Origin of the sequence: Leisingera aquaemixtae, assembly GCF_019801145.1 — a bacterium.
Classification (GTDB): Bacteria; Pseudomonadota; Alphaproteobacteria; order Rhodobacterales; family Rhodobacteraceae; genus Leisingera; species Leisingera aquaemixtae_A.
The window spans coordinates 335671-389699 of record NZ_JAHVJQ010000004.1 but is presented as its reverse complement, the minus strand read 5'-3'; the positions used below and the strand labels follow the sequence as shown (position 1 = coordinate 389699).

60 protein-coding genes (2 of these 60 only partly in view) are annotated in these 54029 nt (G+C 64.6%); 24 read left to right on the top strand and 36 right to left on the bottom strand.

Translation table 11 applies throughout. The annotated features are described in order from the left end of the window. Window positions 1–112 carry the 5' end (the start) of a YqgE/AlgH family protein gene (locus KUW17_RS12230; RefSeq protein WP_222479416.1) on the bottom strand. The gene continues 446 nt to the left of window position 1, outside the view, so 112 of the gene's 558 nt are visible here — the first part of the coding sequence; it begins with the start codon at window positions 110–112; its stop codon lies off the left edge, out of view. A 179-nt stretch (window positions 113–291) separates the two neighbouring features. On the opposite strand from KUW17_RS12230, the gene KUW17_RS12225 reads away from it, so the two are divergent. Both KUW17_RS12225 and KUW17_RS12220 read left to right on the top strand, forming a co-directional pair. Continuing rightward, window positions 292–1113 carry a protein-disulfide reductase DsbD domain-containing protein gene (locus tag KUW17_RS12225; protein WP_409996777.1) on the top strand — a complete coding sequence of 274 codons (822 nt, stop codon included), beginning with the start codon at window positions 292–294 and terminating at the stop codon, window positions 1111–1113. Then, window positions 1110–1571, top strand: coding sequence for an NUDIX hydrolase (locus KUW17_RS12220; protein WP_222479414.1), 462 nt, complete (start codon window positions 1110–1112; stop codon window positions 1569–1571). Before KUW17_RS12225 ends, KUW17_RS12220 begins: the two co-directional genes overlap by 4 nt. On the opposite strand, the gene KUW17_RS12215 is transcribed toward KUW17_RS12220, so the two are convergent. The 6 genes from KUW17_RS12215 to KUW17_RS12190 form a co-directional block, all read right to left on the bottom strand. Continuing rightward, a complete protein-coding gene (locus KUW17_RS12215) occupies window positions 1541–4936 on the bottom strand; it encodes an efflux RND transporter permease subunit (protein WP_222479412.1) in 3396 nt (1131 codons plus the stop codon). The two genes, KUW17_RS12220 and KUW17_RS12215, sit on opposite strands and share 31 nt — an antisense overlap. A 5-nt stretch (window positions 4937–4941) precedes the next feature. Continuing rightward, complete coding sequence (locus KUW17_RS12210; RefSeq protein ID WP_222479410.1) at window positions 4942–6396, bottom strand: efflux RND transporter periplasmic adaptor subunit; 1455 nt, start codon at window positions 6394–6396, stop codon at window positions 4942–4944. Between the two features lie 126 nt (window positions 6397–6522). After that, entirely contained in the window at window positions 6523–7065 is a 543-nt protein-coding gene (gene moaB, locus KUW17_RS12205) for a molybdenum cofactor biosynthesis protein B (RefSeq protein WP_222479407.1), read from the bottom strand. Continuing rightward, window positions 7066–7686 carry a LysE family translocator gene (locus tag KUW17_RS12200; RefSeq protein WP_222479406.1) on the bottom strand — a complete coding sequence of 207 codons (621 nt, stop codon included), beginning with the start codon at window positions 7684–7686 and terminating at the stop codon, window positions 7066–7068. It lies immediately after the preceding gene. Then, window positions 7683–8282 (bottom strand): metallophosphoesterase, encoded by a 600-nt coding sequence (locus KUW17_RS12195; protein ID WP_222479404.1) that lies wholly within the window; start codon window positions 8280–8282, stop codon window positions 7683–7685. The genes KUW17_RS12200 and KUW17_RS12195 overlap by 4 nt, the downstream gene beginning before the upstream one ends. Window positions 8283–8290: 8 nt before the next feature. After that, window positions 8291–9055 (bottom strand): uracil-DNA glycosylase family protein, encoded by a 765-nt coding sequence (locus KUW17_RS12190; protein ID WP_222479402.1) that lies wholly within the window; start codon window positions 9053–9055, stop codon window positions 8291–8293. Window positions 9056–9264: 209 nt separating this feature from the next. On the opposite strand from KUW17_RS12190, the gene KUW17_RS12185 reads away from it, so the two are divergent. The 7 genes from KUW17_RS12185 to KUW17_RS12155 are packed head-to-tail and all read left to right on the top strand — an operon-like array spanning window position 9265 to window position 13799. Beyond that, a complete protein-coding gene (locus tag KUW17_RS12185; RefSeq protein ID WP_222479400.1) occupies window positions 9265–10215 on the top strand; it encodes an aspartate carbamoyltransferase catalytic subunit in 951 nt (316 codons plus the stop codon). A gap of 4 nt (window positions 10216–10219) precedes the next feature. After that, the gene (locus KUW17_RS12180; protein WP_222479398.1) at window positions 10220–10705 is read left to right on the top strand and encodes a hypothetical protein; all 486 of its coding nucleotides are present in this window, start codon (window positions 10220–10222) and stop codon (window positions 10703–10705) included. Next, entirely contained in the window at window positions 10702–11235 is a 534-nt protein-coding gene (locus KUW17_RS12175) for a hypothetical protein (protein ID WP_222479396.1), read from the top strand. Before KUW17_RS12180 ends, KUW17_RS12175 begins: the two co-directional genes overlap by 4 nt. After that, a complete protein-coding gene (locus KUW17_RS12170) occupies window positions 11235–11618 on the top strand; it encodes a hypothetical protein (protein ID WP_222479394.1) in 384 nt (127 codons plus the stop codon). Before KUW17_RS12175 ends, KUW17_RS12170 begins: the two co-directional genes overlap by 1 nt. After that, complete coding sequence (gene pyrC / locus KUW17_RS12165; protein ID WP_222479391.1) at window positions 11615–12925, top strand: dihydroorotase; 1311 nt, start codon at window positions 11615–11617, stop codon at window positions 12923–12925. The genes KUW17_RS12170 and pyrC overlap by 4 nt, the downstream gene beginning before the upstream one ends. After that, window positions 12925–13530 (top strand): glycerol-3-phosphate 1-O-acyltransferase PlsY, encoded by a 606-nt coding sequence (plsY, locus tag KUW17_RS12160; protein ID WP_222479389.1) that lies wholly within the window; start codon window positions 12925–12927, stop codon window positions 13528–13530. Before pyrC ends, plsY begins: the two co-directional genes overlap by 1 nt. Further along, window positions 13527–13799, top strand: coding sequence for a hypothetical protein (locus KUW17_RS12155; RefSeq protein WP_222479387.1), 273 nt, complete (start codon window positions 13527–13529; stop codon window positions 13797–13799). Before plsY ends, KUW17_RS12155 begins: the two co-directional genes overlap by 4 nt. Here the strand turns inward: KUW17_RS12155 and KUW17_RS12150 are convergent. Next, window positions 13789–14139 (bottom strand): hypothetical protein, encoded by a 351-nt coding sequence (locus KUW17_RS12150; protein ID WP_222479385.1) that lies wholly within the window; start codon window positions 14137–14139, stop codon window positions 13789–13791. The genes KUW17_RS12155 and KUW17_RS12150 overlap by 11 nt on opposite strands. A gap of 240 nt (window positions 14140–14379) precedes the next feature. On the opposite strand from KUW17_RS12150, the gene KUW17_RS12145 reads away from it, so the two are divergent. Next, complete coding sequence (locus KUW17_RS12145; RefSeq protein WP_019297145.1) at window positions 14380–14856, top strand: YHS domain-containing (seleno)protein; 477 nt, start codon at window positions 14380–14382, stop codon at window positions 14854–14856. Between the two features lie 104 nt (window positions 14857–14960). On the opposite strand, the gene KUW17_RS12140 is transcribed toward KUW17_RS12145, so the two are convergent. The 3 genes from KUW17_RS12140 to KUW17_RS12130 form a co-directional block, all read right to left on the bottom strand. Further along, entirely contained in the window at window positions 14961–16331 is a 1371-nt protein-coding gene (locus KUW17_RS12140; protein ID WP_222479383.1) for a glutamate--cysteine ligase, read from the bottom strand. Between the two features lie 65 nt (window positions 16332–16396). Further along, entirely contained in the window at window positions 16397–16924 is a 528-nt protein-coding gene (locus tag KUW17_RS12135; RefSeq protein ID WP_222479381.1) for a hypothetical protein, read from the bottom strand. 163 nt (window positions 16925–17087) lie between these two features. Further along, on the bottom strand, window positions 17088–17813 hold the full coding sequence (locus tag KUW17_RS12130) for a 16S rRNA (uracil(1498)-N(3))-methyltransferase (protein ID WP_222479379.1): 726 nt from the start codon (window positions 17811–17813) through the stop codon (window positions 17088–17090). Between the two features lie 12 nt (window positions 17814–17825). On the opposite strand from KUW17_RS12130, the gene ubiA reads away from it, so the two are divergent. The 3 genes from ubiA to KUW17_RS12115 are packed head-to-tail and all read left to right on the top strand — an operon-like array spanning window position 17826 to window position 21049. Then, a complete protein-coding gene (ubiA, locus tag KUW17_RS12125) occupies window positions 17826–18788 on the top strand; it encodes a 4-hydroxybenzoate octaprenyltransferase (protein WP_222479377.1) in 963 nt (320 codons plus the stop codon). 60 nt (window positions 18789–18848) lie between these two features. Further along, window positions 18849–20735 (top strand): OmpA family protein, encoded by a 1887-nt coding sequence (locus tag KUW17_RS12120; RefSeq protein ID WP_222479375.1) that lies wholly within the window; start codon window positions 18849–18851, stop codon window positions 20733–20735. Continuing rightward, a complete protein-coding gene (locus KUW17_RS12115; protein ID WP_222479373.1) occupies window positions 20735–21049 on the top strand; it encodes a hypothetical protein in 315 nt (104 codons plus the stop codon). Before KUW17_RS12120 ends, KUW17_RS12115 begins: the two co-directional genes overlap by 1 nt. 283 nt (window positions 21050–21332) lie before the next feature. On the opposite strand, the gene KUW17_RS12110 is transcribed toward KUW17_RS12115, so the two are convergent. From KUW17_RS12110 to KUW17_RS12060, 11 genes are all read right to left on the bottom strand, one after another. Then, window positions 21333–21779 (bottom strand): molybdenum cofactor biosynthesis protein MoaE, encoded by a 447-nt coding sequence (locus tag KUW17_RS12110; RefSeq protein ID WP_222479371.1) that lies wholly within the window; start codon window positions 21777–21779, stop codon window positions 21333–21335. Window positions 21780–21783: 4 nt separating this feature from the next. After that, on the bottom strand, window positions 21784–22029 hold the full coding sequence (moaD, locus tag KUW17_RS12105) for a molybdopterin converting factor subunit 1 (protein ID WP_222479368.1): 246 nt from the start codon (window positions 22027–22029) through the stop codon (window positions 21784–21786). Further along, a complete protein-coding gene (gene pgsA, locus KUW17_RS12100; protein ID WP_222479366.1) occupies window positions 22029–22700 on the bottom strand; it encodes a CDP-diacylglycerol--glycerol-3-phosphate 3-phosphatidyltransferase in 672 nt (223 codons plus the stop codon). Before pgsA ends, moaD begins: the two co-directional genes overlap by 1 nt. Before the next feature lie 188 nt (window positions 22701–22888). Then, window positions 22889–24781 carry an excinuclease ABC subunit UvrC gene (gene uvrC, locus KUW17_RS12095; protein ID WP_222479364.1) on the bottom strand — a complete coding sequence of 631 codons (1893 nt, stop codon included), beginning with the start codon at window positions 24779–24781 and terminating at the stop codon, window positions 22889–22891. A 299-nt stretch (window positions 24782–25080) separates the two neighbouring features. Then, the gene (locus KUW17_RS12090; protein ID WP_315899398.1) at window positions 25081–25911 is read right to left on the bottom strand and encodes an SDR family oxidoreductase; all 831 of its coding nucleotides are present in this window, start codon (window positions 25909–25911) and stop codon (window positions 25081–25083) included. Next, window positions 25892–26854, bottom strand: a complete 963-nt coding sequence (locus KUW17_RS12085) for a calcium/sodium antiporter (RefSeq protein ID WP_222479360.1) — start codon at window positions 26852–26854, stop codon at window positions 25892–25894. The genes KUW17_RS12090 and KUW17_RS12085 overlap by 20 nt, the downstream gene beginning before the upstream one ends. Beyond that, window positions 26851–27024: a hypothetical protein gene (locus KUW17_RS12080; protein ID WP_019297160.1), complete on the bottom strand. Its 174-nt coding sequence runs from the start codon at window positions 27022–27024 to the stop codon at window positions 26851–26853. Before KUW17_RS12080 ends, KUW17_RS12085 begins: the two co-directional genes overlap by 4 nt. A 1-nt stretch (window position 27025) precedes the next feature. Further along, window positions 27026–27823 (bottom strand): S49 family peptidase, encoded by a 798-nt coding sequence (locus KUW17_RS12075; protein WP_222479357.1) that lies wholly within the window; start codon window positions 27821–27823, stop codon window positions 27026–27028. A gap of 300 nt (window positions 27824–28123) precedes the next feature. Beyond that, window positions 28124–28885 carry an ABC transporter permease gene (locus KUW17_RS12070; protein WP_222479355.1) on the bottom strand — a complete coding sequence of 254 codons (762 nt, stop codon included), beginning with the start codon at window positions 28883–28885 and terminating at the stop codon, window positions 28124–28126. After that, a complete protein-coding gene (locus KUW17_RS12065) occupies window positions 28882–29841 on the bottom strand; it encodes an ABC transporter ATP-binding protein (protein ID WP_222479353.1) in 960 nt (319 codons plus the stop codon). Before KUW17_RS12065 ends, KUW17_RS12070 begins: the two co-directional genes overlap by 4 nt. Window positions 29842–29952: 111 nt before the next feature. Then, window positions 29953–30480 carry a CoxG family protein gene (locus tag KUW17_RS12060; protein ID WP_222479351.1) on the bottom strand — a complete coding sequence of 176 codons (528 nt, stop codon included), beginning with the start codon at window positions 30478–30480 and terminating at the stop codon, window positions 29953–29955. Window positions 30481–30656: 176 nt separating this feature from the next. On the opposite strand from KUW17_RS12060, the gene KUW17_RS12055 reads away from it, so the two are divergent. Further along, the gene (locus KUW17_RS12055; protein ID WP_222479349.1) at window positions 30657–31328 is read left to right on the top strand and encodes an NAD(P)-dependent oxidoreductase; all 672 of its coding nucleotides are present in this window, start codon (window positions 30657–30659) and stop codon (window positions 31326–31328) included. Between the two features lie 226 nt (window positions 31329–31554). On the opposite strand, the gene pobA is transcribed toward KUW17_RS12055, so the two are convergent. Beyond that, entirely contained in the window at window positions 31555–32736 is a 1182-nt protein-coding gene (pobA, locus tag KUW17_RS12050) for a 4-hydroxybenzoate 3-monooxygenase (RefSeq protein WP_222479347.1), read from the bottom strand. A 104-nt stretch (window positions 32737–32840) separates the two neighbouring features. Here pobA and KUW17_RS12045 point away from each other — a divergent pair, with 104 nt between their 5' ends. Beyond that, window positions 32841–33701 (top strand): helix-turn-helix domain-containing protein, encoded by an 861-nt coding sequence (locus KUW17_RS12045; RefSeq protein WP_222479345.1) that lies wholly within the window; start codon window positions 32841–32843, stop codon window positions 33699–33701. 47 nt (window positions 33702–33748) lie between these two features. Continuing rightward, the gene (locus KUW17_RS12040; RefSeq protein WP_222479344.1) at window positions 33749–34834 is read left to right on the top strand and encodes a CaiB/BaiF CoA transferase family protein; all 1086 of its coding nucleotides are present in this window, start codon (window positions 33749–33751) and stop codon (window positions 34832–34834) included. Between the two features lie 2 nt (window positions 34835–34836). Here the strand turns inward: KUW17_RS12040 and KUW17_RS12035 are convergent, their stop codons facing one another. Further along, complete coding sequence (locus tag KUW17_RS12035) at window positions 34837–35004, bottom strand: hypothetical protein (protein ID WP_174146211.1); 168 nt, start codon at window positions 35002–35004, stop codon at window positions 34837–34839. Window positions 35005–35067: 63 nt separating this feature from the next. Then, window positions 35068–36102, bottom strand: a complete 1035-nt coding sequence (gene hemE, locus KUW17_RS12030) for a uroporphyrinogen decarboxylase (RefSeq protein ID WP_222479758.1) — start codon at window positions 36100–36102, stop codon at window positions 35068–35070. Window positions 36103–36287: 185 nt separating this feature from the next. On the opposite strand from hemE, the gene hemC reads away from it, so the two are divergent. Continuing rightward, window positions 36288–37247: a hydroxymethylbilane synthase gene (hemC, locus tag KUW17_RS12025; protein WP_222479342.1), complete on the top strand. Its 960-nt coding sequence runs from the start codon at window positions 36288–36290 to the stop codon at window positions 37245–37247. 127 nt (window positions 37248–37374) lie between these two features. Here the strand turns inward: hemC and KUW17_RS12020 are convergent, their stop codons facing one another. The 5 genes from KUW17_RS12020 to clpS form a co-directional block, all read right to left on the bottom strand. Further along, window positions 37375–38190 carry a glycoside hydrolase family 25 protein gene (locus KUW17_RS12020; protein ID WP_222479339.1) on the bottom strand — a complete coding sequence of 272 codons (816 nt, stop codon included), beginning with the start codon at window positions 38188–38190 and terminating at the stop codon, window positions 37375–37377. A gap of 178 nt (window positions 38191–38368) precedes the next feature. Beyond that, a complete protein-coding gene (gene hemF, locus KUW17_RS12015; protein ID WP_261397169.1) occupies window positions 38369–39250 on the bottom strand; it encodes an oxygen-dependent coproporphyrinogen oxidase in 882 nt (293 codons plus the stop codon). Window positions 39251–39274: 24 nt separating this feature from the next. Then, window positions 39275–40078 (bottom strand): SDR family NAD(P)-dependent oxidoreductase, encoded by an 804-nt coding sequence (locus KUW17_RS12010; RefSeq protein WP_222479336.1) that lies wholly within the window; start codon window positions 40076–40078, stop codon window positions 39275–39277. Window positions 40079–40163: 85 nt separating this feature from the next. Further along, window positions 40164–41153, bottom strand: coding sequence for a methyltransferase (locus tag KUW17_RS12005; protein WP_222479334.1), 990 nt, complete (start codon window positions 41151–41153; stop codon window positions 40164–40166). 12 nt (window positions 41154–41165) lie between these two features. Next, entirely contained in the window at window positions 41166–41489 is a 324-nt protein-coding gene (gene clpS, locus KUW17_RS12000) for an ATP-dependent Clp protease adapter ClpS (protein ID WP_226429038.1), read from the bottom strand. A gap of 106 nt (window positions 41490–41595) precedes the next feature. Here clpS and KUW17_RS11995 point away from each other — a divergent pair, with 106 nt between their 5' ends. From KUW17_RS11995 to KUW17_RS11985, 3 genes are all read left to right on the top strand, one after another. After that, on the top strand, window positions 41596–42309 hold the full coding sequence (locus KUW17_RS11995; protein ID WP_222479332.1) for an HAD family hydrolase: 714 nt from the start codon (window positions 41596–41598) through the stop codon (window positions 42307–42309). Window positions 42310–42374: 65 nt separating this feature from the next. Beyond that, entirely contained in the window at window positions 42375–42701 is a 327-nt protein-coding gene (locus KUW17_RS11990) for a hypothetical protein (RefSeq protein ID WP_222479330.1), read from the top strand. A gap of 260 nt (window positions 42702–42961) precedes the next feature. Further along, on the top strand, window positions 42962–44599 hold the full coding sequence (locus KUW17_RS11985) for a D-alanyl-D-alanine carboxypeptidase family protein (RefSeq protein WP_222479328.1): 1638 nt from the start codon (window positions 42962–42964) through the stop codon (window positions 44597–44599). Between the two features lie 148 nt (window positions 44600–44747). Here KUW17_RS11985 and ccoS read toward each other — a convergent pair whose 3' ends face one another. The 4 genes from ccoS to ccoG are packed head-to-tail and all read right to left on the bottom strand — an operon-like array spanning window position 44748 to window position 49017. Then, window positions 44748–44906 (bottom strand): cbb3-type cytochrome oxidase assembly protein CcoS, encoded by a 159-nt coding sequence (gene ccoS / locus KUW17_RS11980; RefSeq protein ID WP_222479326.1) that lies wholly within the window; start codon window positions 44904–44906, stop codon window positions 44748–44750. Between the two features lie 30 nt (window positions 44907–44936). After that, entirely contained in the window at window positions 44937–47114 is a 2178-nt protein-coding gene (locus KUW17_RS11975; RefSeq protein WP_222479324.1) for a heavy metal translocating P-type ATPase, read from the bottom strand. A 5-nt stretch (window positions 47115–47119) separates the two neighbouring features. Further along, the gene (locus KUW17_RS11970) at window positions 47120–47584 is read right to left on the bottom strand and encodes a FixH family protein (RefSeq protein WP_222479322.1); all 465 of its coding nucleotides are present in this window, start codon (window positions 47582–47584) and stop codon (window positions 47120–47122) included. Between the two features lie 2 nt (window positions 47585–47586). Beyond that, a complete protein-coding gene (ccoG, locus tag KUW17_RS11965) occupies window positions 47587–49017 on the bottom strand; it encodes a cytochrome c oxidase accessory protein CcoG (RefSeq protein ID WP_222479320.1) in 1431 nt (476 codons plus the stop codon). A gap of 329 nt (window positions 49018–49346) precedes the next feature. Here ccoG and KUW17_RS11960 point away from each other — a divergent pair, with 329 nt between their 5' ends. Both KUW17_RS11960 and KUW17_RS11955 read left to right on the top strand, forming a co-directional pair. Then, window positions 49347–50612 carry a calcium-binding protein gene (locus KUW17_RS11960; RefSeq protein ID WP_222479318.1) on the top strand — a complete coding sequence of 422 codons (1266 nt, stop codon included), beginning with the start codon at window positions 49347–49349 and terminating at the stop codon, window positions 50610–50612. A gap of 176 nt (window positions 50613–50788) precedes the next feature. Continuing rightward, window positions 50789–51373, top strand: a complete 585-nt coding sequence (locus KUW17_RS11955; RefSeq protein ID WP_222479316.1) for a PRC-barrel domain-containing protein — start codon at window positions 50789–50791, stop codon at window positions 51371–51373. A 180-nt stretch (window positions 51374–51553) separates the two neighbouring features. Here KUW17_RS11955 and KUW17_RS11950 read toward each other — a convergent pair whose 3' ends face one another. Beyond that, window positions 51554–51940 (bottom strand): exopolysaccharide biosynthesis protein, encoded by a 387-nt coding sequence (locus KUW17_RS11950; RefSeq protein WP_222479314.1) that lies wholly within the window; start codon window positions 51938–51940, stop codon window positions 51554–51556. Between the two features lie 209 nt (window positions 51941–52149). On the opposite strand from KUW17_RS11950, the gene KUW17_RS11945 reads away from it, so the two are divergent. Next, on the top strand, window positions 52150–52638 hold the full coding sequence (locus tag KUW17_RS11945; RefSeq protein WP_222479312.1) for a hypothetical protein: 489 nt from the start codon (window positions 52150–52152) through the stop codon (window positions 52636–52638). Between the two features lie 10 nt (window positions 52639–52648). Beyond that, the gene (locus KUW17_RS11940; RefSeq protein ID WP_222479310.1) at window positions 52649–52780 is read left to right on the top strand and encodes an entericidin; all 132 of its coding nucleotides are present in this window, start codon (window positions 52649–52651) and stop codon (window positions 52778–52780) included. 131 nt (window positions 52781–52911) lie between these two features. Here KUW17_RS11940 and KUW17_RS11935 read toward each other — a convergent pair whose 3' ends face one another. Next, window positions 52912–54029 carry the 3' portion of a phospholipase D family protein gene (locus KUW17_RS11935; RefSeq protein ID WP_222479308.1) on the bottom strand. It continues 367 nt past the right edge of the window, so 1118 of the gene's 1485 nt are visible here — the last part of the coding sequence; its start codon lies beyond the right edge, outside the window; it ends in the stop codon at window positions 52912–52914.

Genomic DNA, 54029 nt, shown 5'->3' with positions numbered 1-54029 from the left:
TCAGGCCCATCGCGCCCTCCTCGCCGTGCGAGCACAGGAAGATCACCGAATGCTCAAATCTCGGGTCGCCGATTCCGGGCATTGCAATCAAGAGCTTGCCAGTCAGATCCATGAAGTTCCGTCTTTCTGCTGCCTCCCCCCACCATGACGCGCGCCCGCTTCCCGCGCAAGGGGCGCATCGGCGCAACCCCGCGCAGGCTCCGGCAAATTTGCCGCAAACACAGGGGGATGATGGGATCATGACCGGATCGTGACTTGGCAAACCGGGCTGGCGGGCGCATTTATTCTTGCATGAGACAGATGCTGACCAAATCCGCTGCCGCCGCGGCTGCCCTGCTTGCCGCCGCTGCCGCCGCGCCGGCCAATTCCGGCAGCGTGGATGGCGATATCGTGCGGATCGAGGTTCTGGACGGCGGCATGACGCCGCGCGGCACCCACATGGGTGCGCTGAAGATCACCCTGCAGCCCGGATGGAAGACCTATTGGCGGGCGCCCGGCGATGCCGGCATTCCGCCCAGCTTTTCCTGGCGCGGCGCCCGCAATGTCGGCGCACTGTCGATCACCTGGCCTTCGCCCGAGGTGTTTATGACGTCCGGATACCGCACCATCGGCTACCATGATCAACTGGTGCTGCCGGTGGAAATCACCCCCGAGACTCCGGGCAAGCCGGTGCGCCTGAAGGGGCGGATGCAGCTGGGGGTGTGCAAGGATGTCTGCGTGCCGGCCGAGCTGAAGTTCGACCATCAGCTGGACAGCAGTTCAGGCCGCAACCCGGCAATTGCCGCCGCAATGGCCAGCCGCCCTTGGTCGGCCAAGGAGGCGGGTGTGCGTGCGGCATCCTGCAGCCTGCGCCCTTCCGACTACGGCATGACGGTCACTGCCCGCATCTCGATGCCCTCTGCCGGCGGCGAGGAGATTGCAGTTATCGAACCGGGCAACCCCAAGCTTTATGCCGGCGAAACCAAGACCCGGCGCGAAGGCGGGCAGCTGGTGGCGGAGACCGAGTTCCTGCCGGCGGACGGCAAGGCCTATGCCATCGACCGCTCGCAGCTGCGGATCACGGTGCTGGGCAAAAACCATGCAGTTGATATTCACGGCTGCAGTGCTGGATGAGCACGCTTGACGGCCCTGCCCGCCCGGTCCTTGGCACCATTGCCGTTGTCTGCCGCCATTTCGGCGGTCAGGATCATGTGATCCTGGTGCAGCGCGGCAAGGAGCCGAACGCAGGCTGGTGGGGCTTTCCCGGCGGCCATGTGGAAATGGGCGAGACCGCGCTGCAGGCCGCTGCGCGCGAGCTGATGGAAGAGACGGGTGTGACTGCCCGGCCGCTGGAATATCTCACCAATGTGGATGTGATCTCGCGCGGTGCGCCGGGTACGGCGCTGCGCCAGTATCTGCTGACCGTGGTGCTGTGCGAACACCTGAGCGGTGACCCGGTGCCGGATGATGATGCCGAACAGGCAGAGTGGATCCCCGTTGACGGCATCGAGAACCGCGGCCTGCAGCTGCTGGACCAGGTGGGAGAGGTGGCGCGGCTGGCTCAGGCCCGCTGGCGGGTGTTGAGCCGGTAAGCGATACCGCCCGCTGCATAGGCCAGCAATGCCAGCAGCAGCGCGCCTGCGGCAAATGCCAGCAGACCCGCCCGCACCGGTTCCATCGCCGCCAGCACCGGAATCATCCGCAGCGCCGGATGCAGGGCGCCGGAGGCCATCGCCCAGCCCAGCGTCAGCACCAGCCAGCCCAGCTGCGCCAGCGCCGTGCCCAGGACCAGCCAGCGCAGGCGCCCCGCCTGTTGCCGCAGGGCGCGGCGCAGGGAGGTCAGCGGCCGCGACAGATCGCGCTGCATCGCCACCAGCGCAGGCACCACCAGCAGCACCAGGAACATCCCGAAGCCAAGGCCGTAGACCAGCGTGATCACCGTCGGCTTCAGGAACTGCGCCTGCTGCGAACGCTCAAACAGCAGGGGCGCCAGGCCGAGAACCGTGGTCATCGTGGTCAGCATCACCGGGCGCAGCCGGTCTGCCGCCGCGTCGATGATCGACGGGATCAGCCCGCGGTCCTCGGCATACTGGTCAATGGTTGTCACCAGCACGATGGAATCATTGATGATGATCCCGGTCATCCCCAACAGGCCCACCACGGTGAACATGGAAAGCGGCACCTCCCACATGTAATGGCCCCAGATGGTGCCGACGAGGCCGAAGGGGATGATTGCCATCACCACCAGCGGCCGGGTCCAGCTGGCAAAGATCCAGGCCAGAACCAGATAGATTCCGGTAAGGCAGAGGATCAGCCCGGTGCCGGCTTCCTGCAGGAAGCTCTGTTCCTGTTCTGCCAATCCTGACAGGCGCCATTCCACTTGCCGCTCGCTTGCGATCCTGGGCAGGATCTCGTTCTGCAGCGCCTGCGTCACCGCCTCGGCGCGGGCCGGATTGTCCTCGGAAATATCGCCGGTCACGCTGATCACTCGGATGCCGTTCTCGCGGCGCACAGTGGAAAAACCGGTGCGCTGTGTGACCGAGACGATATCGGCAAGCGGCACATAGATGCCGCTGGGCGCCCGCATCAGGGTGCGCTCCAGAAAATCGGCGGTCAGCTCGTTCTCCGGCAGTTCCACCCGGATCTTGGCGCTGCGCGGGCCGTCGGGATAGGTCGCGGCCTCAATGCCGTTGAGCCGCGCCCGGAGCGCTTGGCCCAGGCTGCCGATGGTGAAGTTCAGCGCCTGCCCCTGAGGGGTAAGGTCGAGGATCACCTCCTCCTTGTCATAGGCGAGATTGTCCTCGACAGCCGAGACTTCCGGGAAGCGCAACAGCGCGGTTTTCAGGTCTTCGGAAGCATCTTTCAGCACCTGAATGCTGGAACCTGAGAATTGCACGTCGAGCGCATCGCCGCCCGGCCCTGACCGCCAGCCGCGGAAGTAGACCGTTTCCGCCAGCGGGTGCTGGACGACCCGCTCCTGCAGCTCAGCCACAAAGGCAAAGCTGGAATAGGGGCGCAAGTCGGCGTCGATCAGTTCGATCGAGATGCCGCCGAGAAGATCCTTGTCTTTGGTCTCCGCCCCGCTCAATCCCCGGCCGGCATTGCCGCCCACCTCGGTCATCACGAACTCCAAGGGGTTGCGGCCATAGCGTTCTTCGTACTCGGCGCCCAGTGCCTCAGCCGCGCGCTGCATTTCACGCATCATCGCCAGGGTGTCGGCGCGGGTGGCGCCCTCCGCCATGGCGAAATTGCCGGTGACCGAGCCGCGCTCCGGCGCATTGAAGAAGCGCCATTGCACATCGCCGTTGATGAACAAGGCCGCCTGGCTGGCCAGGATCGCCAGCGCGCCTGCAAGCACCGCATAGCGCGCGGTGACAACAACGCCCATCAGCGGGCGGAAGGCATGGTCGCGCAGCCAGCGGAAGCCGCGGTTCGCCATCCGGTTCGGCCAGTCGTACCAGTGGTGCGCCTGGGCATGGGCCAGCGCATGGGCCAGGTGGTTGGGCAGGATCAGGAAGCATTCCACAAGGGATGCCGCCAGCACCGCAATCACGGTGAAGGGAATGTCGCGGATCAGCGTGCCGAAATGCCCGCCCACCAGGGTCAGGCCGAAGAAGGCAATAATGGTGGTGAGAGTTGCGGCAAAAACCGGCATCGCCATGCGGCGGGCGGCATTCTCAGCCGCTTGCATCGGGCTTTCGCCCAGCCGCCGGAACCGGAAGTCGGCGTGTTCGCCCACCACGATGGCGTCATCCACCACGATCCCCAGGGTGATGATCAGGCCAAAGAGGCTGACCATGTTGATGGTGATCCCGGCTGCATACATAAGCGCCACCGCAGCAAACATCGAGGCCGGTATGCCCATCGCCACCCAGAAGGCAATGCGGGTGTTGAGGAACAGGAACAGGAGGCAAAGCACCAGCCCGAGCCCCATCAGACCGTTGTCGACCAGAATGTCCAGGCGGTCGGTGATGCGCTCGGCGCGGGTGCGGATCAGCTGCGCGGTCACTCCCTGCGGCAGGCTGGCCTGCATCTCGTCCACCACTTGCTGCACCTGGTGCTGCAGCCGGATCGCATCGCCCTGATCCGAGCGGTCCACCCTGATCGACATCGCCGGGTTGTCATCGACGAAATAGGAACGGTTGCGGTCGACGCCTTCAACCCGCACCCGCGCCACATCGGCGATGGTCAGCACCGAGCCGTCGGCATTGGTGCGCAGGACGATGGCATTCAGCTGATCCGGCCTGCGTTTCTCGCTGCCGGTGCGCACGCGGGCGTTGGCCCCGCTCACATCGCCAGCGGGATCTGCATCGACCTCTGCAGCAATAGCTTCGGCAATTTCGCGCATGGTGACGTCGTGGGTGATCAGCTTGGCGGTGGGCACTTCGACGATGGTCTGCGGTGCCGCCATGCCGCGGATCGTGGTGCGGGTGACGCCGGCCTCAAAGAGGCGCACCACCAGTTCATCGGCAAACAGCCCCAGCTGCCCCGCCCCGACCGGCCCGGTGATCACCACGTCGGTCACCCGGTCCCGCCAGGCGCCGCGCCGCACTTCCGGCTTTTCGGCCTCTTCCGGCAAAGTGGTGATACTATCCACCGCGGCTTGCACATCGTCGGTGGCCTGCCCCATTTCAGAGCCGGGCTCAAACTCCAGCGTCAGCGTCGCCCGCCCTTCGCGGGAGGTGGAGGAGGTCTCCTCCACCCCGTCCACCGCCAGCAGGGCGGGTTCCAGCACCTGAACGATGGCGCTGTCCACATCCTCGGGGCCGGCGCCCTCCCATTCGACGGTGACGGTGACGCTTTCGACAATCACATCGGGGAAAAACTGCGCCCGCATGTTGGGCATTGCCGCAGCGCCCAGCACCAGCATGATCACCAGAAGAAGATTGGCCGCCGTGCGGTGGCGGGTGAAGTAGCTGAACAGCCCGCGGGCCTGCCGGGGGAGCCTGCGCGCCATCGGCCTCAGCCTCCCATCCGGGATTCGATCCGGCTGACCAGCTGCGCGGGCACCTTGGCCTCGGCGAGCTGCTGCAGCATCTTGGCCTTCATCTCCGAGGGCATCCGGCTGTTGCCCTCAACCAGCGCCACCAGCCGGGCGCGGCGCTCGTCCGTCAGTTCGATCAGCTCCGGCAGCGCCTGCACCTCCGCGCCCTGGCGCACGGGACGCACCTTGATGCCCGCACCCAGCAAAGGCGTCCGCCCGGTGACAACTTCGCGCCCCTCCAGCCCGGATCCGCGGATCAGCACGTCATCGCCCTGGCGGCGCACCAGTTCCACGGGCAGCGCCTCCAGCCGGTCCTCTGGGCCCAGCAGCAGCACCGAACCATCGGCGCCCAGCGCAGAAGCCGGAACCCGCGCGACCGCGCGGACCTCCGGCTCTGTCACATGGACGGTCACGAAATCCCCCGGCTTGAAACCCGGCGCAGCGTCCAGGCTGGCATAGACCAGCCGCCCAGTCTGCCCATCGCCCGCTGCACCGCTGGCACGCGAAATCCGCCCGGTTGCACTGAGACCGGCGCCAGCCGCATCCAGCGACACCCGCACCGGGGCTTTCAGCAGATGGCCGTCGCCGTCCAGCAGCCGGGCATATTGCGCGGTCGAGACCCTGAACGCAGCCTCCAGCAGGTCCGGGTCGACCAAATCCGCGAGTTTCTCATTGGCGGACACAAGCCGGCCCTGCACCAGGCTGACCGATTGCAATGTGCCGTCAAAGCCTGCCTTGATGGTGGTGTCGTCCAGATCGCGCCGCGCCTCGTCCAGTGCGATTTGCGCCCGGGCCACGCGGGTAGCAGCCTGATCCGCCCGCGCCTCAGCCTGGCTGACCGCCTGGCGGCGAGAGATCACGGTCTGGCGGGCCTGCACCGCAGCCAGTTCCGCAGTTTCAACCGTGGCTGCGGTGCCGACGCCGCGTTCCTGCAAGTCCAGCTGCCGCTGGAACGCGCGCTCGCGCAGCTGCGCCTGGTCCTGGGTCGCCTGCAATTCGTCCTGCGCCAGGATCAGCGCCCGGCCCGCGTCGCGCTCCTCGGCGCGGGCATCCATCATGTCGGCCTCCGCCCGGTCCAGCACCGCTTGCGCATCCGCAGGGTCGATCTGCACCAGCACCTCGCCCGCCTGCACCGCACCGCCTTCCTCGAAATCCTCAGAAAGCTGAACCACCCGGCCGCCGACAGCCGTGCGCAATTCCAATGTGCGGCGGCTTTCAACCCTGCCGAAGGCGGTCAGTTCCGGTGCCACTGTCTGCAGGTCGGCAGTCACCAGATTGACCGCAAACACCCTTTCCCGCACCGGCGGCGCCTTGCGTTCGGCATTGAGCTGCGCCTCGATGGCGCCAAAGATCAGCTGCCCGGCATAAAGCAGCAGAGCCGCCGTCAGCGACGCCAGGAAAAGCCCCATCAAACTCTGACGCAAAAAGCGCATGTCTCTCCCTTCCGGTGGCGGCTGCTGCCGGAGCCGCGCATGGGCTGCCAAAGCGCAAATGCCTTGTGCCCGCTTGGAAATATACGATTTTCCGCGCAGGTTTGCGAGGTTACACGCCGTGCACGGTTACTTCCGTCGCAGATGTTCTTCCAATCTGGGCATGATTTCCACGAAATTGCAGGGCCGGTGGCGGTAATCGAGCTGTTTTGACAGGATTTCATCCCAGCCGTCCTTGCAGGCGCCGGGGCTGCCGGGCAGCGCAAACAGATAGGTGCCGCCCGCAACGCCGCCAGTGGCCCGCGACTGCACCGCACTGGTGCCGATCTTTTGCATGGAAACCCAGGTGAAGACGGTGCCGAAGGCCTCGATCTCCTTCTCGTAGACGTCGCGGTGCGCTTCCACCGTCACGTCGCGCCCCGTCAGGCCGGTGCCGCCGGTTGAAATCACCACGTCCACCTTGGGATCGGCAATCCAGGCCCGCAGCTGGGCGGCGATCTCTGCCCGCTCGTCGGGGATGATCTTGCGGTCGGCAAGGGTATGGCCCGCCTCCCGCAGCCGGTCGACCAGCACCTGGCCGGAGCGGTCGTCCTCCATCCTGCGGGTATCCGAGACCGTCAGCACCGCAATGCGGACCGGGATGAATTCCATGCTTTCGTCAATACGGGACATCTACGCCCTCTCCATGATTGCCAGCCGAACGGCCAGCCCTGCAAAAATTCCGGCCGAGACCCGGCCCAGCCAGCGCGCAATGACCGGCGAGCCTGTCAGCTGCCGCCCGGCCTGGCCTGCGAAAATGCCCACCAGGCCGTTGATGATGAACCCGCCCGCGGCCAGGATCAGCCCGAAGATCAGGAATTGCATCAGCACCGGCCCGGCCGCAGGCGTCACGAATTGCGGCACAAAGGCCAGCACGAACAGGATCACCTTGGGATTGGTCAGGTTGACGAGGAAACCGGAGCGGAACGCCCGCCGGGCAGGCACCGCAGGCGCATCTGCCCGGACCGGCCCGCTGCGCAAGGCGCCCCAGGCCAGGAACAGCAGATAGGCCACGCCGGCCCAGCGGATCACGTCAAACAGCGCAGGCATGGCAGAGACCGCAGCCCCCAGCCCGAGCCCGGCCAGCACCACATGCACCATGCTGCCCGCAGAGATGCCGGCGCTGGCTGCCACCGCCGCGGCGCGGCCGGAGCGCAGCCCCTGCCCAAGGCAGAACATCATGTCCGCGCCCGGCGTCAGGTTCAGCGCCAGCGCCGCCGGGATGAAGGCCAGGAGGGTCACGGGATCAATCACGGCTCCACCTCGAACCAGCTCACGCCGGGGCCGAGGTTTGCCACCTCCGTCTTGCCCAGATTGCCGCGAAAGCCCCAGCAGTCATGCACATGGCCGCACAGCAACAGCTGCGGCTGGATCCGCTCTGCCGCGGCCCGGACTGCGGTGGAACCGACAGACTGCCCGCGGGAGGTCACATCGCCCAGCCCCCTGGGCGGAGAATGGGAAATCAGGATATCCGCATGATCGCAGGCCGCCAGCATCGCGCCCGCCTGCACTTCGCTCAGATCGCAGGACCAGCCGCCAAAAGGCGTTTCCGGCACGCCGTATCCCAAACCGAACAGACGCAGCCCTTCGAAATCCGTGCCTTCTCCGTGCAGAACGGTAGTATTTGCAAATCCAGCGGCGCGCAGTTCTTCGGCGCTTTCACCGTTGCCGGGCACGGCAATCATCGGCGCCTTCAGCCCTGCCAGCATGATCACGGCACTGTTCATGCCCATCCGCACGTTGCAGAAATCACCGGCCCCGATCACCAGATCCGCGCCCGCACTGGCCGCCACGATGTCCGCAGCGTGGGAGGCTGAAAGATGCAGATCGGAGAATGCCAGTATTTTCATGGGCTACCTCAGGACAAGCTCCCCAGCCGCGCCTTCAGCTCCAGCAGATCCGCCCAGGCCAGCCGTTTGTGCGCAGGCTGGCGCAGCAGGTAGGCGGGGTGGAACATCGGAATGACCGGCTTGCCCCAGGCCTGGTCCCACTGCCCGCGCAGCCGGGTGATGCCGCGTTTGCCCAGCACCGCCTGGCAGCTGATATTGCCCATCAGCACCAGAATGTCCGGTTCTGCCAGCGCCACATGCCGCTCCAGAAAGGGGGTCAGCATGGCAATCTCGGCGGGCAGCGGGTCGCGGTTCTGCGGCGGCCGCCAGGGCAGCACATTGGTGATATAGGCATTTTCCGCGCGGCTGAGGCCGATCGCCTCCAGCATCTTGTCCAGAAGCTGCCCCGCGCGGCCGACAAACGGCTTGCCCTGCAGGTCCTCGTCGCGGCCCGGCGCCTCGCCGATGATCATCACCCGCGCGCCGGCCTGGCCGTCGGAGAACACCAGATGGCGGGCGCCGCGTTTCAGGTCGCAGTGGCTGAAGCCGTCCATCGCATCGCGCAGGGCGGGCAGCGAGGCCGCGCCCCTGGCCGCCTTCCGGGCCACCTCGATTGGGTCCACTTCTTTCGGCTTCGGCGGCGGCGCCGGGGCTGCGCCCGGTTTCGGCTTGGGAGCGGCCTGTTCCAGCGCATACCGGTCGACCGGTTCGTCGCACAGCGCCTCGGTGGCGCCAAGCTCCGCCTGCCACTCCAACAGCGCCCGGGCGCTCCAGTAATCCAATGCCGATTCCATGCGCCCAAGCTACTCCGCCCAGCCGGCAAGCGGAACACCTGCGCTCAAAGTATTATTCGGGCCAACCTCTTCTTCTTTGCTAAAAATACTCCGGGGAGCGCGAGGGGCCGGCCCCTCGCCAGTGCAACGCCCGCCTGCCGCGGCAACGCCTTGCCGCAACCCGCGCTGCCGCCTATAAGAACCGGCAAATCAAGCGGAGCCGCCCCCATATGTCCTTCGAACACCGCCACCTGCTTGGCATCGAACCGCTGAAGCCGCATGAGATCACCGCGATCCTCGATCTGGCCGACGACTATGTGGCGCTGAACCGCCGCCCGGAAAAGCACTCCGACGTGCTGGCGGGCCTCACACAGATCAACATGTTCTTTGAGAACTCCACCCGCACTCAGGCCTCTTTCGAGCTGGCGGGCAAGCGGCTGGGCGCCGATGTGATGAACATGGCGATGCAGGCTTCCTCGATCAAAAAGGGTGAAACCCTGATCGATACCGCAATGACGCTGAATGCAATGCACCCGGACCTTCTGGTCGTGCGCCACCCGCATTCCGGCGCGGTGGATCTGCTGGCCCAGAAGGTGAACTGCGCAGTTCTGAACGCCGGCGACGGCAAGCATGAGCACCCGACCCAGGCGCTGCTGGATGCGCTGACCATCCGCCGTTCCAAGAGCCGCCTGCACCGGCTGAACATCGCAATCTGCGGCGACATCGCCCATTCCCGTGTTGCCCGTTCCAACCTGATCCTTTTGGGCAAGATGGAAAACCGCATCCGGCTGATCGGCCCGCCGACCCTGGTGCCGGGCCAGTTCGCAGAATTCGGTGCCGAGATTTACGACGACATGCGCGAAGGCCTGAAGGACGTGGATGTCGTCATGATGCTGCGCCTGCAGAAGGAGCGCATGGACGGCGGCTTCATTCCGTCGGAGCGCGAGTATTACCACCGCTACGGTCTCGACGCCGAAAAACTGGCGCTGGCCAAGCCGGACGCCATCGTCATGCACCCCGGCCCGATGAACCGCGGCGTGGAGATCGACGGAACGCTTGCCGATGACATCAACCGTTCTGTCATTCAGGAGCAGGTCGAGATGGGGGTTGCGGTGCGGATGGCGGCGATGGACCTCCTGGCCCGCAACCTCCGCGCCGAGCGCCAGGAAAAAGCGGGCTGAACGCGTGAACACTGCTAGCGCCAAGATACCAGATGGAGAAAGTGTCCTAATAGTTGGCGGCCCCGAAAATGTGCCTCCAGCGCGACTCTGGCGCAACCGCATCGTTGTTACGGTCATTCTTGTTTCGACCTATCCAATGCTGGTTGCCCTCTTCGTTTTTGGCAAGGGCGCGCCAATACCGCTCGCCTCCATTGTTACCGGCGTGCTCTACCTTTTGGGAGCGCTCTTCTACTCAATGCTTGCACTTCACCCATCCTCAAGGCCTCGCAGCTGGGCGGTGACAGAACGCGCCATCTACTACGGTGAAGATCAGGTTATTCCCATCGGCCGGATCGCCAAAGTGCAGCGAGGTCCGCAAGTCAGGCTGAAAAACGGCCCAAGTATCTTCCTCACTGAAACCGAGAACCGAAAAGAGGCATATGTCACGCTCAAAGATCTTTTGAGCCGCGTTGAAGCAAGACAGGCAGCAAGTCAGCAGGTGGGAAATTGACAGGCGCAATCCATATCCCGGCAGGCGAGCGCGGCGTGATCCGGCTCTTTGCGCTGGACATGCGGCCGGAGCAGGCGGCGTTCCTGAAGGAACCCGGCGCGCTGGCGCAGGTGCTGGGGATCGAGGCGCTCGACATGGACCAAGTAGAGGTCTTCCCGGTCTCTGATCTCGAGGACATCGGCCTGACCGGCTACCTGACTGAAGGCTGCGGCGTGCCGCGGGCGCAGGTCGAAGAGGACCGGGAGATGCTGCAGGCGCTGGAAGGCCACGTGCTGCTGATCCGCTCCCGCGCCTTCGGGGGTGACGAGACCCGACTGACCCCGGCGGCGCAGATCGTGCTCAAAGGCACCTACGGAGAGCGGCAGACCAGTTGGAGCGCCCCGCCGGTTTCCACCGAAAGCGCCAAGCCCTACTCCGCGCCCAAGCTGCCCCCGCGCGAGGCCCGCAGCAAGGCCCGCCGCATCGGGGCCGCGCTTTTTGCCATAGTCATGACCCTGATTGCCCTGGCTGTCTGGGCCCTGGTGTTCTGATGGCAGCGGCTGAATTCAAACCCGACCGCAGCGCCTATGTCCGCGCCCACGCCTGGATGGCGGCGATTGGCATGGGCGGCGCGATGGCTGTCCTATGGTTCATGGACAGCCCGCATATCTGGACCGGCGCCGTGGGCGGGCTGGCCGCCATTGCCTTTCGCGGCTGGTATATGGCCAGCGAGGAGCTGGCGGTGGTCTGGACACTGACCCGGGAAAGCCTCTCAGGCCCGGCCGGGCGTTCAGTGCCGCTGCACCAGATAGAGGCCGTCCGCACTATGGGCAGCTATGTGCAAGTGGTCACCAAAACCGGCGACAAGCACCTGATCAAATACCAGGCCGACCCGGCCGCGACCCTCAACGAAATTGAAAGAGCCAAGGCATGAGCACTCTCTTCATCAACGCCCGCCTGATCGATCCCGAGGCAGGCACCGACACGCCCGGCGCGGTTCTGGTGCAGAACGGGCGGATCGCGGCGGTCGAAAAGAATGCCGCCGACCCCGCCCAGCTGCTGCGCGCGCATAACGCCGGCCCGGACGACGTCACCCAGGTGGACTGCGGCGGCAAATGCCTGGCGCCGGGGATTGTCGATATCGGCGTCAAGGTCTGCGAGCCGGGTGAGCGGCACAAGGAAAGCTACAAAACCGCCGGGCTTGCCGCCGCGGCGGGCGGCGTGACCACCATTGTCACCCGGCCCGACACAACCCCGGCAATCGACAGCCCGGAGACGCTGGAATTCGTGACCCGCCGCGCCCAGGCGGACACGCCCGTGAACGTGCTGCCGATGGCGGCGCTGACCAAGGGGCGCGAAGGGCGGGAGATGACTGAGATCGGCTTTCTGATGGATGCCGGCGCGGTGGCGTTTTCCGATTGCGACCATGTGGTCAGCAACACCAAGGTGTTTCAGCGGGCGCTGACATATGCACGGTCCTGCGGAGCTTTGGTCATCGCCCACCCGCAGGAGCCGGTCCTGAGCAAGGGCGCCGCCGCCACCAGCGGCAAGTTTGCAGCCTTGTATGGCCTGCCTGCGGTCTCCCCGATGGCGGAACGGATGGGGCTGGACCGCGATATCGCTCTCTTGGAAATGACCGGTGCGAAATACCACGCCGACCAGATCACCACCGCGCGCGCCCTGCCCGCACTGGAACGCGCCAAGAAGAACGGGCTCGACATCACTGCAGGCACCTCGGTCCACCACCTGACGCTCAATGAGCTGGACGTGGCGGGCTACCGCAGCTTCTTCAAGGTGAAGCCGCCGCTGCGCTCCGAGGACGACCGGCTGGCGGTGGTTGAGGCGGTGCGGACCGGGCTCATTGACATCATCTCCTCGATGCACACGCCGCAGGACGAGGAAAGCAAGCGCCTGCCGTTCGAGGAAGCCGCGGCCGGCGCAGTGGCGCTGGAAACGCTGCTGCCCGCTGCGCTGCGGCTTTACCACGCCGAGCTTTTGGACCTGCCAGCCCTGTTTCGCGCCATGTCGCTGAACCCGGCCAGGCGGCTGGGCTTGGAGAGCGGCCGCCTGGCCGCGGGGGCGCCCGCGGATCTGGTGCTGTTCGATGCGGATGTGCCGTTTGTGCTGGACCGCTTCAAGCTGCGCTCGAAATCACAGAACACGCCTTATGACGGCCAGCGGATGCAGGGCCGGGTCGAAGCGACATATGTGGCGGGCGAGCCCGTCTACCGGAGGGATTGATGCCAGTACTCGAAAGCTCTGCGGCGGTTCTGATCCTGTGGGCGGTTATCGGCTACGGCCTCGGCTCAGTGCCGTTCGGGCTGGTGGTGACCAAGGCTTTCGGCCTCGGCAACCTGCGGGAAATCGGATCGGGCAATATCGGCACCACCAACGTGCTGCGCACTGGCAGCAAGGCCGCCGCGGCACTGACGCTGCTTCTGGACGGCGGCAAGGGCGCGGTGGCGGTGCTTCTGGCCCGCTTTCTGGCCGGCGAGGATGCGTCGCAGATGGCAGGGCTGATGGCCTTCCTCGGCCATTGCTTTCCGGTCTGGCTGGGCTTCAAGGGCGGCAAGGGGGTGGCAACCTTCCTCGGCCTGATGCTGGCACTGGCCTGGCCGGTGGGCATCGCCTGCTGCCTGACCTGGCTGGCGGCAGCGGCAATGACCCGGATTTCCTCGATGGGCGCGCTGGTTTCGGCCGCGTCGGGCGCGGCCTGGGCCTTGCTGCTGGGCTACCATCCGGTTGCCCTGCTGGCCGCGCTGCTGGCGGCAGTGGTGTTCATCAGGCACTCGGCCAATATCGCCCGCCTGCGGGCGGGCACTGAGCCGCGGATCGGCCAGAAGTGACGCCGGAGAAGCTGCAGGCCTTTCTTGCAGCTTTCGACGCCCTGCCGCTGGGCGCCTTCACCGGGACTGCGGAAGGGTGCAAATACATGGTGTCCCGCGAAGACCTGGCCGGCGGCAAATCGCAAAAGCTGGTGGCGCGCGAACTGGGCGGCACGGATTACATCAGCCTCAACCTTTACCGGCTCACGTCCGGCGCCCGCCTCAAACCCTGCGAGATGCCTGCGGAGAAGGTCGTCCGCTTCGTGCTGGCACTGCAGGTTATGGAATGAGCCGCTCCAAAGCGCGGCCGTTGGACCAGGTGCCGTGCAGCTCACCGCTGGGCATCCGCACGTAGACCACCGGGTAGGTATCGCCCCAGTCGACCCAGACCACATCGCCGTTGCGGGTGCCGGTCCCGGCATAGGCCTGGGCACCGACCTGCCAGTTCATCTCGATCGCACCGCCATTGTCCTGGATTTGCACCGTGCCGGTATAGGTGCTGCCATCGGGGTTGCGGCCCTCGGCGCGGTAGCTGCCGCTGATGCTCTGGGCTGCGGCCGCCCCTGCAAAGGCTGCTGCCGCCAAAAGGCCGCCCAGCACGGCGCGGCGGGTTGTGAATGAGCGTGTCATCCTGTCCTCCGGGTTTCCTGTGCCCAGTCTGCCCGCAACCATGCTGCCTGTCACCCGTTCTGCGCGGAATTGCACAGGCGGCATCCGCCCCGCGCACAGTCAAATTGAGTTGTTTTGAATGTGATCGCCCGGCTCTCCACATCGGTGCCGTGACCCGCAGCATACCGCGGCACACATGGTGAAACGCCGGCCGGGCAAGCATTTGGGAACGCCGCGGCCGGGATTAGAAAGGACGGAACCATGAACAAAGTAAAAGCACTGATCAGCGGTGTGGCTCTGTCGGTTGCGATGGCAACCTCGGCACTGGCGGCGGGCGTTGAGATCAACGCATCCTCCACCGGCCTGGCCATGCAGGGCTATGACCCGGTCGCATATTTCACGGACGGTGCCCCGACCAAGGGCAGCTACAAAATCACTTCCATTTACAATGACGCAACCTACCGCTTCGCCTCGGAAGAGCACAAAGCGGCATTTGAAAAGAATCCCGAAGCCTATGTGCCGGCCTACGGCGGCTACTGCGCCTTTGGCACCGCGATGGGCTTCAAGTTCGACGGTGATCCGAACCACTGGAAGATCGTCGACAACACCCTGTACCTGAACCTGTCGCAGGACATTCAGGAACGCTGGGAAGGCGACATCCCGGGCTTCATCGAGAAGGCCAGCGTCAACTGGACCGATATTGCTGACAAGACCCCGGAAGAACTTCAGGCGCAGTAAGGCCTGAAGCTGCCACTCACGAAAAACAGCCGGCGGCGGGGCAACCTGCCGCCGGTTTTTCAATGGAAAAGGCCGCGCCCGAAGCGCGGCCTTTTCATTTAATGTTAATAAGCGAACTCGCTGTAGATGCGGCTGAGGTCGCCTTCCCAGGCGCCGTTATAGCGCTCCAGCAGCTCATCCGCGGGCACCTTGCCGGTTTCCAGGCTGTCTTTCAGCGCATTCAGGAAGTGGGTCTCATCCGGCACCAGACCGCCGGCGCCGGGGCGCGCGCGGGCCTTGAGGCCGCTTTCGGAGATCGCCACCGCCTCGCGGGCCAGTTCGTGCATGCTGATGCCGCCCACCTTGGCCTGCAGCCCCTGTTCCGAGGCGGCAACGCGCAGGGCGTCGCGGGTTTCCGCGTCCCAGCCCTTGACCAGGTCCCAGGCGGCATCGAGCGCGCTTTGATCGTAGGTAAGCCCCACCCAGAAGGCGGGCAGCGCGCACAGGCGGCGCCAGGGGCCGCCGTCGGCACCGCGCATCTCGATGAATTTCTTGATGCGCGCTTCGGGGAAGATGGTGGTCAGGTGGTCGGCCCAATCGCTGAGCGTCGGGGTTTCGCCTGGCAGCGCGGGCAGTTCCCCCTTCAGGAAGTCGCGGAAGGACATGCCCAGCGCGTTGATGTATTCGCCATTGCGGTAGACGAAATACATCGGCACATCGAGCGCATACTGCACCCAGGCCTCGAAACCGAAGCCTTCCTCGAACACGAAGGGCAGCATGCCGGTGCGGTCGGCGTCCAGCGAGCGCCAGACGCGGGCGCGCCAGGACTTATGGCCGTTGGGCTTGCCGTCCAGGAACGGGGAATTGGCAAACAGTGCCGTGGCCACCGGCTGCAGCGCCAGCGCCACCCGCAGTTTCTGCACCATGTCGGCCTCGGAGGAGAAGTCGAGGTTCACCTGCACGGTGCAGGTGCGGCGCATCATGGTGGTGCCCATGGTGCCGACCTCCTGCATGTAGCCGTCCATCAGCTTGTAGCGGCCCTTGGGCATCAGCGGCATGTCTTCATGCTTCCAGATGGGCGCAGCGCCCAGGCCGATGAAGCCGACACCGATCTTGTCAGCGATGTCCTTGACGTCGCGCAGGTGGGCGTTCACCTCGTCGCAGGTCTCGTGGATGGTTTCCAGCGGCGCGCCGGAAAGCTCCAGCTGGCCGCCTGGCTCCAGGCTGATGTTGGCGCCGTCCTTGGTCAGGCCAATGAGGTTTTCGCCTTCGGTCAGCGGCGCCCAGCCATGGCCGTCGCGCAAGCCTTCGAGAACTGCCAGGATGGAGCGTTCACCGGCATAGGGCAGCGGCTTCAGCGTATCCTTGCAGAAGCCGAACTTCTCGTGCTCGGTGCCGATGCGCCAGTCTTCCTTGGGTTTGCAGCCGTCGGCAAGATACTGGGCAAGCTGCTCGTGGCGTTCGATCGGCCCGCCGCCGGACTGGGGAATGGACATGCCTGGCACTCCGTCCTGTTAGATCTGTCTTGAAGGGTCAGTCGTGGGCGGAATCGCCGCCGGTGTCAATGCAGGCGCTGATGTTCCGGGCGGCTGGCGGCGCGCTCCCAGATCACGACCTGGTGAGGGCCGCGGCGGCGCAGTTCTGCCAGCATCCGCTCTGTCTTGAGGCCCGGAAGTGCGGCAAAGACGTCAAACAGCGCCTCGTAGCCTTCGGCATTCACCGGGATTGCCAGCGGCGGCTGGCCGGGCTGCTCCAGCAGCCAGTGCGGCGGTTTGGAGGTGTGGTCCAGCGCCAGCCGTTCCAGTTCCGAGGCCGCCACAGCGCCCCCGGTGAGCGGTCCGAAATAGGCGATCTGCCCCTCGTCCACCTGCACGACCCCCGGCCCGCCGGTGCCGCGCCGGAAGCGCATCCGCTGGGCGCCGATGACGGCAGCCACCAGCCCGGTGGCAACCAGCGCCCAGCCGGTGATCGCAGTAAAGCCGGCCGCGGAAAACGCCCATTTCAGCCCCAGCAGGAACATCAGCGCGGCGGCAAGGACCTCGCGCCATTGCCACAGGGTGTCGCGGGCTTCGGGGCGGATGAAACTCATGTGTTTCGCCTCATATCAAAGTCTGGCAGGCGGAACCGCTTGCCATGCCTTCCTTATTTGTGGCGCTGCAGCATCGGATGCAATGGCCGGCCGCCGTTGCCACACACGGAAAGGTTAACCAAAAATGGTTTCCAGTCTGTGACCAGCGGCACATGCCCCGCTTTTACCAGTCTCCCAGTGCCTGCTGCCACAAGGTCATCGCGGCCACAGCAGCGGTGTCCGCACGCAGGATGCGGGGGCCGAGACTGACCACATGGGATTGCGGCAGCGCGTGCAGCCGCTTGCGTTCAGAATCTGAGAAGCCCCCCTCTGGACCGATCAGAATGGCCCAGGGCGAGTCTTTCTGCGTCTCTGCGGCCAGTTGCAGCGCATTGCCTACCTCGGCCTCGTCGCAGAACATCAGCTGGCGTTCCTGCGGCCATTGGTCCAAGAGGCGGGAGAGCTTTTGCAGATCCGCCACCTCCGGCACGCAGGTGCCGCCGCATTGTTCCGCCGCCTCGACCGCGTGCGCCTGCAGCCGGTCCTGGCGGATGCGCTCGGAATTGGTGAACTCGGTCTGCACCGGCAGAATGCGCGCAGCCCCCATTTCCGCTGCTTTTTCGACAATGAAATCGGTGCGCGCCTTCTTGATCGGGGCAAACATCAGCCACAGGTCCGGCGGCATCTGCAGCGGCTTCGTCTGTTCCAGGCAGGCCAGCGTGCCGCCGCGCTTTCCGGCCTCCGCCACTTCGGCCAGCCATTCGCCGTCCTTGCCATTGAACAGCGCCACATGGGCGCCCGCAGCGAGCCGCATCACCCCGAACAGGTAATGCGCCTGATCACGATCCAAGGGAACCGATTGCCCTGCCCCCAAAGGGTGCTCTACATACAGTCTGATTTTTGCACTCATGGGGTCCTACATATGCAAGGCCAAAAGCCAGCGCCAGAGGGTCAGGTCGCGGATGCGGTCAGGGGAAACTGGGTCGACACACATGCACCGGAGTGGACCCGGCCCTATCTGCGGCTGTCCCGCGCCGACCGGCCGATCGGAACCTGGCTGTTGCTGATCCCCTGCTGGTGGGGGCTGGCACTGGCGATCCTGGCGGATCAGAGCCCGCGGTGGGGCGACTTGTGGATTGCAATCGGCTGCGCCGCCGGCGCCTGGCTGATGCGCGGGGCGGGCTGCACCTGGAACGACATCACCGACCGCAACTTCGACGGCCAGGTGGAACGCACACGCTCCCGCCCGATCCCCTCTGGCCAGGTCACGGTCAAGGGCGCGCTGGCCTGGATGGCGCTACAATGCCTGGCTGGCCTAGCGATTCTGCTGACTTTCAACCAGGCGGCCATCGCCATGGGCATCCTGTCGCTACTGCCGGTGACGGTGTATCCGTTTGCCAAGCGGTTTACCTGGTGGCCGCAGGTGTTTCTGGGCCTCGCCTTCAACTGGGGTGCCATGCTGGCCTGGGTGGCGCACACTGGTTCCATGGGCTGGCCGCCGGTGCTGCTGTACCTGGCCGGTATCGCCTGGACGCTGTTTTATGACACCATCTATGCCCATCAGGACACTGAGGACGACGCGCTGATCGGCGTGAAGTCCACCGCCCTGCTGTTCGGCACGCAAACCCCGATGTGGCTGCGCCGCTTCATCGTGGCCTTTGTCAGCCTGATGGCGCTGGCGGTGATTGCGGCGATGCTGGACAGCGCCTCGGTGCTGGCACTGGTGCTGGCGCTGGCCGCCCCCTGGGCGATGGGGTGGCACATGACCTGGCAGCTGCGCGCCTTTGACGCGGAAAACACCGGCAGATTGCTGCAGCTGTTCCGGCTGAACCGCGATACCGGCCTGATCCCGCTTATCTTCTTTGTGCTGGCGATGTTCGTTTGATTGAACCGCGGCCCTGTGCAGGTTAAGAGCCACTAACTGACTAAGGGAAATTGCCGCCATATGCGCTTGTCTTCTCTGCTGATCCCAGGCCTGGCCTTCACCGCCGCCGCAGGGCTGAGCCTTGTCACCGCCGGATTTGCCGTCACCGCTGTGGAGCACGGCACCGAAACCGGGGTCCGGCAGGCGCTGGACCGCGCGGGGTTTACCTGGGCCGAGGTGACCGCCGACGGGCTGCAGGTGCTGCTTGAAGGCACTGCCCCGGACGAAGCAACCCGGTTTTCGGTGATTTCTCTGGTCGGCAGCGTCGTCGACGCGGCGCGGATTATCGACGGGATGGAGGTTCCCCCCACCGAAGGGCTGGCGCCGCCGCGGTTTTCCGCGGAGATCCTGCGCAATGACAGCGGCATTTCAATCATCGGGCTGATGCCGTCAGGGTCCGGGCGGGCCGCGATGGTGAAAAAGCTTAACGCCTTGGCCGGCGAAGGCAATGTGGCGGACCTCTTGGAAACCGCCCGCTATGACAAGCCGGAAGGCTGGCAGGAGTCGCTGGATTTTGCGGTCGAGGCGCTGAAACTGCTGCCGCGCGCCAAGATCTCGGTTGAGGCCGGCGAGGTCTCCATAACCGCGATCTCGGGCAGCGAAGAAGCCAAGCACCAGTTGGAGGAAGAGCTGGGCCGGCTGGCGCCGCCGGGGCTGCGTCTGGCGATGGACATTGCCGCGCCGCGGCCAGTGATCACCCCCTTCACCCTGCGGTTCCTGCTGGACAAGGACGGCGCTCAGTTCGACGCCTGTTCCGCCGAGAGCGAGGAAAGCCGAAATCGCATCCTCGCCGCGGCGCGCACGGCCGGGCTGGAGGGCGGTGCCGATTGCGTGATCGGCATGGGCGTGCCCTCGCCCAACTGGGCCCGCGCGGCGGAGCTGAGCATTGCCAGTGTTGCCGAACTGGGCGGAGGCTCCGTCACCATTGCCAATGCCGACATCACTCTGGTTGCCGCGGAAGGCACCGCTAGCGGCACCTTCGATCATGTGGTGGGCGAGCTGGAAAACGCCCTGCCCCGGGTCTTTGCCCTGCATGCGGTGCTGCCGGTGCCCGAAGCCAGCGCCACTGCCGGGCCGCCGGAATTCACCGCCACCCTAAGCCCCGAAGGCCAGGTGCAGCTGCGCGGCCGGCTGAGCGACGCGGCGCTGCGGACCGTGGTGGACAGCTATGCCAAGGCGCGCTTCGGCTCGGCGAATGTGCATACCGCCACCCGGGTTGTCGCCGACCTGCCCGCCGACTGGCCGGTGCGGGTGCTGGCCGGACTGGAGGCGCTGTCCTATCTGCAGCGCGGCGCGGTCACGGTGACTCCGGAGAACCTGGAACTGCGCGGTATGAGCTACCGCAAGGATGCGCTGTCCGAGATCGCCCGTTTCCTGTCCGCCAAGCTGGGCGAGGCAGAGACCTACGGCCTCGACATCAGCTACGAGGAACCGCCCGCACCCGCGGACCAGCCGATTCCACCGGAACTCTGCGAGGCGCAGCTGGCCAGCGCCCAGAGCGAGGCCAAGATCGCCTTTGAGCCCGGCTCTGCCACCATCGCGGCGGAAAGCGCCGGAACCATGGACCGGATCGCCGAAGTTCTGGGCAATTGCGGCCCGGTGCGGCTGGAGATCCAGGGCCACACCGACAGCCAGGGCCGCGAGTCGATGAACCAGAACCTCAGCCAGGCACGGGCGCAATCGGTGCTGAACGAGCTGCGGGCGCGCCGGGTGGTGACTTCCACCTTTGCGGCCAAGGGTTATGGCGAGAGCGAACCGATTGCCGACAACGGCACCGAAGAGGGCCGCGAGGCCAACCGCCGTATCGAGTTCAAGCTGGTCCGCCCGGCAGAGCAGGCGGCGGCAGATGGCCAGGATAGCGGCGAGGCCGCCGATAGCGCAGATGACGCACAGGAGACCACAGAGTAATGAACAGGACCGAGTTCATCATCACCACCGCGATCATCCTGTTTGCGGCCTTTGCCATGGGCTGGTTTGCCAACTGGCTGGTGCACCGTTTCACCCGGGTGCGGCAGAGCGACGTGGCCGACCTCGACCGGATGAGCCAGGAGCTGCATGAGGCGGAGGAAACCCGCGACCAGGCGATCACCTACCTGCAGCAGCGCGAGGCGGAACTGACCAACCAGCTGACCCAGACCGAGGCGGAACTGCGTGCCGCGATGGATGGCCTTCGCGAGGCCCGCCGCGAGGCAGAGGAACTGCGCAGCCAGATCCCGCACTGACTTAGCCGGGGATGCTCCCGCGCCTGCAGGCCGCGCTGATGCGCGCCGCGGGCCGCTTCTTGCCGCCGGCGGGTCAAGGAGGCCGCAGGCCCCGCGAAGCGGCTTTTCCTTGCCGCGCCAGCCTTCAATCAAACTCAAGCTGGGCCTGAATGCGCAGACCTGCCCGTTCAGGCCTCCTCAGCGAAGGGGGAACGCCGCGCAACGCGCGGCGCCGGGCCCGACAGATGGCAATCATCCCGGATGATTGAACAGCTGGCGGGAGCCCCCGCCCCGCCTCCTTGGCTTACCAGCGCTTCAGGGCATCCTCATCGGCGTCCTTGGCGGCCACCCAGTCGGAGGTGCCGCCGGCCAGGATTTCCTTCTTCCAGAACGGCGCGCGGGATTTCAGGTAATCCATCAGGTATTCCGCCGCTTCAAACGCATCCTTGCGGTGGCGCGCCGCGGTGGCGACCATCATGATACGCTCGCCCGGGGCCAGGCGGCCGTGGCGGTGGATCACCAGCGCATCGGCCAGCGACCAGCGGCTCATGGCCTCCTCCGCAATGGCAGTCAGCGCCTTTTCCGTCATGCCCGGGTAATGCTCGATCTCCATCGCCTGAAGCCCGCCCTGGTCGGCATCGCGCACCACACCGGTAAAGGTCACCACGGCGCCTGCATTCGCCACACCGGCGGCAAAGGCATCGCTTTCGGCGCCAAGTTCAAACGGGGCTTCCTGCACGGAAATCCGCATTGCCTCAACCTCCGGTCATCGGCGGGAAAAAGGCGACCTCGCGCACGCCATCAAGCGGCGCGTCGAATTCCGACAACTCCTGGTCCAGTGCTACCCGCAGCGCCGACAGGTCGGCAAAGGCAGCGGCATAGCGCTCCTCGCGGGAGCGGAGTTCTTCGACCAGATCCGCGACCGTAGCGGCAGTGGTCTCCACCCGCTCGCGCGGCAGGCCAATGCGTTCGCGCACCCAGGCGAAATAAAGGACATCCATCAGTGTGCCTCCTTCAGATGCGGCATTGCCTTGCGCAGGTAATCCACCCCGGTGATGGCGGTAAGGGCGGCGGCGATCCACAGCAGCCACAGGCCGATGCGGCCAGTCCAGACCATGCCGGCGAATTTCCAGCGCAGGCCCATTTCATCGGATACCTGCCCCGTCATGATCTGCTCGATCAGCGCCTGGTCCATGCCAAAGGAGGACATCACCAGATAGTGCTCAAAGATCCCCTGCGAGAACAGCGTGGCGATGGCAATCATCTGGGCCGTGGTTTTCCACTTGGCGAGCTTGGTGACCTTCAACGTTCCGGCGGTGTCGCCCAGGTATTCGCGCAAGCCCGATACAAACACCTCGCGGAACAGGATCACCGTGGCGGGCAGCACCAGCCAAGGGGTCCAGTGTTCGGCGGAATAGCCCACCAGGATCATCAGCGCGATCACCACCATCGCCTTGTCGGCAATCGGGTCGAGCATCGCGCCCATCTTGGTTTCCTGCTTCCAGGCGCGGGCCAGGTAGCCGTCGAACCAGTCGGTCACCGCCGCTGTCACAAACAGCAGCAAGGCAAACCAGTCTGCATAAGGCCGGGTGAAGTACAAAAACATCACGGCAAGGCCGGGCGCCGCGATCAGCCGCAGCAGGGTGAGGATATTCGGCAAGGTCCACTTCATGCGGCGCACATTATCCGGCTGTTTCCCAAGTGGAAAGCGGGCTTGAACAAAATTCGGCGATAGCTGGCACTGGCAAACCGCGGCGACCGGCGGCAATCCGGTTCAGCCGCTCTCGTGAGGTGCGCCGTTTGTCCGGTGAACATGCCCATCTGGAAGAGCGCGTCTGCGTTTTTAACCAGAACGGACAGTTACCCCTGCGCATGGAAGTGGTCGTAAATCCGCTCTGCCAGGGCTTCGGAGATCCCGTCCACCGCCTTGAGGTCGGCCAGGTTGGCACGGCTGACGGCTTTGGCGCTGCCGAAATGCGCCAGCAGCGCCCGCTTGCGCGAGGCCCCGACCCCCGGCACCTCGTCCAGCGGGGTGGCGCTGACCGCCTTGGCGCGTTTGGCGCGGTGGGTGCCGATCGCAAAGCGGTGCGCCTCGTCCCGCATCCGCTGGATGAAATAGAGCACCGGATCATTGCGCTGCAGGGCAAAGGCGCTCTCGCCGGGGCGGTAGAATTCTTCCTTGCCGTGATCGCGGTCCACGCCCTTGGCGACGCCGACCATCGGAATGTCCTGCACGCCGTGCTCTTCCATGATCTCCGCCACGGCAGAGACCTGCCCGGCGCCGCCGTCGATCAGCAGCAGATCCGGCCAAAGGCCCTTGGCACGGTCGGGATCTTCCTTCAGCAGGCGCGAGAAGCGGCGGTTCAGAACCTCCTTCATCATGCCGAAGTCATCGCCCGGCACCAGATCGTCACCCCTGATATTGAACTTGCGGTAGGCGTTTTTCAGGAAGCCATCCGGCCCCATCACGATCATGCCGCCAACGGCATTGGTGCCCTGGATATGGGAGTTGTCGTAGACTTCGATCCGTTGCGGCGGGCCGTCCAGGCCGAAAGCCTCGGCCAGACCGCGCAGCAGTTTGGCCTGGGTGGCGCTTTCGGCCATGCGGCGGGCCAGGCTTTCCCGGGCGTTGCGCACCGCAAAGGCCACCAGCTCTGTCTTTTCGCCGCGCTGCGGCACTAGCAGCTCGACCTTGCGGTCTGCTTTCTCGCTCAGCGCAGCCTCCATCAGGTCGGCATTTTCGATACCGTCGGACAGGATCAGCTGCCGCGGCGGTTCCTTGTTGCTGTAAAACTGGCCCAGGAACGCCTCCATGATTTCCGCCGGGCTGTTATCTGCATCCACCCGCGGGTAGAAATCCTGATTGCCCCAGTTCTGGTTGGCGCGGATGAAGAAGACCTGCACGCAGGCCTGGCCGCCATCCATGTGCAGACCGATCACATCCGCCTCTGCCACCCCGCGCGGGTTGATGCCTTGCGAGGTTTGCACCTGGGTCAGCGCCTTGATCCGGTCGCGCAGCGCGGCGGCGCGCTCAAACTCCATCGCCTCTGAGGCGGCCATCATCTGCTCTGCCAGCTCCTCCTGGATCTTGGTGGAGCGGCCGGACAGGAAACGTTCGGCGTCGCGCACACTGGCGGCGTAATCCTCTTCGCTGATCAGCCCGGTGCAAGGCGCGGTGCAGCGTTTGATCTGATACTGCAGGCAAGGGCGTGTGCGGGTCTCGAACATGGAATCCGAGCAGTTGCGCAGCAGGAACGCCTTTTGCAGCTGGTTCAGGGTCCGGTTCACCGCGCCGGCGCTGGCAAAGGGGCCAAAGTAACTGCCCTTCTGCTTGCGGGCGCCGCGGTGCTTCTTGATCTGCGGAAAGGCGTGATCCTTGGCGACCAGAATATTCGGGAAGCTTTTGTCATCGCGCAGCAGCACATTGTACTTGGGCTTCAGCTGCTTGATCAGGTTCTGCTCCAAGAGCAGCGCCTCGGTTTCCGTCCGGGTGGTCAGGAACATCATCGAGGCAGTGAGCGCGATCATCCGCTCGATCCGCGGGCTGTTGCCTGGGCGGGTATAGTTCGACACCCGCGCCTTGAGGTTGCGCGCCTTGCCCACGTAGAGAACCCGGCTGTCCGCATCCAGCATCCGGTAAACGCCAGGCGATGCGTCCAGCGTTTTTACATAATCCTGGATCACCGCATAACCGGTGCGGGCGGGCGAATCCGGGGCTGTTCCGGCGGGCTGTTCAGTCATGCGCCCAGACATATGATTCCCTGTGCCTGGCTGCAACGTTTGCCTGTCCGGATCAAGAGCGGGGAAATCCACGGAAGCTGTGGATAACTACGGAGATATCTTTGGGCTATCCCGCGTTTTCTCTTATTTCCGGGTGGTTTTCGACGGATGCCTAAAATTTAGGCGCTTTGATAAAGTTCTGAATTAACGGAACTTTTTATCGTAACCCTGACAAGGTTTTGAAAAGAAAGGCACTTTTGTAACGCTTCCGTGACGGCAAGTGAACCGGTGCAAAACTTGCAGGGAAAGGGACAGTTTTACCCCTGTTTGCGTCACTCAAGACCGTCGCTGTCAGGGGTCTGCCAGGCAAGGTGCTGACCGCCGTCCACGCAGATCATCTGGCCGGTCACCGCCTTGGCCTGCAGGAGGTAGGACAGCGCCGTCGTGATATCGCCGGCATCCGCGCCGCGCTGCAAGATCGTGGCCTTGCGCTGGCGGGAAAACTGCTCTGCGCTTTGCCGCGGCCCCTGCAGGGTCGGCCCCGGCCCGATGGCGTTGACGCGGATTCGCGGCGCCAGTGCCTGGGCCGCAGTCTGCGTCAGTGTCCACAGCGCCGATTTGGCCAGGGTGTAGCTCATGAACTCCGGTGTCAGCTTGCGCACCCGCTGGTCGATCATGTTGACCGCCAGCCCCCAGGCGCGCGGCTCGCCGCCCGTATCCTGCTCCAGCGGCACCTCCTGCGCGGCCATGGCCTGCAGCAGCACAAAGGGTGCGCGCAGGTTGCTGTTCAGGTGCCGGTCCCAGCTGCGCCGGGTGGCCGAATCCAGCGTGTCATGCTCAAACACCGAGGCGTTGTTGACCAGGCATGCAACCGGGCCGCCAAGCGCCGCAGCCGCGCGGGGCAGCAGCGCTGCGGCCTCCTCTTCGATCAGAAGGTCCGCCTGCAGCGCCACGGCTCGGCGGCCCATTTCGCGGATCTGCGCGGCCGTTCCCTCGGCTTCCTGAGCAGAGGATGCGTAGTGCACAGCAACGTCATAACCTTGCGCCGCCAGCTCCAGCGCCATGGCCCGGCCCAGCCGCCTGCCCGCTCCGGTCACCAATGCCCGCATCTGCGCCTCCCTGCTGCTGCCTGCACTGACAGAGTTAGAACAGGACGAAGAGATAGGCCAGATAGAGAGCGGTCAGGATTACGCCCCAGATGCGGGTGATGTCCTGCTTGAAGAAGACAAACGGGATCAGCAGCAGCGAGGCCGCCAGCATCACCCAGAGGTCGAACTGCAGGAACTCCGGGTCCACACTGATCGGTCCGACAAAGGTGGCGATGCCGATGATGGCCAGAAGGTTGAACATGTTGGAGCCGATCACATTGCCCAGAGCCACATCGGCCTGGCGGCGCAGCGCGGCCATCACGGTCGTCGCCAGCTCAGGCAGCGAGGTGCCGATCGCCACAAGTGTTAGGCCGATCACGGTTTCGCTGACGCCGTAGAGGCGGGCAATGATGGTGGCGTTGTCGACCAGCAGGTCGGCCCCCAGCGGCAGGCCGATCAGGCCCAGCAGCAGGTAGATGCCCACACGCCAATACGGCATGTCCGGATCAGCTTCCTCGATCTCTTCCAAGTCTGCATCCGCGGCACAGCCATTGCCATTGCCGTTGCGGCGATGGTTCCGGGCGTCACGGAAGGCCACCCCCAACACCACAGACAGCGCGGCCAGCAGGATCAGGCCGGACCAGAGCGTGAAGGTGCCTCCGAAGGCCAGGCCAATAAACAACAGCGAGGCGCCCAGCATGAAGACATAGTTCCTGCGGGTGCTGCATTCACTGGTGTGCAGGGCCCGCATCAACGCAGGAATGCCCAGAACCAGGAGGATATTGGCGGTATTGGACCCCACCACGTTACCGAGCGCAATGCCGTCGGCGCCGTCGCGCACGGCGCTGATGGCAATCAGCAGTTCCGGCGCCGAGGTGCCGAAGGCAACGATGGTCAGGCTGACGATCAGTGCAGGCACCCCCAGCCGCAGGCTGAGGTTCACCGCACCCCGCACCAGCGCGTCGCCCGCCAGCAGCAGGATGACCAGACCAAGCGCCGAATACAGCCATGGCATCATTTGCCACGATCCCCCTTCTTACAGGCGCACGGCCCTTTGCCGATCTTGAAGCGGCCGCAGGACGGGCAGCGCCTGGAATTGATTTGCTTCTGGCCGGGAAACCGCAGCTTGCCGAACATCGCAAGCACGGCCATCACCACCAGAAAGATTGCAACGATCTTGAACAGCACGTCAGAGACCGAAACGCGCGTATTCGGCGCGCTCCTCGATCCCGGCCAGCGCATCCTGCGCGACCTGCATGCCAAAGCGGCTCAGCAACGGTTTCTTGAGACCATAGCGGCGGAAGCGGACCTTCTCGCCGTAACGTTCCTGCATCTTGGGCTTCAGATGGCCTATACCGTCGATCAGGCCCAGTTCTTCTGCCCTGCGCGCCAGCCAGATTTCGCCGGTGAACAGGTTTTCATCACCGTGCAGCTTGGAGCCGCGGCGTTCCGTGACGTGGTCGATGAAGTTGGCATGGATATCGTTCAGGATGACCTTGAGGCGCTTCACGTCCTCCGGGTTTTCCGGGCGGAACGGATCCAGCATGGATTTGCTGTCGCCAGCGGTATAGACGCGCCGCTCCACCCCCTGGCGGGCCAGCAGCACGTGGGCCCCAAAACCCGCCGAAATAACTCCGACCGAGCCCAGCACAGAACTGGCGTCAGCCCAGATCTCATCCGCGGCTGCAGCCAGCCAGTAGCCGCCCGATGCCGCGACGTCCTCGACAAAGGCATAGACCGGGATGTCCATCTCCTCGGCCAGGTGGCGGATGCGGGCACCGATCAGCGAGCTTTGCACCGGCGACCCGCCGGGCGAATTGATCTCCAGCGCCACGGCAGCGGGTTTCCCCTTGCGGAACGCGCGCTCCAGCACCGGTGCCACCGCGTTGTCGCTCAAGGAGCCGCGGCCGGGCATGCCGATGGCCCCGTTGAGGCGCACCACCGCCACCAGCGGCTGTCTTTTCAGGAAAGGCAGGTGAAATCTCATGGCGCCGATGTAGAGGGCCGCCCCGGGTGAAACAAGGTGCGCCGCCTGGGGAATTGATCTGAAATGCAAAAACCGCACAGCCACGGGCATAAATGCAACGCTGGTTTGCACCTGGCAAATACCCCCTGACTCGCCCCGGCCGGAAAGGCAGCGGCCTGGTATTTCCGGCAGCCCTTCGAGCCTGGTGCCACTAAAATGCGCAAAGGCCCGGCGCGAGCAGCGTGCCGGGCCCAATCGGGAAGGTGCCCCGCGGGCACCGCAGCGAGCGGGAGCACCGCCGCCGTTTTTCCAGCGCCCGGATCAGGCCCGGATGCGCCAGCCGGTTTTGAAGATCCACCAGATCACGCCCATGCAGGCCAAGGTAAAGCCGCCAATGGCGCAAAGGCTCAGCAGCACCGGCACATCCGCCTGGCCGAAGAAGGCCCAGCGGAAGCCGGAGACCAGATAGACTACCGGGTTGAACAGGGTGATCGCCTGCCAGACCGGCGGCAGCATCGAGATCGAGTAGAAGGACCCGCCCAGGAACACCAGCGGCGTCACCACCAGCAATGGCACCAGCTGCAGCTGTTCGAAATTCCCGGCCCAGATGCCGATGATGAACCCCATCAAGGAAAAGCTGAGGCATGTCAGCACCAGAAACGCCACCATCGCCAGCGGGTGCTGGACCGAAAGGTCCACAAACAGCGAGGCGGTGCACAGGATCACGGTGCCGATGAACAGCGATTTGGTCGCCGCCGCGCCGACAAACCCCGCGACCACTTCCAGAAAGTTGATCGGCGCCGACAGGATTTCGTAGATATTGCCGATGAATTTAGGAAAGTAGATCCCGAACGACGCGTTGGAGATGCTTTGGGTGATCACCGACAGCATCACCAGCCCCGGCACGATAAACGCGCCGTATTCGACCCCGTCAACTTCCTGGATGCGGCTGCCGATGGCGCTTCCGAACACCACGAAGTAAAGCGACGTGGACAAGACAGGCGAGATGAAGCTTTGCAGGAAGGTGCGCCAGAACCGCGCCATTTCCGCCTTGTAGATGGTGGCAACTGCGGTCCAGTTCATGCTGCGTCTCCTGCGGCTGCGCCTTTCGAGGCCGGCCCGCCGGACACCAGGCCGACAAAGATATCCTCCAGGCTGGATTCCCGCGTCTGCACATCCGCCAGCACCAGTCCGGCCTGGGCCACATCATTCAGCAAGGTGGTGATACCGGTCCGCTCAGCCCGTGCGTCATAAGTGTAAAGCAGCGCCCCGCCGCCATTGACCAGTTGCAGATTGTGCTGCGACAGCGAGGCAGGGATCACCCCGACCGGCGCGGTCAGCTGCACTTCCAGCTGCTTCTGCCCCATCCGCGCCATCAGCTGCTCCTTCTCCTCGACCAGCAACAGCTCCCCGCCGGTGATCACGCCGACGCGGTCGGCAATTGCCTCCGCCTCTTCGATATAATGCGTTGTCAGGATGATGGTGACACCGCCCGCCTTCAGCTCGCGGACAATCTCCCACATGTCCTTGCGCAGTTCGACGTCCACGCCGGCGGTCGGCTCGTCCAGAAACAGGATGCGCGGCTCATGCGCCAGCGCCTTGGCGATCAGCACCCGCCGCTTCATGCCACCGGACAGATCCATGATCCGGCTGTCGCGTTTCTCCCACAGCGACAGCTTGCGCAGCACCTCCTCCACCAGTGCCGGGTCGGCGGGCTTGCCGAACAGGCCGCGGGAGAATGTGACCGTATCCAGCACCTTGGTGAAGGGCTCCAGCGTGATTTCCTGCGGCACCAGTCCAATCAGGGCGCGCGCATTCCGGAAATGCGAGACATTGTCGAAGCCGCCCACGGCAACAGAGCCGGAAGTCGCAGTGGTGATGCCGCAAACCGTTGAGATCAAAGTGGTCTTCCCGGCACCATTGGGGCCAAGCAGGGCGAGGATTTCGCCTTCCTCAATGTCCAGCGACACGCCCTTCAGCGCGGTGAAGCCGCCGCTGTAGACCTTGCGCAGATCGCGTATGGATAGGATGGCCGCCATTTTGCCTCCGGAAGATGCTCAAATCTCCGGCCACCCTAGCGGCGGCATGCCGCATCTGCCAGCCCCCGCGCCGCAGAATGACATGTGCGCTTGCGCAGACGCAGGGCCTGCTCAGCCGCGGCCGGTCACCTTGCTGAACCAGCCTTTTTTCTCGTCATTGCCCTCACCCTCCGGCGCATCACCGTCGCCGCCGGGATCCTGCGGCCCCAGATGCGCCTGCAGATTGGCAAAGAACTGGTCCGCCATCTTCTTGGCGAAGCCATCAATGATCCGGCTGCCAAGCTGCGCCAGCTTGCCGCCGACCTTGGCCTCCACATCATAGGACAGCAGCGTGCCCCCCTCCGAAGGCGCCAGCGTCACGACAGCGCCGCCCTTGGCAAAGCCGGCCGCGCCGCCCTTGCCCTCGCCGGAAATGGTCAGCTTTTCGTTTTCGACCATGTCCGACAGCGCAACCTGCCCCTTGAAGGTGGCTTTGACCGGGCCGACCTTCTGAGTGACCGTGGCCTCGAAACCGTCCTCCGGCGTGCCGGTCACCTCCTGCGCGCCGGGCACGCAGGCCTTCAGCACCTCCGGAGACAGCAGCGCCGCATAGACAGTTGCCGGATCGGCGGCGATCTCTTTCTGGTCACTCATCTGCATGTGCTGGGCCTCCCTGACGCTCTGTTGCGGCTCCTATCAGACCTAGCCGCCCTGTCCCGCCCTGCCAAGCCCGCGGCTGCTTGCCTGGCCGTCTTTGGCAATCCGCCGGACAAATTTATCTTGACGTCAAGATTTAATACCATATATCTCGACACCAAGACAAATAGGAGGAAGTCATGAAAATCATTCTTTTTGGCGCTACCGGCGACGTTGGCGGCGCAGCATTAAAGGCTGCTGTTTCCCGTGGCCATCACGTCACCGCCGTTGCACGCAAGCCGCAGGCCCTTGGTGCCATCAGCGCAAATGTCACGCCACGGCCGCTGGATCTGCTGCGACAGCCAGACGCCGCGGCGGATGCGGCCAGGGGGCACGATCTGGTGATCAGCGCCCTGCGCCCGCCGGCCGGCCGCGAGGAGGACCTGGTGCCGCTGACCCGCACTGCGCTGTCGGCTGCGCGGCAGGCGGGCATTCCCGTGCTGGTGACCGGCGGCGCCGCAACGCTGAAACTGGCAGGCGGCAGCGGCCACACGGTGCTGAGCGCACCAGGCTTCCTGCCCGACAGCGTCCGCCCGATTGCCGAGGCCTGTGCGGCACAGGACGCGCTGCTGGAGGCGGAGACTGAGGCGCAATGGACCTGCCTGCGCCCGCCCGCAATGCTGTCAGAGGGGCCGCTGACCGGCAGCTACCGCTTTGGCACCGACACGCTGGTCATTGATACTGAAGGCAACTCTCAGATTTCCTTCGCAGATTTTGGCGCAGCATTGCTGGACCTGGCTGAATCCCCGCGCGGCAGCCAGAAGCTGACCGTCGCCTGGGGCGCTCCCGCCCCTGCCCTGGCGGCCGGCTGACGCCGGATCTGGGGCCGCGTTGGGCCTGGCAGCGCGCAATGCGCGCTGCAGCGGCTTCGCTTCAGGCTCGCGTTCAAGCACACAATGGCCCGGGGGTGTTCTGCGGGACTGCGCCGCGCCCCGGCGCGGCGCCGGGCCCAAGGCTTTGCCGGGCATCTGCGATGCCTGGAAAAGGCGCGGGAGCCGCTGGCTTGCCGGAGAACCGGGTCAGCCGCAGAACAACTCCTTAGTAGGGCAGCCCCACATAATTCTCCGCCAGCGAGACCTGCGCCGCATCTGAGGAAAACAAGTAGTCCAGTTCAGCCCTTTGCAGCCGCAGGTCTGTTTCCGATCCCTCCGGCGCCCGGTGCAGAAGGTTTGTCATCCACCAGCTGAACCGCTCCGCCTTCCAGACCCGCGCCAGCGCCTTTTCCGAATAGGCATCCAGCCCCGCACTGTCCCCTTTCAGGTAGTGGTCCAGAAAGCCATGGTAGAGATAGTGGATGTCTGACGCCGCCAGGTTCAGCCCCTTGGCACCGGTGGGCGGCACGATATGGGCAGCGTCGCCTGCCAGGAACAGATTGCCATAGCGCATCGGCTCGGCCACGAAGCTGCGCAGCGGCGCGATGGACTTTTCGATCGACGGGCCGGTTTGCAAGCCTGCAGCCACATCCTGCGGAAGCCGCCGTTTCAGCTCCTCCCAGAACGCCGCATCGCTCCAATCCTCCACGCGGTCGGTCAGCGGCACCTGGATGTAGTAGCGGCTGAGCATCCGGCTGCGCAGCGAGCACAGGGCAAAGCCGCGCTCATGCCGGGCATAGATAAGCTCTTCCGCCACCGGCGGCGTCTCTGACAGAACGCCAAGCCAGCCAAAGGGATAGACCTTCTCATATTCCTTCAGCACATCAGAGGGAATGGACTTGCGGCTGACCCCGTGGAACCCGTCGGCGCCCACAATGAAATCGCACTCGGCCCGCTGGGCCTCTCCGGCCTGCTCCCAAGTGACGAAGGGGCGCGCTTCGGTCAGCGCCTGCGGCTGCACATTCTGCGCCTCGTGAATGACCGCCCCGCCCATCGCATCCCGCGCTTCGTAGAGATCACGGGTCACCTCGGTCTGGCCGTAGACCATCACCGTCTCGCCGCTGGTGCGGCCTGCCAGGTCGATCCGGTCCAGCCGACCCTGATGGGCGATGTGAAACCCCTCGTGGATCTCGCCCTCGCGGTCCATACGTGCGCCGCAGCCCGCCTCGCGCATCAGGTTGACGAAACCATGCTCCAGCACACCTGCCCGGATGCGGCCCAGCACATGCTCCCGGGCATGCTTCTCCAGCACGATCGAGCCGATCCCCTTGCGGTGCAAAAGCTGCGACAGCAGCAGCCCCGAAGGCCCGCCGCCGATGATGACAACCTGCGTCTGATGCGTAGACATGCGCGTTCCCCTGATCGTTTGCTGTATTCGTGCACTGGAGATTATGCGCTGGCCGCCTGTTTTTGCGAATGGACCAAGCGCGCTAAAACTTGTATTTTTCGCACATGCAACGCTCAGCCCGCATCGACAGCTACAACCTGTTCGGCGAAACAGCCGAACTGGCCGATGTGCTGCATGTGGAGACGATCCGCGCCCGTTCAGAGCTGCACGACTGGGAATTGCGGCCGCACCGGCACACGCGGCTGCATCAGCTGCTGATCCTGACGGGGGGCGAAGGTGCTGCAGATATTGACGGAATCAGCCATGCGCTTGCGCCGCCCTGCCTGATTAATGTTCCCCGCGGCGTGGTGCATGGGTTCCGTTTCGGCAAAGGCACAACCGGCTGGGTCATTACTCTTGCCTCCGACTTCCTCGACCAGAACCTGGTCCCGGGAGAAGGGGTGCGCGCGATGCTGGATCTGCCCGCCGTTCTGCAGCTGCCCGAAGGCCTTCGGGATCTGGCAGAACAGCTTTTCAGCGAATACGGCCGCCGGGATTTTGGCCGCGCGCAGATGCTGCGCGGACTGGCGCTTTCCATGACTTCGGCCGCCGCGCGCGCCATTGCCGCCGATCAGGACGCCGCTTCGCAATCCTCTGCCAGCCCGCTGTTCGCCCGCTTCGAGGCGCTGGTCGAGCGCGACTTCCGCCTGCGCCGCCCGCTGGCGGAATACGCGGATGAGCTGGCAGTATCGCCGACTCATTTGAACCGGGTCGCTCAGCAGGCGACCGGGCAGGCTGCCTCGGCGCTGGTCAATGCCCGCGTCCTGCGCGAGGCGCGCCGGCTGCTGATCTACACCAACCTGACTGCGGCGCAGATCGCCTATGAGCTGGGGTTCAATGATCCGGCCCATTTCAGCCGGGTCTTTGCCAAGGGAACCGGAATGCCGCCACGGAAATTCCGCCAGCAGCTTGCCGGAACCGCCTGAGCCGCCGCAGACTGTGCCGAACCGGACACCGCATAGAGGAGTGCCAAATGCTGCAGGGGATCCGCATTCTGGAAGTCGAAGGCCTGGGCCCCGGCCCCTTTGCCGGGATGACGCTGGCTGACCTTGGGGCGGAGGTGATCTGCGTGCACCGGCCGTACACCGGGCGTACACCGGGGATGCCGGAAAACTCGCTTCTGGACCGCGGCAAGCGGTCGATCACCCTGGACCTCAAGGACCCCGCCGGTGCAGACACTTTCCTGAAACTTGCCGAAACCGCACATGGGCTGATCGAGGGTTTCCGCCCCGGTGTGATGGAACGGCTGGGGCTGGGGCCGGCAGACTGCCATGCGGTGAACCCAGGCCTGGTCTATGGCCGGATGACCGGTTGGGGACAGGACAGCCCGCTGGCCCATGCGGCGGGGCATGACCTCAATTACATCTCGCTGTCGGGAGCGTTGTGGTACGCCTCGAACCCCGGCGATGCACCGCTGACACCTGCCACGCTGGTGGGCGATATCGGCGGCGGAGCGATGTATCTGGTGGCCGGGATGCTGGCGGGCATCCTGAAGGCCGGGGCCACCGGCGAGGGCTGCGTGGTGGATGCCGCGATCTATGACGGGTCGGCCCACATGATGAACCTCTTGATGAGCATCCGCCAGGCGGGAAACTTTGGCGTCACACGTGGAGCAAACCTGCTTGACGGGCCGCATTGGTGCCGCACCTATGCCTGCGCAGACGGCGGCTATGTCTCGGTCCAATGCCTGGAGCCGAAATTCTATGCGCAGTTTCTGGAGAAGCTGGGTCTGGTGGAGGATCCTGAGTTTCAGCGGCAGTTCGACAAAGCACTTTGGCCTGCCCTGACCGGCCGCCTTGCCGGGATCTTTGCCAGCCAGCCACGCGATCATTGGGCGGCGCTGTTCGAGGGATCAGATGCCTGTGTAGCCCCGGTGCTGAACCCGGAGGAGGCAATGGCGCATCCGATGAATGCGCGCGGCGCCTGGGTGGAGACGGAGGGCGCGCTGCAGGCCGCCCCGGCCCCGCGGTTTTCAGGCCAGCCGGAATGGACGCCGCCGGAGATCCCCCGGCGCGGCCAGCACACGGAGGAAATCCTGGCAGAACTGGCCCAGAAGTAGGGTCAGTCTTCTTTCTTGGCCTTTTCAGCCGCGGCTTTCATCCGCTTGAGCAGTTCGGTCTTGTCCGACTGCTTGCCAAAAGGGTTCTTCTTGGTGCCCTTGGCATTATGTTCCGAATGACGGGGCTTGTTGCTGCCCATGCGGGCGCCGCCCATTCTGCTGTAGTCCATCGTGAGACCTCTGGATGTATCCGAAGATGCGGCTATTGCCGCATCTTCATGGATAACACAAGATCAGCCGTTTCGAACGGTGTCGATCATCAGCTGCACATTGTCCGGGTTGGCATCCGGCGTGATGCCGTGGCCGAGGTTGAAGATATGCGGGCCGTTTCTGAACGCCTCGACGATGCGGCGGGTTTCGTCCACCAGCTCCTGCCCGCCGGTCACCATGTGGCGGGAGGCCAGGTTGCCCTGCACGCAGCCGTCCACCTGCACATTGGCAGCTGCCCAGACCGGGTCAACGGAGTTGTCCAGCGCCACGCAGTCCACGCCGGTCGCCTTGGCAAAGCCCACGTATTTCTCGCCCGCCTCGCGCGGGAAGCCGATGACGGGGATGCCCGGATGGCGTTCTTTCAGCGCCGCGGTGATCTGGCGGCAGGGTTCCAGCGCGTATTTCTGGAACGCTTCGCCCTTCAGCGAGCCGGCCCAGCTGTCAAAGATCTTCACCACTTCGGCGCCAGCCTCGATCTGCTTGGACAGATAATCGATTGTCGCTTCGGTGATCCGCGCCAGCAGCGCCTCGAACAGGGCCGTGTTTTCTTCGCGCAAGCGGTGGGCCGGCCCCTGATCCGGGGTGCCGCGGCCCGCGATCATATAGGTTGCGACGGTCCAGGGCGCGCCGGCGAAACCGATCAGCGTGGTCTCGGACGGCAGCTCACTCGACAGGATCCGGACCGTTTCATAGATCGGATTCAGTGTATCGTGGATGTCGCTCGCCGGGCCCAGCTTGGCAAAATCCGCCTCAGTTGTGATGGTCGACAGCCGCGGGCCTTCGCCGGTCACAAACCACAGGTCGGCACCCAGCGCCTGCGGCACCAGCAGGATGTCGGCAAACAGGATCGCGGCATCAAAACCGTAGCGGCGGATCGGCTGCAGCGTCACCTCGGCGGCCAGGTCGGAGTTGTAGCACAGCGACAGGAAATCCCCGGCCTCGGCCCGCGTTGCACGGTATTCCGGCAGGTAACGGCCCGCCTGGCGCATCATCCAGATCGGCGGCACATCCTGTTTCTCACCCGCCAATGCGCGCAGCAGCTTCTTTTGTACGGCCATGGTCATCCTCGCTATCATTCGCCCCTTGAGGTCACGCCTGAAGGGCGGAATGTCAAGAGCAGGAGCGATCTGCCGCGCCCAAGCCCGCTGCGCTTTGTTCTATGTCAAAGCCCCAGCGCATTGCTTGTGGGACATGCACAAAAACCGGTTTCCACCGGGACGCAAACTGATTTATGGCTTTCTCCATGACACTGACCCTGCCCTCCCCCGCTTCGCCCCTGAAAATCGGCACCCGCGGATCGCCGCTGGCGCTGGCACAGGCATATGAGACCCGTGCGCGCCTCGCCGCAGCCTTTGGCCTGCCGCAAGAGGCGTTCGAGATCGTGGTGATCAAGACCACCGGCGACAACCAGGCCCTGATCGCGGCGGACAAGCCGCTGAAGGAACTGGGCGGCAAGGGGCTGTTCACCAAGGAAATCGAAGAGGACCTGCTGTCGGGCGCCATCGACATCGCCGTGCATTCGATGAAGGACATGCCGGTTGCGCAGCCCGCGGGGCTGCTGCTCGATACCTATCTGCCGCGCGAGGATGTGCGCGACGCCTTCATCTCTCCATCGCTGAAATCGCTGCACGATCTGACCGAGGGCGCGGTGGTCGGCACCTCGTCGCTGCGCCGCCGGGCGCAGCTCTTGAACCGCCGCCCCGATCTGAATGTGGTGGAATTCCGCGGCAACGTGCAGACCCGGCTGCGCAAACTGTCCGAGGGCGTGGCGGAATGCACCTTCCTGGCGATGGCCGGCCTGAACCGGCTGGCGATGGACGATGTGCCCGCAACTGCGATCGGGACCAGCGACATGCTGCCCGCGGTGGCGCAAGGCGCGATCGGTATCGAACGGCGCGCGGATGACAGCCGCGCCGCGGAAATGCTGGCGGCGATCCATGACCGCGAGACCGGCCAGCGGCTGGCAGCGGAACGGGCGTTCCTCGCCGCGCTCGATGGCTCCTGCGAGACGCCTATTGCCGGACTTGCGGAATTGGACGGCACCACCCTGCGGCTGCGCGGCGAGGTGCTGCGCCCGGATGGCTCAGAGTCGATCAGCGATGACCAGAGCTGCGCAGTTGAAGACGGCGCCGAACTCGGCCGCGAGATGGCGGCCAAGCTCCTGGAGAAGGCTGGTAAGGGCTTCTTTGATTGGAGAGCCTGAGCGAGGCTCCGCTTCGCGCTCCGGGATACCTGGGGCCAGATGAATGGAGGACCCGCTCTTCATCTGGCTGAAAATATCCTGGGGGTGAGCGCCAAAGGGCGCGAGGGGGCAAAGCCCCCTGCCTGCGCTAGATCTGCCCGGACCACCTCAGCCAGCTCTCCGGGCTGCCGCGGAAGGTGTTGAGGTCCACGTCGCCAGCCACCCCCGGCACCTGGCCGGTGCCGGAATACTGCCAGAAGCTCCAGCTTCGGCCCGGATAGACCTTCTGCGGGTGGCCCGCGACGGAGCGCAGCCAGAACTCGGTGCCGCTGAGCCGCCCGATACCGGTGTCGCGGTAGAAATCCACTGTCGTGTAGACCACCGGGCGCTTGCCGTAGTGGCGTTCCAGGATGTTGAGGAACTTGCGCGCCTCGGCCCGCACCGTTGCGCCGTCAGGCCGCGTGCGGCAGGTGCGGGAGCGGTGGTTCCATTCCATATCGAGCACCGGCGGCAGCGCGCTGGGGTCTTTCGGCACATGACGGATGAACCAGCGCGCCTGTTCTGCAGCAGGGCGGCAGAAGTAGTAATAGTGGTAGGCGCCGTGCTTCAGCCCCGCCGCGCGGGCGCCGCGCCAGTTGTCGCGGAATTTGGCGTCGGTATGGTCGCCGCCTTCGGTCGCCTTGATATAGGCGAATGACACACCGGAGCGGCGCACCTTGTGCCAGTCGATCTCGCCCTGGTAGCGCGAGACGTCGATGCCGTGGACCGGGTAGGACCAGGGCTTGCGCCCCTCCCAGTCATGCGGGTCGCGGTCGCCGAAGCGGGGATAGGTGGAGAGCCCGGCCTGCCGCGCATTGGCGGGCTCTGTGCGGGTCACTCCCGGCGCGCTGACGGCCCTTTCAGGCGGCCTGCCGCATCCTGCTGCCAATGCCAGTGCCAATGCCCCAAGAACCAGTCTGCGCATGTGATGTGCTCCCTGCCTTGCTTCGTGAAAACTGCTCTTTTCTTTGCCTGTTCACATTCACTTTAGCGCAGGCTGGCCCAAAGTCGCGGCCGCCGCAAAGAAATCAGCATAAATCCGCCGCAAGAAAAAACGCGCCGCTGCGGGGCGGCGCGTTTGCAATGCTAGGGCTTTGGCGGGTTCAGACCCATTTGGCGAGCGGCGGCAGGCTCATCAGCACGGCGTTGGCATCGTGGCCGGTTTCCAGCCCGAACTTGGTGCCGCGGTCGTAGACCAGGTTGTATTCCGCATAGAGGCCGCGGTGGATCAGCTGGACGTCCTTGTCGGCCTCGGAGTATTCCTGCACCCGGCGCTTTTCGACCAGCGGCACAAAGGCCGGCAGGAAGGCACGGCCGATGTCCTGGGTCAGGGCAAAATCCGCGGCCCAGTCGCCGGAGTTCTGGTCATCCATGAAGATGCCGCCCACCCCGCGGGCGCGCTTGCGGTGGGGAATGTAGAAATACTCGTCCGCCCATTCCTTGAGCCGCGGGTACTGGTCTTCCCCGTGCGGGTCCAGGTGCTGTTTCTGCTGCCCGTGGAAATGCGCGGTATCCTCTGCGTATTCGATGCAAGGATTGAGATCCGAGCCGCCGCCGAACCACCAGGCGCGCGGGGTCCAGAACATCCGGGTATTCATGTGCACGGCGGGCACATGCGGGTTACGCATATGGGCAACCAGCGAAATGCCGGAGGCCCAGAACCTAGGGTCGTCCTTCATGCCCGGAATGCCCTTGCGCGCCGCCATCGCGGCCTGCGCGCGTTCGCCCAGGGTGCCGTAGACCTCGGAAATGTTGACGCCGACCTTCTCGAAAACCCGGCCGCCGCGCATCACGCTCATCAGCCCGCCGCCCGCGTCGGAGCCGTCCTCCGAGGTGCGTTTGGTTTCAGTCACTTCGAACCGGCCCGGGTCCATGTCCGCAAACGGGCCTTCGCTGTGGCTCTCCTCCAGCGCCTCAAAGGCCGCAACGATCTGGTCGCGCAATTCCCGGAACCAGGCAGCCGCCCGGGCCTTTTCTTCTTTCATTTCAGCAGTCACAGGTCTTTCCAATCAGTGCATCGGCGCGGACACCGGGTCCAGCAGGGTGCGGCCGCCGTCCAGCGTCACCACCTGCCCGGTCATGAAACCGGCGGCGTCGGAGGCCAGGTATTGTGCGGTTTCGGTCAGTTCGGTGGGCGAGGCCACCCGGCCCAGCGGGGTGTGCGCCTCGATATCATGGCGGAAGCTGCGGTTTTCCTTGAGCGTCGCCTGCATGGAGGCGCTCATCACCGAGCCGAAAGCGATGGAGTTCACCCGGATCCGGTGCGGCGCCAGCGCCACCGCGAGCGAGCGGGTGGCCTGATCCAATGCGGCGGAGGCCACGGAATAGGCCATCAGGTCCGGATGGGTGCGGCGGGCCGCAATCGAAGAAAGATTGATGATGCTGCCAAGGGGGCCGTCGTCCTCGCGCTCCTCGCCCTGCTTGATCATCCGCTTGGCAACCTGCTGGGACAGGCGCACTGTCGGCAGCAGGCTTTGGTTCAAGAGCTGGTCCAGCGTCTCGTCCTGCGGATCCAGCGCATTGGTGGCCACCACCTGCCGGGCGCCGTTGACCAGGATGTCGATGTCATCAAAAGCGTCGATGGTGGCTGACAGCAGGTTGGCAATGGTGAGCCGCTCGCGCAGGTCGCCGGCGAAATAGCGGATATTGCCGTCGTCGGCCTGTTCCCCCAGTTCATCGACCAGCTGCGCCTCGAACTGATCCGCGAACATTACATTGGCGCCGGCATCGGCGAACTGCTTGCCGATCGCCAGGCCGATGCCACTGGCGGCGCCGGTCACGATGGCGGTCTTTCCGGAGATGGAAAAGGACATGAAAGGGTACTCCCCTAAGGCAATCTGGACCGCACGTTAGACCGCGTCGGCCGGTTTGGAAACCGCCATTGCGCCCTGCGCGCGGTTACTTGCGCCCGCGTTTCGGCTTGGCCGCGTGCAGGATCTTGAAGCGGTTGTCGCCGCCCTCTTCGCGCACCTGGGCAAAGCGTTCCGCCAGCGCGGTCTCATAGGGCAGATGCCGGTTGGCCACCATCCACAGGCTGCCGTTGGCCGCCAGCATGGACGCCGCCGCGGCGATAAAGGCCTGCCCCAGCGACGGTTCCGCTGTGCGGCCGGTGTGGAACGGCGGGTTCATTACCACGGTGCTGACCGGGCCCGGCGCCTTCCAGCTGCGGGCATCAGCCCAGTGAAACTGCGACCGCGGGTCCGCTGCATTCAGACGGGCGCAGGCCAGCGCGGCATGATCCGCCTCAACCAAATGCAGTTCCTCGACGCCCTCGCGCTTCAGCACCTGGGCCGAGAGATAGCCCCAGCCGCCGCCCAGGTCGGCCACGCAGCGGCCCAGTTTCTGCGGCAGCGCCGCGGCCAGCATGCGGGAAGCGGGGTCGATGCCATCGGCCGAGAACACCCCGGGTGCGGTGATGAAGCCTTCGACCTGCTGCGGCCCTTCGGGCAGCCAATCGGACAGATCGGTGCCGCCCTCGATCCAGAAAATCTTGCCATGCGCCTTGGAGACCGGGGCAGAAGGCTCGCAGCGCTTGCGCAGGTCCTTCAGAACCGAATCAATGCCTTCGGTTTTGGCGCCGTCGATCAGCACCTGCCCCGAGGTGGCAGCAGCGGCCTGCGCCACCAGCATCCGGGCCAGCGCCTTGGCCCGCGGCAGAAAGACGACGGCGGCAGCGTACTCCGCCCCTGCCTCCGGCGACGGGGTGCAGGCATAGCCTTGCGCGGCGAAGTGGTCGTGGTCGGGGCGGAACGGCTGGATGATCAGCAGCTGCTCCTTGGGCAGCGCCGACAGGTCATGCTCGCTGCGCGGATGGAACACGGCGATGCGGCCCTCCGACGGAACAGCAAAGCCGCCCGATTGGGCGGCCAGGGACAGGCGTACGGACATCTAAGAGCCTCTTCAGTCTTCTTTTTCCATGGTGCACTGCAGCGGGTGCTGGTGGCGGCGGGCGAAATCCATCACCTGGCCGACCTTGGTTTCAGCCACCTCATGACTGAACACGCCGACCACGGCAACGCCCTTCTTGTGCACCGTCAGCATGATCTCAAACGCCTGTGCATGGGTCATGCCGAAGAACCGCTCCAGCACCATTACCACGAATTCCATCGGGGTGTAGTCGTCATTCAGCAGCAGCACCTTGTAGCGCGGCGGGCGCTTGGTCTTCGGCCGCGTCTTGGTCAGGACGCCGGATTCCGTGTCGTCGTCTGAATGATCGGTCATCATTATGGGCTGCAGCGGCATAAGCAATTTGATCCAGTGGTGCATGGAATTTCCTGTGAGGCTTATATAGCCTCTATGGTGTTCAGGAAAAGAGACTGAGACACGCAGATTGATACGTAATTTGACAACAATCGGCTTTGATGCCGATGATACCCTCTGGCACAACGAACGGTTCTTCCGCGTCACGCAGGAACGGTTTGCCGAATTGCTGCAGGATCACACGCCTGCGGATGTCGGCCCCGAACAGCTGGAGCGGCAGCTGCTGGACGCCGAAAAGCGCAATCTGGGGCGCTACGGCTACGGGGTGAAGGGCTTTACCCTGTCGATGATCGAAACCGCGATCGAGGTCACGGGCGAGCGCGTGCCTGCTGCCGTGGTCAAGGAGCTGATCACGGCCGGCCAGATGATGCTGTCCTACCCGATCGAACTGCTGCCGCATGCGCGGGAGGCGGTGGAGGCGGTTGCCGACCGATACAAGGTGGTTCTGATCACCAAGGGCGATCTGCTGGACCAGGAGCGCAAGCTGGCGCAGTCGGGCCTTGGCGAACTGTTTGACGGCGTCGAAGTGGTCTCGGAAAAGACACCGGAGGTCTACCACGACATCTTTGCCCGCCACGGCGACGGCGCCAGCCGCGCCATGATGGTGGGCAATTCCATGCGGTCGGATGTGGTGCCGGTGATCGAGGCCGGCGGCTGGGGCACCTATGTGCCGCACGGGCTGGTCTGGGAGGTGGAACACGCCGAGGCGCCGGAGCACAGCCCGCGCTACACCGAGATCCCGGATCTGAGCGGGCTGGCAGCGCTGGTGGACAGCCTGGAGTAAGCGCGCTGGACGGGCCGGGCCCGTGCCGCTATCCCTTTGACAAATTTCAAGGGAGCCCCGGAGACATGCCGCACGCCGAACTGAAATACTCCAGTGATCTGGATCTCGACGCCGAGGCCATCCTCGCTGAGATCGAAACGGTGATACTGGAGCACGATGGCGGCGCCGGCGCCTGCAAGGGACGGGCCTATCCCGCGGACCGTTTCCACCGCACCCATATCACAATCAGTGTTGCCCTGCTGAGCAAGCCGCACCGGGACGAGGCGTTTTCCAAGGCGCTGCTGGAAGATCTCGAATCCCGGATCAAGGCACGGCTGCACCAGCCCTGCGAATTCTCGCTTGGGCTCAATTATTCCACGCCGTTTTACGTGACCAATTTCCACGCGGTTTAACGGCGAAACAGCCCCTGCGCCGTTTGCAGGCCGGAAATTCCGCTGCCGATCAGCCGCGGTGTGCAACTTTTTTCAGTAACCTTCTGTTAGCACTTACCGCATCTAGAGAGGTTGCCACGCTCACCCACAAAATGCCGGCAGACAGACGCGCATCGGGCTGTCTGCCCTATCCTGCCCCTGTTTATTCCTTGGCAACCCTGTGTTAGGCTTTTCGTAACAGGCAAAAACGTCAGCCGGAAAACCGGCGGCACGAGGCAAACATGGCAGTGATCACGCAGGTCAATCCGGCGTCCAGCCGGTATCCCCGTACCCGGCTCCTATGGGCAGCCGCGGCTCTATTTCTTGCAACGATGGTGATGGCGCTGCAGCCGCAGCGGGCCGCAGCGGCCCCGTACGCGGCCATGGTGATCGATGCACGCACCGGTGAAGTGCTGCATTCACGCAATGCCGACACCCGGCTGCATCCTGCCTCGCTGACTAAGATGATGACGCTCTACATCGCTTTTGAAGCGGTCCGGAACGGCGAGATCACGCTGGATACCAAGGTCAGGATCAGCCGCAACGCCGCTGCCGAGCCGCCGTCGAAACTGGGGCTCAAGTCAGGTCAGAAGATCGCCTTCCGCTACTTGATCCGCGCCGCCGCAGTGAAGTCCGCCAATGACGCCGCCACGGCCATCGGCGAGACCCTGTCGGGGTCCGAGGCCGCATTTGCCCGCCGCATGAACCGTACCGCCAAGGCGCTGGGGATGAGCCGCACGACGTTCAAGAACGCGCACGGCCTGACTGCCAGCGGGCATCTGTCGACCGCCAGCGACATGACCACGCTGGGGCGGCATCTGCTGTATGACTACCCGGAGTATTACAACCTGTTCTCGCGCCGCTCGACCAATGCCGGCGTGCGTGAAGTTCCCAATACCAACCGCCGCCTGCTGGCCGCCTACCGCGGCGCCGACGGCATCAAGACCGGCTACACCCGTGCGGCCGGCTTCAACCTGGTTGCCTCTGCCAAGCGCGGCAATGAACGGATCATCGCAACCGTGTTCGGCGGCAAGTCCTCCACCTCGCGCAACGCCAAGGTGGCAGAACTGCTGGATCTCGGCTTCCGCCGGGCGCCTTCGCGCGCGGCGCTGCGCAAGCCGCAGCGTCCTTCTTATCAGGGGGCAGGCAATGTGGTGATTGCCGATGCGGACGACAGCTCCTCGCACGGAGTGGCGGGCAAGACCATCCGGGTAAGCGGCCAGGTGAACACCAGCCTGCGCCCCAAGACGCGCCCGGGCAGCAACGGGTCGCCGGTGCTGGTGGCGGCGCTTGAGGAAGCGCTGCAGACCCCGCCCGCAGAGCAACCGGCAACTGAGGCTGATACTGCACCGGCTGACACCGCAGAGACCGGTGCTGCGGAAGGGCAGATCGAGAACGTTCAGACCGTCAGCGCAGACGCCGCTGTGCAGGAAGATGCGCTGCGCGACAGCATCGCGGTTGCCCTGGCTGAGGCCGAGGCGGAACCCCAGGCGGCGGCTGCCGAAGCGGCAACCCCGGCCGTCATCGTGGCCGTGCAGAAAGTGCCGTTCACCGGATTGCGTCCGGTTGCCCGCCCGGCCAGCCTGGCAGCAGCCTCACCGGAGCCGGAGCCGGTGGTCGTGACCCGTCTGTCCACCTCCGGCGGCCGGTACTGGGGCGTCAACGTCGGGCTCTACACCAGCCGCTACCAGGCCGAGAAAGTGCTGCTGCGTACCGCTTTGTCCGAGCTGGAAACGCTGGACGGAACCCTGCGCAAGGTGGCAAAGACCCGCCGCGGCTTCGAGGCCAATTTCCTGGGCATGAGCCAGGAGCAGGCGGAACTGGCCTGCCGCCGCCTGAACGCCCGCAACGTGACCTGCAATCCGATCGGCCCGTCCTGACCGGAGAGCCCTGGACAGTCAGCAGAAAAGGCGCCCATGAGGCGCCTTTTTCATTCCGGCCCTCTGGCACCAGACCGCTGCGCAGATACGGAGTTTCCGGCGTCAGCCAGCGCATCCGCAGAGGCAGGAAGCCATTTCCGGGCAGCGCTCAGGGTTTGGGCTTGTCGTCCCATTCATCGCTGAGAATGCGGCGGGAGTCGCCTTCGGGATCATCATACTGGTTGCTGCGCACCGTGTAGAAGAACGCCGCAAGACCCACCGTGCCGAGGATCAGAGAAATCGGGATCAGATAGGCAAGGACACTCATGGTTTCGGTACCGGTATTGTCAGCGGGGGCTTAGCGCAGCCGCAGCGCATTGAGGGAAACAGTAATGGAAGAGGTAGACATCGCCAACGCTGCAATCAAGGGCGTGGCCAGCCCCGCAATCGCCAGCGGCACCGCAACCACATTGTAAAGGGTGGCAATGCGGAAGTTCTCGCGGATGCGGCGGGTGGCTTTCTGCGCCACGCCGCAGGCCTCGGCAATCGGGCTGAGGTCCTGGCCCAAGAGCACGATGTCGGACGCAACCCGCGCCGCATCCAGCGCCGAGGCGGGCGATACCGACACATGTGCCGCAGCCAGCGCCGCGGTGTCATTGAGGCCGTCGCCCACCATCAGAACCTTCTTGCCTTGATCGGCAAGCATCTGCACCCGGGCGGATTTATCGGCAGGCAGCGCCTCGGCCACCCATTTGGTGATCCCCAGACGCTGCGCCAGATCCTCCACCGCGCCGGTGGTGTCGCCGGAAATCAGCAGGACTTCCTTGCCAGTCTGCTTTAGCGCCTGCACGGCCTCGGCGGCGCCGGGGCGCAGGGCGTCGGTGAACAGGAACGGTTTTGCCGCTCCTGCCCCGCTGTCCAGCCAGGCCGCCGTCTGGCTGCCCTGCTCAGCCCCGACCCACGCCGCGCGGCCCAGCCGCACAGTTCGGCCGCGGAACAGGCCTTCGGCACCGTAGCCCGGCACCTCTGTGATGTCCTGAACGCCGGCGGGCCTGATCCCGGCCTCACGCGCGGCGCGGGTCAGCGCCACTGACAGCGGATGCGAAGAGCCTTCGGCCAGCGCCAGGGCGATTTCCAAGTCTGCGCGGGCATGATCGCCCAGATTGGTGACTTCCGGCGTGCCGGCGGTCAGCGTGCCGGTCTTGTCGAACACCACGGTGTCCACTTCCGCCAGCCGCTCCAGCGCGGTGGCGTGTTTGATCAGCATGCCCTTTTTGAACAGCCGGCCCGAGGCGGCGGTGGTCACGGCAGGCACTGCGAGGCCCAGCGCACAGGGGCAGGTGATGATCAGCACCGCGGCAGCGATGTTCAGCGCGGTGCGGATGTCGAAGGTGTAAAGATACCAGCCCGCAAAGGCGAGCGCCGACAGGATATGCACGCCGGGGGCATAGAGTTTTGCTGCGCTGTCGGCCAGGGATGTGTAGCGGGAGCGGCCCGATTCCGCGATCGCGACCAGGTCGGTCATGCGATGCAGAGAGGTGTCCTCGCCCACTGCCGTCGCGCGGATGGTCAGCGGGCCGGTGAGGTTCACCTCGCCGGCGGAAACCGCCAGGCCCGGTTCCGCAAATACCGGCAGCGTTTCCCCGGTCAGCAGCGAGCGGTCGAGTTCCGACTGGCCCGCAACGATTTCGCCATCCACCGGCATCCGCCCGCCGGGCCGCACCAGGATCAGGTCGCCGATTGCCAGGTCGGCGACCGGCACCTCGTATTCATCGCCGTCCAGAAGCCGGATTGCACGGGGCACCTCCAGCGCGGCCAGCTCCTCCGCCGCCGAGCGCGCCGCGGCGCGGGTCCGGTAATCCAGGTAGCGGCCTGCCAGCAGGAAAAACGTCAGCGTCAGCGCCGCATCGAAATAGGCGTGCTCGCCCGACAGGAAGGTCTCCCACAGCGACGTTGCCAGCGCCAGCACCAGGGCCAGCACGATCGGCACATCCATGTTGAGGCGCTTGACGCGCAGCGCCGTCCAGGCATTGGCAAAGAACGGCTGCGCCGAGAAGACGATCGCCGGAAAGGTGATGGCGGCGGAGATCCAGTGGAACATGTCGCGGGTTGCATCCGAGGCCCCGGACCAGACCGAAATGGACAGCAGCATCACGTTCATCGAGGCAAAGAAGGCCACCGCCAGGCGCATCAGCAGGTCCCGGCCAATCTTGTCGTTCTGGGTAGCCGCCAGGGCTGCCAGATCCAGTTCGTGCGCCTCGTAGCCGATGCTTTCCAGCAGCGGGATCAGATCCGCCGCGCGCAGTTCCGGCTCTGCCTCGATCAGCGCCCGCTTGAGAGTCAGGTTCACCCGCGCCGAATGGATGCCGGGATGGGCATTCAGCGCCCGCTCCACCGCCGAAATACAGGCCTGGCAGTGGATGCCCGGCAAGGACAGGGCCAGCCGTGCGTCGGCCGGCGCCTGATCAGAGCTGTCGTGCGGAGCCGCGACGCAGGCGGGACAAGCGGCAAGCGAAGGACGGAGCTGCGCGGTCATGGCGGTCAGCCCTTCACATGGAGGATCACCCGCTGGGTGAATTCGGTGCCGCTCTTGGCCCGCGCCACCATGCGGATGTTCCAGTTGCCCGGCCCCAAGTCGGCTGGCGCCACATAGGCGCGGCCGTCAAAGGTGAACTCCGGCTGCTGGTCGTCCTGCACATGGGTCGCCCGGCCGAGCGTCGCGCTCAGCTTGGCGACCTCCACCGGGTTGCCATCGGCATCGGTGATCTCAAGCTTGACCTGATCGCCTTGCGAGGAGGCATAGACCGACCAGCCCAGCGCCTCTTGCGCAGAACGGCGCTGATCGAACTCCTGGCTTGCGACGTAGGAATTCTTCACCTCCAGCCCCGGAAAGGTTTTCACCGCGTTGACCGCCAGGATGATGTTCACCCCGATAATCACCGCAAAGGCGCCGCCGAACAGCATCAGTGCGTGCTTGCCGGTAAATTCCCGTTCGCGCTTGGCCATGCTCAGTTCCCCTTGCCGTTAAAGCTGGTGTCCTTGTGGGCACGTTCCCCGTTTATCAGATCCTCGACCCAGATGCGAACCGGGGTGGACCCGGTTTGCGCGGGGCCGGACCCCTTGGGCGTCACGATGTAGACCCGTTGCAGCAGCGCAGTGTCGGCAGGCACATTGACCGCGTGGTATATGGTCCCCTCAAGCTGCAGGCGCAGGGTCGGATCGCCCTTGATCGACAGCTTGAACACCCGGTCCTCGCCGTGCTTGTTGCGCAGGCGCACGTCGTAGGTGTTGCGGATGGAACCGTCCGAAAGAGTGACGTAGGTCGGGTTGCGCTCCGGCGCCACCGTCAGCTCAATGTCGGAGCGGATGAACAGGGCGAACAGCAGACCCAGCCCGACCAGCGACCACAGGCTGGTGTACATGATGGTGCGCGGGCGCAGGATGTGCTTCCAGACGTTCTTGGGCGGCTGGCCGCTGCGCTCCAGCGTTTCGTCCGACAGCGCCATGTAGTCGATCAGGCCGCGCGGTTTGCCGATCTTGGCCATGACGTCGTCGCAGGCATCAATGCAAAGCGCGCAGGTGATGCATTCCATTTGCTGGCCGTCGCGGATGTCGATCCCCATCGGGCAGACGTTGACGCAGGCCATGCAGTCGATGCAGTCGCCCTGCCCTTCCGCCACCTGGCCCTTCTTCAGCTTGCCGCGCGGCTCGCCCCGCCAATCGCGGTATCCGACGGTCAGCGTGTCCTCGTCCATCATTGCCGCCTGGATGCGCGGCCAGGGGCAGGCGTAGATGCAGATTTGCTCGCGCGCGAAACCGCCGAACAGGAAGGTGGTCGCGGTCAGCACCAGCATGGTGGAATAGGCGATCGGATGCGCGTTCAGCGTCACCAGATCATAGGCCAGCGTCGGCGCATCCGCGAAATAGAACACCCAGGCGCCGCCGGTGGCGAGGCCGATCAGGAACCATGCGGTCCACTTGGTGACCCGCAGGCGGGCCTTGCGGAAATCCATCTTCTTCTGCCGGTGCAGGCGCAGGCGGGCATTTCGGTCCCCCTCGATCCAGCGTTCCACCAGGATGAACAGGTCGGTCCAGACCGTCTGCGGGCAGGCATAGCCGCACCAGACCCGGCCCAGCGCCGATGTGAACAGGAACAGCCCAAGCCCTGCCATGATGAGGAGACCCGCCACGAAATAGAACTCGTGCGGCCAGATCTCGATCCAGAAAAAGTAGAACCGGCGGTTCGCCAGATCCAGCAGCACCGCCTGATCCGGCAGCGACGGCCCGCGGTCCCAGCGGATCCACGGGGTCAGGTAGTAGATCCCCAGCGTCACCGCCATGATGTACCATTTCAGGTTCCGGAAGGGGCCGGACACGCGCCGCGGAAAGATCGGCTCTCTGGCGGCGTACAGGCTGGGGGCCGGGTTGGAATCGCTCACGGACTCTCTCCGTCTTGTGGCTGTCTCGCGCCCTTGTCACAGATGCAAAGTGCCGGAACTTTGACGTGGATCAAAAAGCGCATCACACAATCATGTTTTGAGGCCGATTCCGCACCGCGAGGGGCAAACCGCCACCTATGCCTGCGCTGCCAGTCCCGCCAGAGGCAAGTTGCCGCAGAACGGCGCTTCCTCTGGTCCGGACGCAAACGGGGCAAGCCCGGACACACTCTGAACACAAACATGAATAGACTAACAACAGTTTCAGAGCCTCTATTAAGCGCCACGCGGAGCCAATTTTCAAACCGCCGAACAGATTCAAGGATTTTCCAATGCCCAATTCAAATGGACCGCTGGCTCAATATCTCATAGCCGCCAGATTGCAGAACGCAGCGTCCGAAGCCGCTAACGGGCTGGTGCTCACCGGAACCGGCGGAGACGACTCTCTGACCGGTGGCGGCGGGGACGATCATATCACCGGCGGCGGCGGCAGCGACACGCTGATCGGCGATGAGGGGAACGACACTCTTATCGCAGGCGCAGGTCAGGAGAATTTCCTTTCCGGCGGTGGCGGTAATGATCTTCTGGACAGCTCAGGCCAAGGCGGCTTGTTCGAAGGCGGCGCTGGCAATGACACGATCATCGCAGGTCATTCAGGCCACGACACCTCTTCCCCGCAGATAGTCCTCGGGGGCGACGGCGATGATTTGATCCTTCTGTCCGGCCGGGTTGCCTCCTTGACCGCAGCCTACAGTTCCGAAGTCCACGGCGGGGCGGGAAACGACACAATCCGGCTGGAAGAGGACATCCGGCTGATAGGGCGTTTCGAAATCGACATCGAGGTGCTGGACTTCAACGGCTTCTCGATTTTCGGGTCTTCTGCGAATGATTTTGTAAGCCTGGACGTCGCCAGCCAGACCCTGGGGGCGATCCGTCTGAGGGCAGGCGACGACACTGTCAATGGGTCTTTCCAATCCGATCTGATCTATGGCGGCAGCGGTAATGATTGGCTCATAGGCTTTTTCGGCGATGATACCCTGCACGGGGGCACCGGCGACGATGCATTGAACGGATATTCCGGCAACAACCTGATCCGTGGAGGCAAGGGATCGGACAATATCGGCGGCGGCGATGGTGAGGACACGCTCTATGGCGGCGCGGATCAAGATTTGCTCTCCGGCTTATCAGGTAACGACTGGGTGCACGGCGGCCGCGGCAACGACCTTGTTTACGGGGAAGATGGAGACGACCAGCTGTTTGGCGGCAGCGGCGCTGACACTCTGACGGGAAACATCGGAAACGACACGCTGACCGGCGGTGGCGGCGCGGACATTTTCGAATTCTTCGAAACCGGCGATGACCTATTTGGCTCTGATGGAGACAGCGGCAGCGACGTCATCACAGATTTCAGCGTCGGCACGCGGGGCGAGAAAATCGACCTCTCCAGGGTCTCGAGAATCGAAGGCTATCGCGATCTGATGGACAATCACATCTCGGAAATTGACGGTAACGCCGTCATTGATGACGGCGCCGGGATGGTGATCACACTGGCTGGGGTTAGCATTGATGACCTCAGCAGGAACGACTTCCTGTTCTGAGCGCCCCGCACCGGCAGGAGCATACAAGGCATTTCACTACGCTGCAGGGGCAGGAAACCGCTATTCCCCCGCCGGCAGGCTCTGCAAAATTATCAGATGAACAGGAACTTTCACTGCCGCGGCGGGTTGATTGGCTGTGCCTCGGGAACGCTGAAAAAATTGCAGGAGATCATCCTATGAAACACCTCATGCTCTCGACTTCGCTGATCGTTGCCGCCGCGGTGCCGGCCATCGCGGGCTCGGAAACAGAGGGGGAAGGCAGCGCAGAGGCTGGTGTTCAGCTTGAATCCCTTGCAGCGGATGCATCCGCCGGCGCTGGCACCATGGGCGAAGCAAAGGCAGAAAGCACTCCGCTTCAGCCGGCCACCGAAGCCGCTGATCAGCCTGCGGAAACCGGAAAAAGCCCGCTGAGCGCGGGCACCGCCTCTGGGGGCGGCCTTACGGCAATTCTTCCGGACGCCGACGCGCCCGCGATGGAGCCGCTGGACATGAACGAGGTGACGGCAGAAGCCCTGACAGGCGCTCCGGCCTATGACGCCAAAGACGACCATATCGGAGAGCTTTCGCAGATTATCGTGAACACCAATGGAGGTGTCGAAGCCGTGATCATTGACGTGGGCGGCTTCCTGGGCATCGGTGAAAAACCGGCCGAGCTGACCATGGGCGACATCCAGATCATGCAAGTGGACGGCGATCTGCGGGTCGTCACCCATCTGACCCGCGAACAGCTGGAGGCGCTGCCGGATTATCTGCACAACTGATTTGCCGGATTTCCGGGGGCTTGATAGCCCCGCATCTGCCGCCCGAGCGCCTCGCCTGTTTCCTGCCTCGCAGCAGTGTACCGGACTGGCATCCCGGCCAAGCGGCGCAAGACCGGGTTCCCGACCGGGACCCGGTCTTCTTCTATTCAGGCGCTTGAAACATTAATTGACAGCAGACCGCTAAATCAGGCCCGCTGACAGCGCTGCCGCGGCGGTGCCAATGCCGCCAAGCGTCGAAAGCGCAATCAGCCTGTCACGGGTCAGCATGGCAACAGCCAGCAGGCCGACGGCGGCGCCCAGCAGCGACGAGGTAAAGGGCACGACTTCCAGCAGCGGTATCAGCGCGCCGCAGATCAGGCAGATCATGACACCGCAAGCGGAAGAGAACCGCGGAATGCCGCTGAGCGGGGTAACCACTGCCAGCGCCGGAAGGGCGAGCACAGCCGGAAGCGAGTTTTGCCCAAGCTCCTCTGCCATCTTGCCGACGGTTATGGCCGTGCGGTGGCGGCGTGCAATGGCGCTGGTTTTCTTGAGCACATTTTCGACAGGCTGTTTGGCAGAATCCATTTCGTTCCTTGACCGGCTGCTTGCTTACGGCGGGCCAACACCCCTGCCCGGCGGCAGGTTCCCGCCGCCGGCGCTACCCGTTCAAGAAGTTTTCCGCCGACAGTGTGCAGGCAGGCCGATTTTCCCGCCGGCGCAGGAACCTTTGTTCCCGCACATGCGTTCTCACCGTGCATCCCAGCGAGGGACATCAATGGAAAGGAGCATCGACAATGACTCATCTGATCCGCACCACCGCTCTTGCCGCGGCCATGGCCACGGCGGCCGCAGCAGGCCCGATGGTTTCCGAAATCGACGTGACGGCGGACCTGAGCGCCATTGAAAATTACCAGGCGGCCAAAGTCTGGACGAGCCTGGAAACCGACCTTGAAACAGCCCTTGCCCAGCAGTTGATCGGCCAAATCGCCGAGGCAGGCGCGTCGGAGACAGCCGAAATCAATGTCGAGATCGACTCCGTCGCCCTGGCCAGCAACTTTGAGCAGGCCCTGGGCGTTGGCGAATGGGTTCTGAAGGGCGACGTCGACATCGACATGCCAGACGCGTCCCAGGACATGCGCTACGACCTCACCGTCTCCGCGGACCAGGTGAATGCGTACTACCCCCAGGGCACCGATCCTGCGCTTGTGACCGTGGACAGCGAGCTGTTCTACAACGCCATCATTGATGCCTTTGCAGGCAATGTCGCGTCGAAACTGAAATAAGGAGGCGGCTATGCGTATCTTTCTTGCAGTTCTGGCCCTGGCCGGCCTGACGGCCGCCTGTGAAACAGCTGAAGGTTTTGGCAGAGACGTGTCGAACCTCGGCAATGAAATCACAGAAGAATCCCAGGAAGCGCAACAATAACCTGCGTTGCCAATTGAATTCTGAATGGTCCGGCGGCCGCTTGCCCCGGACCATCGTTTTTTTGCGCACAAGGAAGCTTCACGCAGGACCGGATCGCCAGGCTGCCCCCGGCATCGCCCCCGGGCGGCAGGTCAGACGATGTCTTCGGTCGCTCCGGGAAGGGGCTGCTGCAGCTCAGCCATCCGGTCCGGGTCATGCGGCACCAGCAGTCCGCGGCGGGCTTCCGGACGGCGCACCTGGTTGCGCTGGATTTCCTGCTGCCACCAGTCGGCTGCACTCCCAGGCTCCAGCGCTGCTGCTGGCAGGTCCTCCTGCCACCAATGCCGGGCAAGCGCCTGCCACAGCCGTGCGATCCGGTCCTGCCGGGTGATCCGCAAGGCCGCCTCCGTATCCCAGCGCATCGACCGGCCGTTCAAATTGGCCGAACCGACCAGGGCAAAGTCCCGGTCCGTGATCAGCGCCTTGCTGTGCAGGTAGATCATCGGTGAGCCAGCCAGCGTCGAAGGCGCATCCCGGGCCGCCATGCGCCGCTGCACCGGGCTGGCAATGCAGGCACGGGAGCCGAAGGCCGCGTTCACAGTCTCCAGCGCTTCCGCCTGCAGCGCCATGCCATAGCGGGCATCCAGCTCCTGATTGCCGTCAAAGGCGACGTCCTCTGGCAAGGCAGGCAGGATCAGGATCAGCGACAGGTCCGGATTGCGCCGGGCTGCACCGGCCAGACCGCGGGCGATGACGCTGGAGCGCAGAAACTGGGTTTCCAGATAAATCAGGCGTTTGGCACTTGCAAAGGCAGCCAGGTGATCCTCTTCAATCTCGCGCAGGACTGTTTTTGGCGACAGCGCCCAGAATCCGGCACGGCGCGGAACAGACAGGGTGCGGCGGATGTGGCGGCCTTCAAGCGGCGTTCTGCGCTGCGCCACGTCCTCGAGGAAGCAATCCAGGTGCGCGGCGGCTTCCTCAGCCTCCGGGCCGCGCAGCAGCAGTTGCACATCCGCCCAAGTCTTGAACGCCGGCTGATCATGGTCCGGGGTGTCGTACCGGCGGCGGTTCTGATCCAGCCCGCCGATATACAGGGTTTCGCGGTCAACCACCGCGACCTTCTGGTGATGCGACACGGGATAAAGCTGCGGCAGCCCGGTTTCCGCGGCAGAGGGCCGTAACCGCCGCGGCAGCTTCCGCAGCTTGCGCAGCACAAAGGGCGAAAATGCCAGCCGCGGCAGGATCCCGGCACGGGCCGGATGAAGCGCAG

What these genes read in the sequence shown, in the direction of transcription:
- KUW17_RS12225 (WP_409996777.1), top strand. Translation starts at nt 292, where the DNA reads ATGAGACAGATGCTGACCAAATCCGCTGCCGCCGCGGCTGCCCTGCTT.
- KUW17_RS12220 (WP_222479414.1), top strand. Translation starts at nt 1,110, where the DNA reads ATGAGCACGCTTGACGGCCCTGCCCGCCCGGTCCTTGGCACCATTGCC.
- KUW17_RS12215 (WP_222479412.1), bottom strand. Translation starts at nt 4,936, where the DNA reads ATGGCGCGCAGGCTCCCCCGGCAGGCCCGCGGGCTGTTCAGCTACTTC.
- KUW17_RS12210 (WP_222479410.1), bottom strand. Translation starts at nt 6,396, where the DNA reads ATGCGCTTTTTGCGTCAGAGTTTGATGGGGCTTTTCCTGGCGTCGCTG.
- moaB (WP_222479407.1), bottom strand. Translation starts at nt 7,065, where the DNA reads ATGTCCCGTATTGACGAAAGCATGGAATTCATCCCGGTCCGCATTGCG.
- KUW17_RS12195 (WP_222479404.1), bottom strand. Translation starts at nt 8,282, where the DNA reads ATGAAAATACTGGCATTCTCCGATCTGCATCTTTCAGCCTCCCACGCT.
- KUW17_RS12190 (WP_222479402.1), bottom strand. Translation starts at nt 9,055, where the DNA reads ATGGAATCGGCATTGGATTACTGGAGCGCCCGGGCGCTGTTGGAGTGG.
- KUW17_RS12185 (WP_222479400.1), top strand. Translation starts at nt 9,265, where the DNA reads ATGTCCTTCGAACACCGCCACCTGCTTGGCATCGAACCGCTGAAGCCG.
- KUW17_RS12170 (WP_222479394.1), top strand. Translation starts at nt 11,235, where the DNA reads ATGGCAGCGGCTGAATTCAAACCCGACCGCAGCGCCTATGTCCGCGCC.
- pyrC (WP_222479391.1), top strand. Translation starts at nt 11,615, where the DNA reads ATGAGCACTCTCTTCATCAACGCCCGCCTGATCGATCCCGAGGCAGGC.
- plsY (WP_222479389.1), top strand. Translation starts at nt 12,925, where the DNA reads ATGCCAGTACTCGAAAGCTCTGCGGCGGTTCTGATCCTGTGGGCGGTT.
- KUW17_RS12150 (WP_222479385.1), bottom strand. Translation starts at nt 14,139, where the DNA reads ATGACACGCTCATTCACAACCCGCCGCGCCGTGCTGGGCGGCCTTTTG.
- KUW17_RS12145 (WP_019297145.1), top strand. Translation starts at nt 14,380, where the DNA reads ATGAACAAAGTAAAAGCACTGATCAGCGGTGTGGCTCTGTCGGTTGCG.
- KUW17_RS12140 (WP_222479383.1), bottom strand. Translation starts at nt 16,331, where the DNA reads ATGTCCATTCCCCAGTCCGGCGGCGGGCCGATCGAACGCCACGAGCAG.
- KUW17_RS12135 (WP_222479381.1), bottom strand. Translation starts at nt 16,924, where the DNA reads ATGAGTTTCATCCGCCCCGAAGCCCGCGACACCCTGTGGCAATGGCGC.
- KUW17_RS12130 (WP_222479379.1), bottom strand. Translation starts at nt 17,813, where the DNA reads ATGAGTGCAAAAATCAGACTGTATGTAGAGCACCCTTTGGGGGCAGGG.
- ubiA (WP_222479377.1), top strand. Translation starts at nt 17,826, where the DNA reads ATGCAAGGCCAAAAGCCAGCGCCAGAGGGTCAGGTCGCGGATGCGGTC.
- KUW17_RS12120 (WP_222479375.1), top strand. Translation starts at nt 18,849, where the DNA reads ATGCGCTTGTCTTCTCTGCTGATCCCAGGCCTGGCCTTCACCGCCGCC.
- KUW17_RS12115 (WP_222479373.1), top strand. Translation starts at nt 20,735, where the DNA reads ATGAACAGGACCGAGTTCATCATCACCACCGCGATCATCCTGTTTGCG.
- KUW17_RS12110 (WP_222479371.1), bottom strand. Translation starts at nt 21,779, where the DNA reads ATGCGGATTTCCGTGCAGGAAGCCCCGTTTGAACTTGGCGCCGAAAGC.
- moaD (WP_222479368.1), bottom strand. Translation starts at nt 22,029, where the DNA reads ATGGATGTCCTTTATTTCGCCTGGGTGCGCGAACGCATTGGCCTGCCG.
- pgsA (WP_222479366.1), bottom strand. Translation starts at nt 22,700, where the DNA reads ATGAAGTGGACCTTGCCGAATATCCTCACCCTGCTGCGGCTGATCGCG.
- uvrC (WP_222479364.1), bottom strand. Translation starts at nt 24,781, where the DNA reads ATGTCTGGGCGCATGACTGAACAGCCCGCCGGAACAGCCCCGGATTCG.
- KUW17_RS12085 (WP_222479360.1), bottom strand. Translation starts at nt 26,854, where the DNA reads ATGATGCCATGGCTGTATTCGGCGCTTGGTCTGGTCATCCTGCTGCTG.
- KUW17_RS12075 (WP_222479357.1), bottom strand. Translation starts at nt 27,823, where the DNA reads ATGAGATTTCACCTGCCTTTCCTGAAAAGACAGCCGCTGGTGGCGGTG.
- KUW17_RS12070 (WP_222479355.1), bottom strand. Translation starts at nt 28,885, where the DNA reads ATGAACTGGACCGCAGTTGCCACCATCTACAAGGCGGAAATGGCGCGG.
- KUW17_RS12065 (WP_222479353.1), bottom strand. Translation starts at nt 29,841, where the DNA reads ATGGCGGCCATCCTATCCATACGCGATCTGCGCAAGGTCTACAGCGGC.
- KUW17_RS12060 (WP_222479351.1), bottom strand. Translation starts at nt 30,480, where the DNA reads ATGCAGATGAGTGACCAGAAAGAGATCGCCGCCGATCCGGCAACTGTC.
- KUW17_RS12055 (WP_222479349.1), top strand. Translation starts at nt 30,657, where the DNA reads ATGAAAATCATTCTTTTTGGCGCTACCGGCGACGTTGGCGGCGCAGCA.
- pobA (WP_222479347.1), bottom strand. Translation starts at nt 32,736, where the DNA reads ATGTCTACGCATCAGACGCAGGTTGTCATCATCGGCGGCGGGCCTTCG.
- KUW17_RS12045 (WP_222479345.1), top strand. Translation starts at nt 32,841, where the DNA reads ATGCAACGCTCAGCCCGCATCGACAGCTACAACCTGTTCGGCGAAACA.
- KUW17_RS12040 (WP_222479344.1), top strand. Translation starts at nt 33,749, where the DNA reads ATGCTGCAGGGGATCCGCATTCTGGAAGTCGAAGGCCTGGGCCCCGGC.
- KUW17_RS12035 (WP_174146211.1), bottom strand. Translation starts at nt 35,004, where the DNA reads ATGGACTACAGCAGAATGGGCGGCGCCCGCATGGGCAGCAACAAGCCC.
- hemE (WP_222479758.1), bottom strand. Translation starts at nt 36,102, where the DNA reads ATGGCCGTACAAAAGAAGCTGCTGCGCGCATTGGCGGGTGAGAAACAG.
- hemC (WP_222479342.1), top strand. Translation starts at nt 36,288, where the DNA reads ATGACACTGACCCTGCCCTCCCCCGCTTCGCCCCTGAAAATCGGCACC.
- KUW17_RS12020 (WP_222479339.1), bottom strand. Translation starts at nt 38,190, where the DNA reads ATGCGCAGACTGGTTCTTGGGGCATTGGCACTGGCATTGGCAGCAGGA.
- hemF (WP_261397169.1), bottom strand. Translation starts at nt 39,250, where the DNA reads ATGAAAGAAGAAAAGGCCCGGGCGGCTGCCTGGTTCCGGGAATTGCGC.
- KUW17_RS12010 (WP_222479336.1), bottom strand. Translation starts at nt 40,078, where the DNA reads ATGTCCTTTTCCATCTCCGGAAAGACCGCCATCGTGACCGGCGCCGCC.
- KUW17_RS12005 (WP_222479334.1), bottom strand. Translation starts at nt 41,153, where the DNA reads ATGTCCGTACGCCTGTCCCTGGCCGCCCAATCGGGCGGCTTTGCTGTT.
- clpS (WP_226429038.1), bottom strand. Translation starts at nt 41,489, where the DNA reads ATGATGACCGATCATTCAGACGACGACACGGAATCCGGCGTCCTGACC.
- KUW17_RS11990 (WP_222479330.1), top strand. Translation starts at nt 42,375, where the DNA reads ATGCCGCACGCCGAACTGAAATACTCCAGTGATCTGGATCTCGACGCC.
- KUW17_RS11985 (WP_222479328.1), top strand. Translation starts at nt 42,962, where the DNA reads ATGGCAGTGATCACGCAGGTCAATCCGGCGTCCAGCCGGTATCCCCGT.
- ccoS (WP_222479326.1), bottom strand. Translation starts at nt 44,906, where the DNA reads ATGAGTGTCCTTGCCTATCTGATCCCGATTTCTCTGATCCTCGGCACG.
- KUW17_RS11975 (WP_222479324.1), bottom strand. Translation starts at nt 47,114, where the DNA reads ATGACCGCGCAGCTCCGTCCTTCGCTTGCCGCTTGTCCCGCCTGCGTC.
- KUW17_RS11970 (WP_222479322.1), bottom strand. Translation starts at nt 47,584, where the DNA reads ATGGCCAAGCGCGAACGGGAATTTACCGGCAAGCACGCACTGATGCTG.
- KUW17_RS11960 (WP_222479318.1), top strand. Translation starts at nt 49,347, where the DNA reads ATGCCCAATTCAAATGGACCGCTGGCTCAATATCTCATAGCCGCCAGA.
- KUW17_RS11955 (WP_222479316.1), top strand. Translation starts at nt 50,789, where the DNA reads ATGAAACACCTCATGCTCTCGACTTCGCTGATCGTTGCCGCCGCGGTG.
- KUW17_RS11950 (WP_222479314.1), bottom strand. Translation starts at nt 51,940, where the DNA reads ATGGATTCTGCCAAACAGCCTGTCGAAAATGTGCTCAAGAAAACCAGC.
- KUW17_RS11945 (WP_222479312.1), top strand. Translation starts at nt 52,150, where the DNA reads ATGACTCATCTGATCCGCACCACCGCTCTTGCCGCGGCCATGGCCACG.
- KUW17_RS11940 (WP_222479310.1), top strand. Translation starts at nt 52,649, where the DNA reads ATGCGTATCTTTCTTGCAGTTCTGGCCCTGGCCGGCCTGACGGCCGCC.